General features: G+C 68.0%; 58 protein-coding genes (1 of these 58 running past the window's edge). 29 read left to right on the top strand and 29 right to left on the bottom strand.

Annotation, left to right across the window (positions count from 1 at the left end):
* Positions 1-39: the 5' portion of a hypothetical protein gene (locus D892_RS0135135; protein WP_024805744.1), read on the bottom strand. It extends 141 nt beyond the left edge of the window; the window shows 39 of its 180 coding nt (coding positions 1-39); its start codon is at positions 37-39; its stop codon lies off the left edge, out of view.
* 69 nt (positions 40-108) lie between these two features.
* Between D892_RS0135135 and D892_RS0135130 the strand changes: the two genes are divergently transcribed.
* From D892_RS0135130 to D892_RS44215, 7 genes are all read left to right on the top strand, one after another.
* Positions 109-546: a Dabb family protein gene (locus tag D892_RS0135130; RefSeq protein WP_024805743.1), complete on the top strand. Its 438-nt coding sequence runs from the start codon at positions 109-111 to the stop codon at positions 544-546.
* Positions 547-689: 143 nt separating this feature from the next.
* The gene (locus D892_RS0135125; protein ID WP_024805742.1) at positions 690-1,034 is read left to right on the top strand and encodes a helix-turn-helix transcriptional regulator; all 345 of its coding nucleotides are present in this window, start codon (positions 690-692) and stop codon (positions 1,032-1,034) included.
* A complete protein-coding gene (locus tag D892_RS0135120) occupies positions 1,031-1,534 on the top strand; it encodes an SRPBCC family protein (RefSeq protein ID WP_024805741.1) in 504 nt (167 codons plus the stop codon). The genes D892_RS0135125 and D892_RS0135120 overlap by 4 nt, the downstream gene beginning before the upstream one ends.
* The gene (locus D892_RS0135115) at positions 1,534-2,187 is read left to right on the top strand and encodes a dihydrofolate reductase family protein (RefSeq protein ID WP_024805740.1); all 654 of its coding nucleotides are present in this window, start codon (positions 1,534-1,536) and stop codon (positions 2,185-2,187) included. The genes D892_RS0135120 and D892_RS0135115 overlap by 1 nt, the downstream gene beginning before the upstream one ends.
* Positions 2,188-2,196: 9 nt before the next feature.
* A complete protein-coding gene (locus D892_RS0135110; protein WP_024805739.1) occupies positions 2,197-3,111 on the top strand; it encodes a hypothetical protein in 915 nt (304 codons plus the stop codon).
* Positions 3,112-3,517: 406 nt separating this feature from the next.
* Positions 3,518-5,044: an ISL3 family transposase gene (locus D892_RS0135105; RefSeq protein ID WP_024805738.1), complete on the top strand. Its 1,527-nt coding sequence runs from the start codon at positions 3,518-3,520 to the stop codon at positions 5,042-5,044.
* Between the two features lie 292 nt (positions 5,045-5,336).
* On the top strand, positions 5,337-7,697 hold the full coding sequence (locus tag D892_RS44215) for a serine/threonine-protein kinase (RefSeq protein WP_198037066.1): 2,361 nt from the start codon (positions 5,337-5,339) through the stop codon (positions 7,695-7,697).
* 350 nt (positions 7,698-8,047) lie between these two features.
* On the opposite strand, the gene D892_RS0135095 is transcribed toward D892_RS44215, so the two are convergent.
* The 6 genes from D892_RS0135095 to D892_RS0135070 form a co-directional block, all read right to left on the bottom strand.
* Complete coding sequence (locus tag D892_RS0135095; protein WP_024805736.1) at positions 8,048-8,674, bottom strand: DUF5753 domain-containing protein; 627 nt, start codon at positions 8,672-8,674, stop codon at positions 8,048-8,050.
* Positions 8,671-9,198, bottom strand: a complete 528-nt coding sequence (locus tag D892_RS0135090) for a DUF6879 family protein (protein ID WP_024805735.1) — start codon at positions 9,196-9,198, stop codon at positions 8,671-8,673. The genes D892_RS0135095 and D892_RS0135090 overlap by 4 nt, the downstream gene beginning before the upstream one ends.
* Positions 9,199-9,311: 113 nt before the next feature.
* Positions 9,312-10,700, bottom strand: a complete 1,389-nt coding sequence (gene cysS, locus D892_RS0135085) for a cysteine--tRNA ligase (protein ID WP_024805734.1) — start codon at positions 10,698-10,700, stop codon at positions 9,312-9,314.
* Between the two features lie 56 nt (positions 10,701-10,756).
* Positions 10,757-12,163 (bottom strand): KamA family radical SAM protein, encoded by a 1,407-nt coding sequence (locus tag D892_RS0135080; protein ID WP_024805733.1) that lies wholly within the window; start codon positions 12,161-12,163, stop codon positions 10,757-10,759.
* Between the two features lie 55 nt (positions 12,164-12,218).
* On the bottom strand, positions 12,219-13,703 hold the full coding sequence (locus tag D892_RS0135075; RefSeq protein ID WP_198037065.1) for a DinB family protein: 1,485 nt from the start codon (positions 13,701-13,703) through the stop codon (positions 12,219-12,221).
* 229 nt (positions 13,704-13,932) lie between these two features.
* Positions 13,933-14,211: a hypothetical protein gene (locus D892_RS0135070; RefSeq protein WP_024805731.1), complete on the bottom strand. Its 279-nt coding sequence runs from the start codon at positions 14,209-14,211 to the stop codon at positions 13,933-13,935.
* Between the two features lie 181 nt (positions 14,212-14,392).
* On the opposite strand from D892_RS0135070, the gene D892_RS0135065 reads away from it, so the two are divergent.
* The 3 genes from D892_RS0135065 to D892_RS0135055 are packed head-to-tail and all read left to right on the top strand — an operon-like array spanning position 14,393 to position 16,165.
* Entirely contained in the window at positions 14,393-14,797 is a 405-nt protein-coding gene (locus D892_RS0135065; RefSeq protein ID WP_232236239.1) for a hypothetical protein, read from the top strand.
* Complete coding sequence (locus D892_RS0135060; protein WP_024805729.1) at positions 14,778-15,314, top strand: DUF6879 family protein; 537 nt, start codon at positions 14,778-14,780, stop codon at positions 15,312-15,314. Before D892_RS0135065 ends, D892_RS0135060 begins: the two co-directional genes overlap by 20 nt.
* Complete coding sequence (locus tag D892_RS0135055; protein WP_024805728.1) at positions 15,311-16,165, top strand: helix-turn-helix transcriptional regulator; 855 nt, start codon at positions 15,311-15,313, stop codon at positions 16,163-16,165. Before D892_RS0135060 ends, D892_RS0135055 begins: the two co-directional genes overlap by 4 nt.
* A 16-nt stretch (positions 16,166-16,181) precedes the next feature.
* Here D892_RS0135055 and D892_RS0135050 read toward each other — a convergent pair whose 3' ends face one another.
* On the bottom strand, positions 16,182-17,507 hold the full coding sequence (locus tag D892_RS0135050; protein WP_156959829.1) for a helix-turn-helix domain-containing protein: 1,326 nt from the start codon (positions 17,505-17,507) through the stop codon (positions 16,182-16,184).
* 227 nt (positions 17,508-17,734) lie between these two features.
* Between D892_RS0135050 and D892_RS0135045 the strand changes: the two genes are divergently transcribed.
* The 4 genes from D892_RS0135045 to D892_RS0135030 all read left to right on the top strand — a co-directional run bounded on the left by D892_RS0135045 (position 17,735) and on the right by D892_RS0135030 (position 19,254).
* Positions 17,735-17,944, top strand: a complete 210-nt coding sequence (locus D892_RS0135045) for a hypothetical protein (RefSeq protein ID WP_024805726.1) — start codon at positions 17,735-17,737, stop codon at positions 17,942-17,944.
* A 3-nt stretch (positions 17,945-17,947) separates the two neighbouring features.
* Complete coding sequence (locus D892_RS0135040; RefSeq protein ID WP_156959828.1) at positions 17,948-18,226, top strand: hypothetical protein; 279 nt, start codon at positions 17,948-17,950, stop codon at positions 18,224-18,226.
* A 189-nt stretch (positions 18,227-18,415) separates the two neighbouring features.
* Positions 18,416-19,054, top strand: a complete 639-nt coding sequence (locus D892_RS0135035; protein ID WP_156959827.1) for a hypothetical protein — start codon at positions 18,416-18,418, stop codon at positions 19,052-19,054.
* 14 nt (positions 19,055-19,068) lie between these two features.
* Entirely contained in the window at positions 19,069-19,254 is a 186-nt protein-coding gene (locus D892_RS0135030; protein WP_232236238.1) for a hypothetical protein, read from the top strand.
* Between the two features lie 276 nt (positions 19,255-19,530).
* Here D892_RS0135030 and D892_RS0135025 read toward each other — a convergent pair whose 3' ends face one another.
* Together D892_RS0135025 and D892_RS0135020 are read right to left on the bottom strand one after the other, a co-directional pair.
* A complete protein-coding gene (locus tag D892_RS0135025; protein ID WP_024805722.1) occupies positions 19,531-19,782 on the bottom strand; it encodes a hypothetical protein in 252 nt (83 codons plus the stop codon).
* Positions 19,782-20,522, bottom strand: a complete 741-nt coding sequence (locus D892_RS0135020; protein ID WP_024805721.1) for a TauD/TfdA family dioxygenase — start codon at positions 20,520-20,522, stop codon at positions 19,782-19,784. The genes D892_RS0135025 and D892_RS0135020 overlap by 1 nt, the downstream gene beginning before the upstream one ends.
* Before the next feature lie 123 nt (positions 20,523-20,645).
* Between D892_RS0135020 and D892_RS0135015 the strand changes: the two genes are divergently transcribed.
* Entirely contained in the window at positions 20,646-21,074 is a 429-nt protein-coding gene (locus tag D892_RS0135015; RefSeq protein WP_024805720.1) for an NUDIX domain-containing protein, read from the top strand.
* An 18-nt stretch (positions 21,075-21,092) separates the two neighbouring features.
* Complete coding sequence (locus D892_RS0135010; protein WP_051499303.1) at positions 21,093-22,358, top strand: helix-turn-helix domain-containing protein; 1,266 nt, start codon at positions 21,093-21,095, stop codon at positions 22,356-22,358.
* A gap of 497 nt (positions 22,359-22,855) precedes the next feature.
* Here the strand turns inward: D892_RS0135010 and D892_RS0135000 are convergent, their stop codons facing one another.
* On the bottom strand, positions 22,856-23,650 hold the full coding sequence (locus D892_RS0135000; RefSeq protein WP_024805717.1) for a bifunctional 2-polyprenyl-6-hydroxyphenol methylase/3-demethylubiquinol 3-O-methyltransferase UbiG: 795 nt from the start codon (positions 23,648-23,650) through the stop codon (positions 22,856-22,858).
* 39 nt (positions 23,651-23,689) lie between these two features.
* On the opposite strand from D892_RS0135000, the gene D892_RS0134995 reads away from it, so the two are divergent.
* A complete protein-coding gene (locus tag D892_RS0134995; protein WP_232236237.1) occupies positions 23,690-24,271 on the top strand; it encodes a TetR/AcrR family transcriptional regulator in 582 nt (193 codons plus the stop codon).
* A gap of 31 nt (positions 24,272-24,302) precedes the next feature.
* On the opposite strand, the gene D892_RS0134990 is transcribed toward D892_RS0134995, so the two are convergent.
* Positions 24,303-24,965, bottom strand: coding sequence for a hypothetical protein (locus tag D892_RS0134990; protein WP_036570965.1), 663 nt, complete (start codon positions 24,963-24,965; stop codon positions 24,303-24,305).
* Between the two features lie 18 nt (positions 24,966-24,983).
* Here D892_RS0134990 and D892_RS0134985 point away from each other — a divergent pair, with 18 nt between their 5' ends.
* The gene (locus D892_RS0134985; protein ID WP_024805714.1) at positions 24,984-25,169 is read left to right on the top strand and encodes a hypothetical protein; all 186 of its coding nucleotides are present in this window, start codon (positions 24,984-24,986) and stop codon (positions 25,167-25,169) included.
* Positions 25,170-25,329: 160 nt separating this feature from the next.
* On the opposite strand, the gene D892_RS0134980 is transcribed toward D892_RS0134985, so the two are convergent.
* The gene (locus tag D892_RS0134980) at positions 25,330-28,338 is read right to left on the bottom strand and encodes a tetratricopeptide repeat protein (protein WP_024805713.1); all 3,009 of its coding nucleotides are present in this window, start codon (positions 28,336-28,338) and stop codon (positions 25,330-25,332) included.
* Between the two features lie 477 nt (positions 28,339-28,815).
* On the opposite strand from D892_RS0134980, the gene D892_RS0134975 reads away from it, so the two are divergent.
* Positions 28,816-29,949, top strand: coding sequence for a cytochrome P450 (locus tag D892_RS0134975; RefSeq protein ID WP_024805712.1), 1,134 nt, complete (start codon positions 28,816-28,818; stop codon positions 29,947-29,949).
* 33 nt (positions 29,950-29,982) lie between these two features.
* Here D892_RS0134975 and D892_RS0134970 read toward each other — a convergent pair whose 3' ends face one another.
* On the bottom strand, positions 29,983-30,528 hold the full coding sequence (locus D892_RS0134970) for an ArsI/CadI family heavy metal resistance metalloenzyme (RefSeq protein WP_024805711.1): 546 nt from the start codon (positions 30,526-30,528) through the stop codon (positions 29,983-29,985).
* 133 nt (positions 30,529-30,661) lie between these two features.
* Between D892_RS0134970 and D892_RS0134965 the strand changes: the two genes are divergently transcribed.
* Complete coding sequence (locus tag D892_RS0134965) at positions 30,662-31,021, top strand: Rv2640c family ArsR-like transcriptional regulator (protein ID WP_024805710.1); 360 nt, start codon at positions 30,662-30,664, stop codon at positions 31,019-31,021.
* Positions 31,022-31,039: 18 nt separating this feature from the next.
* Here D892_RS0134965 and mftE read toward each other — a convergent pair whose 3' ends face one another.
* From mftE to mftA, 7 genes are all read right to left on the bottom strand, one after another.
* A complete protein-coding gene (gene mftE / locus D892_RS0134960) occupies positions 31,040-31,708 on the bottom strand; it encodes a mycofactocin biosynthesis peptidyl-dipeptidase MftE (protein ID WP_024805709.1) in 669 nt (222 codons plus the stop codon).
* Complete coding sequence (mftF, locus tag D892_RS0134955) at positions 31,705-33,036, bottom strand: mycofactocin biosynthesis glycosyltransferase MftF (RefSeq protein WP_024805708.1); 1,332 nt, start codon at positions 33,034-33,036, stop codon at positions 31,705-31,707. Before mftF ends, mftE begins: the two co-directional genes overlap by 4 nt.
* A gap of 759 nt (positions 33,037-33,795) precedes the next feature.
* On the bottom strand, positions 33,796-34,584 hold the full coding sequence (locus tag D892_RS0134950; protein ID WP_024805707.1) for a mycofactocin-coupled SDR family oxidoreductase: 789 nt from the start codon (positions 34,582-34,584) through the stop codon (positions 33,796-33,798).
* Complete coding sequence (gene mftD, locus D892_RS0134945) at positions 34,585-35,757, bottom strand: pre-mycofactocin synthase MftD (RefSeq protein ID WP_024805706.1); 1,173 nt, start codon at positions 35,755-35,757, stop codon at positions 34,585-34,587.
* Between the two features lie 28 nt (positions 35,758-35,785).
* Positions 35,786-37,018: a mycofactocin radical SAM maturase gene (gene mftC / locus D892_RS0134940; protein WP_024805705.1), complete on the bottom strand. Its 1,233-nt coding sequence runs from the start codon at positions 37,016-37,018 to the stop codon at positions 35,786-35,788.
* Positions 37,015-37,311 carry a mycofactocin biosynthesis chaperone MftB gene (mftB, locus tag D892_RS0134935; RefSeq protein ID WP_024805704.1) on the bottom strand — a complete coding sequence of 99 codons (297 nt, stop codon included), beginning with the start codon at positions 37,309-37,311 and terminating at the stop codon, positions 37,015-37,017. Before mftB ends, mftC begins: the two co-directional genes overlap by 4 nt.
* The gene (gene mftA / locus D892_RS0134930) at positions 37,301-37,411 is read right to left on the bottom strand and encodes a mycofactocin precursor MftA (protein ID WP_024805703.1); all 111 of its coding nucleotides are present in this window, start codon (positions 37,409-37,411) and stop codon (positions 37,301-37,303) included. Before mftA ends, mftB begins: the two co-directional genes overlap by 11 nt.
* A 77-nt stretch (positions 37,412-37,488) precedes the next feature.
* On the opposite strand from mftA, the gene mftR reads away from it, so the two are divergent.
* From mftR to D892_RS0134905, 5 genes are all read left to right on the top strand, one after another.
* A complete protein-coding gene (gene mftR, locus D892_RS0134925; RefSeq protein WP_036570961.1) occupies positions 37,489-38,094 on the top strand; it encodes a mycofactocin system transcriptional regulator in 606 nt (201 codons plus the stop codon).
* Positions 38,095-38,251: 157 nt separating this feature from the next.
* A complete protein-coding gene (locus D892_RS0134920) occupies positions 38,252-38,995 on the top strand; it encodes a FadR/GntR family transcriptional regulator (RefSeq protein ID WP_024805701.1) in 744 nt (247 codons plus the stop codon).
* 365 nt (positions 38,996-39,360) lie between these two features.
* Positions 39,361-40,593, top strand: coding sequence for an acyl-CoA desaturase (locus tag D892_RS42875; RefSeq protein WP_024805700.1), 1,233 nt, complete (start codon positions 39,361-39,363; stop codon positions 40,591-40,593).
* Between the two features lie 475 nt (positions 40,594-41,068).
* Complete coding sequence (locus tag D892_RS0134910; protein ID WP_024805699.1) at positions 41,069-42,310, top strand: CdaR family transcriptional regulator; 1,242 nt, start codon at positions 41,069-41,071, stop codon at positions 42,308-42,310.
* 749 nt (positions 42,311-43,059) lie between these two features.
* A complete protein-coding gene (locus D892_RS0134905) occupies positions 43,060-43,482 on the top strand; it encodes a pyridoxamine 5'-phosphate oxidase family protein (protein ID WP_036570951.1) in 423 nt (140 codons plus the stop codon).
* 36 nt (positions 43,483-43,518) lie between these two features.
* Here the strand turns inward: D892_RS0134905 and D892_RS0134900 are convergent, their stop codons facing one another.
* The 3 genes from D892_RS0134900 to D892_RS0134890 all read right to left on the bottom strand — a co-directional run bounded on the left by D892_RS0134900 (position 43,519) and on the right by D892_RS0134890 (position 46,570).
* Entirely contained in the window at positions 43,519-44,166 is a 648-nt protein-coding gene (locus D892_RS0134900; RefSeq protein ID WP_024805697.1) for a response regulator transcription factor, read from the bottom strand.
* Positions 44,167-44,224: 58 nt separating this feature from the next.
* The gene (locus tag D892_RS0134895; RefSeq protein ID WP_024805696.1) at positions 44,225-45,679 is read right to left on the bottom strand and encodes an AAA family ATPase; all 1,455 of its coding nucleotides are present in this window, start codon (positions 45,677-45,679) and stop codon (positions 44,225-44,227) included.
* Between the two features lie 240 nt (positions 45,680-45,919).
* Positions 45,920-46,570: a TetR/AcrR family transcriptional regulator gene (locus D892_RS0134890; RefSeq protein ID WP_024805695.1), complete on the bottom strand. Its 651-nt coding sequence runs from the start codon at positions 46,568-46,570 to the stop codon at positions 45,920-45,922.
* Positions 46,571-46,750: 180 nt separating this feature from the next.
* On the opposite strand from D892_RS0134890, the gene D892_RS0134880 reads away from it, so the two are divergent.
* Positions 46,751-47,680, top strand: a complete 930-nt coding sequence (locus D892_RS0134880; protein WP_024805694.1) for a hypothetical protein — start codon at positions 46,751-46,753, stop codon at positions 47,678-47,680.
* Positions 47,681-47,696: 16 nt separating this feature from the next.
* Here the strand turns inward: D892_RS0134880 and D892_RS0134875 are convergent, their stop codons facing one another.
* From D892_RS0134875 to D892_RS47300, 3 genes are all read right to left on the bottom strand, one after another.
* On the bottom strand, positions 47,697-47,897 hold the full coding sequence (locus tag D892_RS0134875; protein ID WP_024805693.1) for a hypothetical protein: 201 nt from the start codon (positions 47,895-47,897) through the stop codon (positions 47,697-47,699).
* A 150-nt stretch (positions 47,898-48,047) separates the two neighbouring features.
* Positions 48,048-49,298 carry a Na+/H+ antiporter NhaA gene (gene nhaA, locus D892_RS0134870; protein WP_024805692.1) on the bottom strand — a complete coding sequence of 417 codons (1,251 nt, stop codon included), beginning with the start codon at positions 49,296-49,298 and terminating at the stop codon, positions 48,048-48,050.
* A gap of 138 nt (positions 49,299-49,436) precedes the next feature.
* Positions 49,437-49,613, bottom strand: a complete 177-nt coding sequence (locus tag D892_RS47300) for a hypothetical protein (RefSeq protein ID WP_156959825.1) — start codon at positions 49,611-49,613, stop codon at positions 49,437-49,439.
* Positions 49,614-49,907: 294 nt separating this feature from the next.
* Between D892_RS47300 and D892_RS0134865 the strand changes: the two genes are divergently transcribed.
* Positions 49,908-50,180 (top strand): hypothetical protein, encoded by a 273-nt coding sequence (locus tag D892_RS0134865; RefSeq protein WP_024805691.1) that lies wholly within the window; start codon positions 49,908-49,910, stop codon positions 50,178-50,180.
* Positions 50,181-50,586: 406 nt separating this feature from the next.
* Complete coding sequence (locus D892_RS0134860) at positions 50,587-52,155, top strand: carboxylesterase/lipase family protein (RefSeq protein ID WP_051499298.1); 1,569 nt, start codon at positions 50,587-50,589, stop codon at positions 52,153-52,155.
* Positions 52,156-52,182: 27 nt separating this feature from the next.
* Here the strand turns inward: D892_RS0134860 and D892_RS44210 are convergent, their stop codons facing one another.
* On the bottom strand, positions 52,183-52,665 hold the full coding sequence (locus D892_RS44210) for a lipocalin-like domain-containing protein (protein WP_156959823.1): 483 nt from the start codon (positions 52,663-52,665) through the stop codon (positions 52,183-52,185).
* A gap of 350 nt (positions 52,666-53,015) precedes the next feature.
* Here D892_RS44210 and D892_RS0134850 point away from each other — a divergent pair, with 350 nt between their 5' ends.
* Entirely contained in the window at positions 53,016-53,855 is an 840-nt protein-coding gene (locus D892_RS0134850) for a dienelactone hydrolase family protein (RefSeq protein WP_024805688.1), read from the top strand.
* A 116-nt stretch (positions 53,856-53,971) separates the two neighbouring features.
* On the opposite strand, the gene D892_RS0134845 is transcribed toward D892_RS0134850, so the two are convergent.
* Positions 53,972-56,203: an MMPL family transporter gene (locus tag D892_RS0134845; protein WP_024805687.1), complete on the bottom strand. Its 2,232-nt coding sequence runs from the start codon at positions 56,201-56,203 to the stop codon at positions 53,972-53,974.
* Positions 56,204-56,463: the final 260 nt, after the last annotated feature.

Genomic DNA, 56,463 nt, shown 5'->3' with positions numbered 1-56,463 from the left:
GATCCGCCCGGTCGGGCGCTCCGGCTTCAGTGGAGGCACGATGTAACCCTAGCGAATGTACTAACCAGTGCGCTAATGTGCACTCGTCAGTGCAATATTGGAGGTATGATGATCATCAATCTGCTGCGGTTCAGTTTCAAGCCCGGCGTCACCGGGCAGGAGCAGGAACAGGTGCTCGCCGCTATGCGACGCACCGCGTCGGTTGAGTCGACGGTGTTCTCGACCGTCGGGCCGGACCTCGGCGACCCGGCGGAGGGCTTCACCCATGCGTATCTGACGGCGATTCCCGACCTGGACGCGCTGGAACGTTACATGCACGATCCGGTGCATGTAGAGGGTGACCACTACATCCTGCCGCGTTTGGCCAAGCAGTACGCGGTGCGATTCTCCGACGAATCGAATCCTGAACTGCCCGAGAAGATTTATGCGATCTACAAGCGCAAGGTCGAGATGTATCCGGAGTGGGGCAGCGAGGTGGAGGCCTTGTTCGCCGCCGCAGGGGCCGCGCCCGCTCCGTCGGGCGCACCCCTGGGCGAGAACGACTGACGAGGATCTCACGGGTTCATATCGACAGGTCGAGTAGCCGTAGGCACTCCTCCGTGTCGCCGACGGCCGCTTCACCGACTGCTGACGAGTCCTGTCTGATTCCTGTTGCTTGACGCATTCCCATATAGGAATATGATGGCACTGTGGCACGCGCAGCGACAACATCGGACGTCTTCAATGCGATCGCCGAGCCGCAGCGCCGGGAGATCCTGGTGCTGCTGCGGACGGGGGAGCGGCCGGTGACCGAGGTGGCCCGGGAACTGGGGATGACCCAGCCGGGGGTGTCCAAGCACCTGCGGGTGCTCCGGGAGGTCGGGCTGGTGCGGGACCGCAAGGCGGGCAAGCAGCGCCTGTACGGCCTGGACGCCCGCGGGCTGCGGCCGGTCCACGAGTGGACCGGAGGGTTCGAGCGGTTCTGGAACGAGAGCTTCGACCGGCTGGACGCATACGTGCAGGACCTGAAGCAGGAGAGGCAGGAGGCTGAATGAGTACGACAGGACAGGGAACGGTGCGGTCCGCGACGGCCGACCGCGAGATCGTGATCTCCCGAGTCATCAGTGCCCCAAGGGATTTGGTGTTCGAGGCGTTCACCGAGGTGTGGCACCTGTCGCAATGGTGGGGGCCGGAGGGATTCACCACCACCACGCGGGCGTTCGAGTTCCGCGTCGGCGGGGAGTGGGATTTCGTGATGCACGGACCGGACGGGACGGACTACCAGGAGTGGATCACCTGGACCGAGATCGTCCCGCCGGAGCGGATCACGTTGCTGCACGGTGAGTCCCGCCGCGACCCCAACGCTTTCGAGTCGGTCCTGACGTTCGCGCCCGACGGTGTGGCGACCCGGATCGAGATGCGCACGGTGTTCCCCACCAAGGAACTGCGCGACGAGGCGGCCGAGAAGTATCACGCGATCGAGGGCGGCCGGCAGACCCTGAACAACCTGGCTGCCTATGTCACCGAGATCGTTCGGAAGGGAACCGGGAGCTGATGGCCGGGAAGGTGTTCTTCAGCGTATCGATGTCGCTGGACGGTTTCATCGCGCCCGAGTCCTCGGAGGACTTGATGGGACAGCAGTGGATGGAATTGCAGCAGTGGATGGAATTGCAGCAGTGGATATTTCCGCAGCGGCACTTCCGGGAGAACCTGAAGCTCGGCGAGGGCGGCGAGGAAGGGCGCGACAACGACATCGTGCGGGAGACGTTCGAGCGCACCGGTGCGAGCGTGATGGGCAAGCGCATGTTCGACGCCGGCGAGCAGGCGTGGCCCGAGGAGGCGCCGTTCCACACGCCGGTCTTCGTCGTGACGCACGAGAAGCGTGACCCCTGGAAACGGCTGGGCGGCACCACCTTCCACTTCGTCGACGACGGCATCGAGACCGCACTCGACCGGGCCCGCGAGGCCGCCGGCGACCGGGATGTTCGCATCGCGGGAGGCGGCGCGACGATCCTGGAGTACGTGAACGCCGGCCTGATCGACGAGTTCACGGTCGCACTCTCACCTGTGCTGTTCGGCTCCGGAATCCGCCTGTTCGAGGGTGTGGACGCGGCCCGCGTGGCCCTGGAACCGGTCCGCGCGGAGCCGACGCAGCGGGTGACCCACCTGACCTACGCGGTCCGGGAGCGGCGACTGTGTTATCGATAGACTGGCCGCGTGACACGGCCGGACCCGAGATCTCCACCGACCTATGATGAGGCGTTACGAGCCGCGCGCAACCTGGCGCAGGAGCCCGACACCCTCGTTCACTACGCCCACCCGGGGCTCGAAAACGCCCGCTACGGCCAGGGTTTCATCTTCGTGGAGACGATCGGAACCGATGGCGGCGACAGGAACAACTATGTCCTGGTGACCACGACCGCTTACGGCAGCGGGGTGCTGACGGCGGACCGAGACATCGACACGGTGATCGCCGAACACCTGGCCGCGGCCGAACACGCCAACAGGCACATCCCCGACAGCGAACTGTCGGTGGCGCACCGAGCGGCGCTGGAGGCCTATGACGCCGGCCTCACGCGCATCGACGAATTGTCCTGGCGCGCAAAGATCGATGCCGAGACGGCCGACTACGCCGAGTTCGTTCTCATCATCCTGCGCCGCAACGGCATCCCGGGATACTCCGGGCGTAATATCCTTGCCCGCAACGATTTCCTGCTGCAAAATCCGGACCCGGGGAGTCGCTACACCCAACCCTGCCCGCGCTGCGAGCGGCCGGCGGTCTATGCGGAACGCTACCCCCGCGCGGTCTGCGACCACTGCCGCCCTCGCACCACCGACAGCGCCGGGCGCCGGGTCACCGGTTTCAACATCGATCTCAGCGGCGGAATGATCGCCTACTACAGCGACACACTCGACGCCTCTGGCGCCGCCGGTTCCCGGAAAGAAGAATGCGTCGAGGTCACGAGCACCGGAATGTGCTTCATCGACGGACACCCCGCAACCATGCAGGAGGCACGTCTCGGTGGAATCATCGTCCAACTGGCGTCCGACGACCGGCCACGCCGGAGATGGCTGCGGTGGGTCAAACGTGTCTTCACACCGCGCGCAGTGCGCTCGGCTGATCGTCTCTGACCACTTGTCCGACAACCCATTCGGGCAGCGGCCGCCGTAGCGCCGTTCCCACGCTCGGTGACCTCGGGCCAAGACGCTGGACGGGGCGCCGATCGGGCCGACAGCGGGACTGTCCGCTCCGTAATCAGCGGGTTCATCGGCGCTGTGCTCCTGCCAGCGCGACGGTCGACCCGGCGCGACGGTGGTGTCGATAATCATTCGTTCAGCGGCAACTCTATGAGTCCGCTGGTCGGTTTGAGGAAGACCAAGTACTCCGGGGGGACTGCCCGACCGTGTACGCCACCGATCATGAGACGTTCGTGATCCAGCGTTGGCAGACTGATCAACCCGCTCAAGGGACTGTCGATCTAACGGCTCTGGTGCACTTCCGGTGGCGGATCGGTGTCGGTGACGGCACGATTCTTTGGTGCGTGAGGTGAATGTTGCTGTCAGCGTGGCGTTTTCGGGGTTGTCACCGCTGGTTGTCGAGGATGTGGTGGATGAGGGCGAACGGATCTCGGTTCTGGCGCGAACGCCGGACGGGCCGGCTTCCTGCCCGGCCTGCGGTGCCGAGTCCGGCCGGGTGCACAGCTACCACGAACGGACCCTCGCAGACGTTCCTGTCGACGGCCGAGCAGCAGTCGTGCGGGTGCGTGTTCGGCGGCTTGTCTGCCCAACACTGAACTGCTGCACCACGTTTCGTGAACAGGTCCCTGGCGTGGTGGAACGTTATCAGCGGCGGACGGTTCGCCTGACCCGGCAGGTGCGTGCGGTGGTGTGGGAACTGGCCGGGCGGGCCGCCACGCGGCTGCTGTCGCGGCTGGCGGTGCGGTTGTCCCGCCATACCGCCGTGCGGATCCTGCTGCGCATTCCGACGCAGCAGCGGCCGGTGCCGGCGGTTTTGAGCGTGGACGACTTCGCGCTGCGCCGCCGAAACCGTTACGGCACGGTCTTGATCGACGCGGTAACGCACGAGCGGATCGACGTACTACCCGACCGAAAGTCCGAAACCCTCGAGGTCTGGCTGCGTGAGCACCCCGGCGTCGAGATCGTCGTGCGCGACGGATCGGCCGCCTATGCCGAGGCCGTCCGCCGCGCTCTGCCTGCCGTGATTCAAGCTTCCGACCGGTGGCACCTGTGGCACGGGCTGGCGCGAGCAGTGGAGAAAGCCGTGGCCGCCCACAGCGGATGCTGGGCCAAAGCCGGACCGAAACGACAAACACTCACCCGCGAGAAGACCACGCTCGAACGCTGGCACGCCATCCACGACCTGCTCGATCAAGGCGTCGGACTGCTCGACTGCGCCCGCCGGCTCGGCCTGGGCCTCAACACCGTCAAGCGTTACGCCCGCACTACCGAGCCCGATCAGCTGCGCCGGCCGCCGCAATATCGGGCCTGCCTGGTCGACCCCTATCGTGATCACCTGCGCGCTCGCCGGGCCGCCGAACCCGGCGTCCCTGTGCTGCACCTGTTCCACGAGATCAAAGCCCTCGGCTACACCGGCAGCATCAACCTGCTGCACAAATACCTCAACCAAGGCCGCGCCGAAAGCGACCGGATCGCGCCGTCACCACGGCGGTTCACCTCCTGGATCATGACCCGACCCGCCGACCTGTCCGACGGGCGACGCGCTCACCTCGACGAACTGCTCGCCGCTTGCCCGGAGATGACCGATCTGGCCCGGCTGGTCGCCGAGTTCGCGCAGTTGATGACCGAGCGCCGCGGCAGCGACCTGGACTCATGGATGAAGCAGGTCCGCGAGGTCCGGCTGCCGGAACTCGATCCGTTCCTGCGCGGTCTCGACCAGGACCACGACGCCGCGATCGCCGGCCTCACGCTGCCCTACAGCAACGGCCCGGTCGAGGGCGTGAACACGAAAACCAAACTGATCAAACGGCCAATGTATGGCCGCGCCGGATTCCCGCTCCTACGGCACCGCATCCTGCTCGCCTAGCATCGACCGCCACCGGAAGTGCACCAGAGCCGGAGATCAGACACTCCCCCGAAGATCAAACAGTCCCGATCAGACAGTCCCCACTCATGTAGTAATCCGAACCATTTCGGTCCTGTAGCCCGCATGGTGCGGTCCCTCGGTGTCCAGTTCGTTGCCGGGGCTCGATCGGCGGTGCCCTGTCCCACTCGTCGGCGAACAGCACCTTCGGCCCTGTCCGCCGGTTCGCGGAGTTGCTCATGGACTCGGGATGAGGTGTGATCTAGCCACCAGCGCGTATGGGAGGTATCGGACGTTGGTCGCATTGGAGCCTGGGTCGGTTTTCGCCGGGTACACCATCGAACGTCTGCTCGGCGCTGGTGGTATGGGGGAGGTATACGCCGCTCGACATCCGCGGCTCCCCCGTTCCGACGCGCTGAAAGTGCTTGCCGCGCAGTTCACCCGCGACGACTCGTACCGGCGCCGCTTCGAGCGTGAGGCCGATCTCGCTGCGTCGCTGTCGCATCCCGGCATCGTCAGTGTCCACGACCGTGGGGAATTCGACGGGCGATTGTGGATCGCATTGGAGTTGATCGACGGCGTCGATGTGTCGGCGTCGCTCAACGCCTCGCCGCGCGGGTTGCCTACCGCCGACGTAGTGCGGGTGACCACCGAGGTGGCCGATGCACTCGACTACGCGGGCGCCCGCGGGTTGGTCCATCGGGACGTGAAACCCGCCAATATCCTGCTTGCCGGGACGGGTCACTACCTGCTGACCGATTTCGGGATCGCCAGGATGGGATCGGAGGACTCGGACCTCACCGGCACCGGGCTGACCATCGGTACCGTTGCCTACGCCTCTCCGGAGCAGATGCGGGGGCTGGCGGTCGACCCGCGATCCGACCAGTATTCACTGGCTGCCACCGTATTTCATCTTCTCACCGGTGCACAGCCGTTCACCGGCACCAACCCCGTCGCGGTGATCATGGCGCATGCGCAGCAGCCGGTCCCCAGCGTGCGGGAACGCCGGCCCGATCTCCCGCCGCACGTCGATTCGGTGCTCGCGCGGGCCATGGCGAAGACCCCGGAGAATCGCTTCCGCACCAGCAAGGAATTCGCGGCCGCCCTCGGCCAGGCACTCGCTGCGCCGGCCTCGCCTCCGCAATCGTCGGCCGGCTCGGCCGATCGCTACGCGGCCACAGTCGTCAACCCGGCCCGGACCGACCGTCGCCCACCTCATCCGGTTCCGCAGCCGCCACCGGTTCCCCGGAACACGGGACCTGGATCGACTCGACACAGGACACCTCTCGTCATCGGGGTGCTGGTTGCCGCAGCGGTGCTGGTTGTCGCCGGTGTGTTCGGTATCCGGGCACTCCACCAGCGCGACGCGGGTGCGGAGGAAGCCGCGCAACTGCCCCGCCGACCCGTGACGCCGATTCTGCCGTCGCTCGACAAACGGCCGGACACGCCGATCTGGACGCTGGGAGATATCCCCGGGCTTCCCGGGGACCAGCCCCGGGGCCCGTCGGCGCTGGGCGGCGATTCCGAGGTCGTCGTCTTCGGCCGCACCGTCTACATGCACGACGCGAACGTCGTCGACTACCTCGAAATTGTCGATGCGAACACCGGGCAGCACTGGTCCGGCACCCAACCCATCGTGATGGATACGACGAACGTTCTCAGCGCCGAGAGCTGTGTCGTCAACGAAAGTCACTCGGCGGCAGCCTGCCAGATCAACGGCGGCCCGACCGATACCGTGATCGTCGTCGACTTCGCGACGAGCCGGATCAGCGCCACCCTGCCTGCCGCGGGCGATGTCTCCGGCTTGACGGCCGCGGGTGAGCGTTTCGTTTTCATGGACAGGCGGAGCCACTATTCGTCGCCGTCACTGCGATCGGTCGGTGCCGACGGCCGGGAACTTCCGGCGATCGGCTGGCCCGACGCCCCACCGAGTTCCTCCTCGGATACACAACACTGGATCGATGCCTTCAAGCTGGTCGGGCTGGCTGTGGTCAAGTCCGCACCGGACCCGTCACAACCGTTGTCGAAATGGGAGTTCCGGGTGATCCGGCTCGAAGACGGACAAGAGGTGTTCCGGCGCGACTCCGTCGAAGAGATCCGCGACAGCGACTGGAATGTCTTCATCGACGGATTCGTTGTCGCGGACGGCCAGGGACCGCCCGCGATCTACGACCGGAACGGCACCAGAACCGCAGAGCTGCCGAAGGGATGGGCACCCAGCCGGCATCCGACCACGACCGGTTCAGAGACCTCGGAGACGTCGGTTCCGACGGCGATTCGCACCGATGGCGACAAGACGACCTACGCGGGAATCAGTCCGCGCACCGGGACCGTCCTGTGGGAGCAGCAGTCCTACAGTGCTGACGACAGTGACGATCCACTCCTGCTGCGCGGCATCGGAAATATGATCCTGACGTCGAAATCGGGCCGGGTGGTGGACGCCTATACCGGTGACTATGTGATCCCCGGCTTCATCCCGGAAGGCACCGAACTCGGCACCGACGGCAGCCGGGTCGCGGTCGCCACGGACGCTGCGGGTCTGGGAGACACACTCGAAGTGTGGAGCGACGCCGGTTCGGTCTGGGAGATCAAAAGCAAGTACACGCCGGTGTCTGTCGGCGGCAAGGTCTACGTCGGCAACCTGCGGCTCGTCTGAGTTATGAGCCGGCAGGCGCGGGCACACCTCCCGCCGCCGCGCAGTTCGATCGTCGACCATACGGGTGGGTGCCGAGCATCGATAGCCACCGAATCGTCGGCTTGATGCCACCGAATAGAGCGGGTGTGGCGCACCGCGAAGCGGTGTCAACGGCCACTTGCAGGTGGCTCCGGTTCACATTCGGTGGTCGTGAAGTGCTGATCGGACCGCGAGCATCCCGTTCATGCGAATGCCACTGTGGCAGTGTGCTTTTCCACACCAGATCCGGTGTCGGAGGTCGGGCGGTACCCGTGACCACCGAATGTGGACCAGAGCCGATCTAACGGTGGTTAGCGAGATAGACCTGCAGACTACCGTTTTTCCTGTCGATAGTGGTTGATTGCCGCTTCAATCAGTGAGCGGGCGGATTCGCCGATGACGGCGGTGGCGAGCAGGAAGTCGAAGACCCTTTCGTAGAGGGTGATTTCGCGGGGCTGGGTGACGGTGACCTCAGCGGTGACGGTCTCAACTTGAACCGTGGTGCGGTCGAAGATACCGAAGTTGGTTGTCGGATAACGGAATTGACTGTCACGCGGGGTAATGGCCAGAGCTATGCGAGGGTTGTGATGCAGGTCGAGCAGCCGTGTCAGCTGCTCGATCATGACGGTGGTGTCGCCGACGCGGGTATGGAGGCATTGTTCGGCGAGCAGAAAGTTGAAACGGTGCACGCCGGTGGCGAGGATGTCTTGACGGCGCATCCGAGTCTCGACCGCCGCAGCTAGGTCGTCAGGGCCGTCGATGACCTGTTGACAGGCGCGTAGCACGGCAGTGGCGTAATCGCGTGTTTGCAGCAGGCCCGGGATGAGTCCGGTTTCGTGCCAGCGAGTAAGCCGGGTGTCGGCGTCGCGGGCGGGGTGCCCGGTCAGACCCGCGCGGCGACGAATTTCCCGGAGCTGTTGTCCGAGTGCCTCCTTCGCGTCGTAAACCTCGTTGGTCACTGCTTCGCGTGCGCAACTGCGTATTCGGCAAATGGAATTGCCAGGTCCCATAAGTGCCGCTGCACTGACACGCAGTAGCCGACGATTCCCGGATCAGTGGTGACGGCCATGTCTGCGGGTCGGCCGCCTTTGTCGACCAGGTTGAACGCCACCTGCTCCTCGTCGAACAGCCACCAATCATCAGGGGGTACGTCTCCGGCCCGGTGACGCGGTACGTAGCGGATGTCCTCACCGGCTGCGACATTGCTGGCGGTGATGGACAGCAGCCACCGCTGGTAGTCCGAATGCGGCTCCGTCACCACGCGCACCCGGCTGACAGTGACACCGCGAGCGACGGTTTCACACATGAACTGGACCCAGGGACGTTCGGCGTAGTCACTTGGTGTCGGTTCGCCGTTCAGGAAGCGGCGCAACGGTTCGGATTCCGTAGCCGTGGCGTAAGCATCACGAACCTCGAGGTGGAACGCACTACGCTGGCACCTGCGAAACGGATCGTCGGCGGAGTCGCCTTGGAGTAGCTGCACCGTAGTACGTCCTCTCTCGCTTTGGCACCTCGCTGGCAGTCTCGTCTGCCGAGGACGTCCCCTGCGTGATGGGGTGGCAGGAGTCCGAGGTTGCAGTATCGGAGGACTCTGGGTCACTGCTGGTGGAGTGTCCATTGTGGACCATCTGGGGTGTCGGTCACGTCGATGCCGGCAGCGGCCAGTCGATCGCGTACTCGATCGGCGGCGGGCCAGTCTTCGGATGCGCGGGCTGAGGCGCGTTGTTCGAGTTGTGCGGCCACCAGCACGTTGAGTGCGTGGTGGGCGGCTGGAGTGTTTGCGTGGTGGTCCCAGTGCGGGTTCAGCGGGTCCAGTCCGAGGATGTCGAGCATTCCACGCACTTGCCCAGCGATCTCGGCGGCTGCGGCTGTGTCCTTTTCGGCGAGCGCCTTGTTGCCTTCGGTCACCAAGTTGTGGATCTCGGCGAGCGCTTTGGGCACGGCGAGATCGTTGTTCAATGCGGCGGCGAACGCATAGGTCCACTTGCCCGGTGACACGGCGCCTTCGGCATCGTCGACCTTGCGGACGAAGGCTTCCAGTCGCCGGTAAGCGGCGGCGGCATCGTCGAGTGCTTGCTCGGAGTATTCCAGCATCGACCGGTAGTGTGCACTGCCCAGGTAGTAGCGAAGTTCCACGGCCCGAACCTTTTTGAGCATGTTCGGCACGGACAGCACGTTGCCCAGTGACTTGGACATCTTTTCCCCGCCCAGGCTGACCCACCCGTTGTGCAACCAGTAGCGGGCGAAACCGTCACCGGCGGCGTGTGACTGGGCGGCTTCGTTCTCGTGATGCGGGAACAGCAGATCCATTCCGCCGCAGTGGATGTCGAACTCGGCACCGAGATAGGAGGTGGCCATCGCCGAGCATTCCACATGCCATCCTGGCCGGCCGGGTCCCCACGGCGACGGCCATGTGGGCTCGCCAGGCTTGTGTGCTTTCCAGAGGGTGAAATCCAGCGGGTCACGTTTGCCTTCGCCGAGGTTTTCGCCCTGCTGCAGGTCCTCGGGGTTGTGGCGTGCCAGTGCGCCGTACGCTGTGAAGCTGTGCACGTCGAAGTACACGTTGCCTTCGGAGGCATAGGCGTGGCCGGTGTCGATGAGCCGCTGCGTCAGCTCGATGATCTGGGTGATGTGCTCGGTCGCGCGGGGCTGCGCCGACGGCGGCAATATGCCGAGGGTGTCGTAGGCGTGGTCGAAAGCGCGTTCATAGGTGGCTGCCCATTCCCACCAGGGTCGGCCGGCCTCGGCGGCTTTGTCCAGGATCTTGTCGTTGATGTCGGTGACGTTGCGTACGAAGGCCACGTCGTGGTCGTTGGCCTGGAGCCAGCGCCGCAGCACGTCGAACGCCACGCCGCTGCGCACGTGTCCGATGTGTGGCTCGCCTTGCACGGTGGCGCCACATAGGTAGATCGACGCCCGACCGGGAATCAGGGGAGTGAATTCTCGCAGGCTCCGCGTGGCGGTGTCGAAGAGGTGCAGCGTCACGGGCGGCGATGCTACCGGTCGTGGTCCCGTTTCGGGACTTGCCATTCGGGGGGTCGTCATCCTGACGCGAGTTGTCGTGCCGGCCCGGAAGCCGGGCGGCCGTGATCACGGTCTGCCCACCACTGCCGTCCTTCCGGCGGAAGGGTGTGTACGGGGTCGTAGTAGGCGTACAACCGGCTCAAAGCCTCGGGGTCAGCGGCTTCCGACGCGGTGCGATAGTTCTTGGACCAGTACGATATTCCGCGCATCCGGTCGTAGTCGGCTGGTTGATGTACCCAGCGTTTGCCGACCATGGGCACATCGCAGACGATCCGTGGCGTTGCGAAGCCCGGGAGGTAACCCATGATGTCCAGTTGCAGGGCTTGAGCCTCGGATACCGAGATCCGCCAATGCTCGCTGAAAGGGATCATGTCGCACAGGTAGATGTAGTAGGGCATCACCGCGGCCTCGTCGAGCAGGGCGAAGCACAAGTCGAGCTGCGCGGTCGGACTGTCGTTCACCGACCGCAGCAGCACCGTCTGGTTGCGGATGTGGCGCAACCCCGCTTGCTGCAGGCGGCGGGCGGCAGCGCAGACACTCGGGGTGATTTGCTGAGCGACGTTGGCGTGGGTGTGCAGCGACAGCTGGACTCCGCGGTCGTGCGCGGTGCGGGCCAGTCGTGCGATTCCGGAGACCACTCGATCGTCGGCCCAGTGGTGGGGCAGCCCGATCAACGCCTTGCTCGCCAGCCGTATGTCGCGGATGGACTCTATTTCCAACAGTGCGCCGACGAACGCTTCGAGCCGCGGCCAAGGCATATTGGCCAGGTCTCCACCGGAGACCACGACATCACGCACGGCCGGCGTTGTCCGCAGGTAGGCGAGCATCGCGTCGAGTCGTGCTCGCGGGCCGAGTGTGAAAGCATTCTTGCCGATCTGCGGGGTGGAGTTGCCGACCAGGTCCATCCGGGTGCAGTGTCCGCAGTACTGTGGACAGGTGGAAACCGCCTCCACCAGAACTTTGTTGGGATAGCGGTGGGTCAGACCTTCTGTTGCCCACATATCGCGCTCGTGGAGCGAGTCTCTCCGAGCATAGGGATGGGAGGGGAAATCGGTGCATCGGTCGGAGAAGACGGGAAGCATATATCGGCGGACCGGATCGCGATAGAATGCGTCGGTGAGGCTTTCAGGGCCACGGACCGGAGCATCGCCAGCGATCGTATTGACCATATGGGGTGTTATCAGCATGGACATGGTCGCGCGCTCGCGTTGGTCGCGCTCCAGATCTGCGAAAAACACATCGCTCAGAAGATCGTCGGTGACATCGTGGAGTTGGCGGAGGTTCTTGACACAGTGAGCCCGCTGCCACTGCAGCGAGTTCCATTCCCGCTCGGTCGTCTTCCGCCAGCCCGGAAACCGGCGGTGATCGGGCTCATACGCGGTCTGCCGCCGGTATGAGTAGGGCTGTTCCAGATCGGGAGACATTGTCGTCCTCGTATCGATTGCACCAGTGATGGGTATGCCGGTCAGGAAACGTCAGCTATCCAATGCCCGGTTTGATGTCGGTGACCTGACTGAGCAGTCGCGCAGCTTCGTCGGCCCGTTCATTGATCGTGGTCATCAGGGAATCGACCCGGCCTGCGAGGAATCCGTCAGTTCCGATCAGTGCGGCCTCGGCGGTTTCCAAACCGCTGAACAAGCGTGCCGCGAAGCGATGGTTGGCTGTGTGCCGGTGGCCGGATGCGTCGAGGATCTTGTCGATCGAGACGGCGTGGTCGCGGGGGTGCCAGATGTACCGCTCGAGACGAAAACGCAGTTCGACAGGGCCGAGTTCCCACCATGCGGAACGGATTCCGAGTTCATTGTCGGTGATGCCGGAGAAGTCCTGTGTGTTGCGGAGATGAAGGCGCTCGTAGAGCGCCAGCAGCTCGTGCAGACTTTCGTGGCTGCCCGGCGGCTCTCCGTGCTGGGCAACCGTGTCCGTGGCCGGGACGACCTGAGGAGGAAGGCCCTTGCGGCCTCGATCCAACGCATGCAGGATCTGCGGCCGATATGCCCACCATTCGGCCATAACCATGTGTGCGAGGTTTTCGCGGATGGAACGCTCGGAACGTAGGGGCGTTTGGTCCAGCAATGCGTCAGGCACGCCGATGAACAGCGACTGGAATTCGCGATATGCGAATCGGTGCTGGCCCAGCAGGCGGTGCGTGTCGTTGAATCGCGGCCCGTGCCGTGCGCGTTCGCGTTCAGCGGTGACGGCGAAATTGCAGAGTTCTTGGTATGCCTGCAGGACGACTTCACGAAGGCAGTCCGAATACCACTGCCAGTCGCCGGTTCCGGGCTTGCCGATCCAGTCCTGCATGAGGACGTTGTCGGGCAATGTGGCGACTGTCTGGGCGAAACGTTCGACTGCGGCGGCGAGCGGAGAGGTCGTCACCTGGTGCTGATGATCCCATGTGGACTCGATGACACCGCCGTCCTGGGCGACCTTGCGCCAGCGGCTCACTTCCTCGACCGTGACGCGATCATCGGGATGGCGGGTGATCGCCTCATCGAAGAGCCCGATCGCCTTGCCGTATTTTTTGTTGCGTAGTGCTGCTTTGCCGCGTGCGACGAGGAACTGGGCTTTGAAGGCGTCCGGTGTCAGATGCCCGGGGGTGTCATGGAAGACGGTCTGATAGCCGACTGACAGACGGGTACGACGCGGTGCTCCATTCCATTCATGATGCCGGGTCTGATCGGGTGCGAGCAATTGGATAGTAGGTGACCAGATGTATATATGATTGTTGATGATATCGGTACTCGCCCGGTCCGGATCGGTGGTGACGACCCGGACCGGAAATGTGTATTCCATGACATCACGAGCGATATCGGGATCGGAATAGATGTTTCGATCATGGTTTACGCAGCCGGAGCATTCCGGCGAGTGCAGATCCAGTAGAACCGGTTTGTCTTCGACCTCGGATCGCCTGAGAAGTGCATGGAATTCGTGCTGGTCTGCCCACTGAACCTTCAACTTACTCATCTCCATTTAGATTTAGCAGGATTTTGCGGATCTTTATCTTGTGAAGTCGACGATGCGCAGGTGAGTCAGGCACCCAAGCTGTCCATGGAAACTGGAGACACAACAGGCCCGCGTCCGGCGGTTTACGTCCGAGAGCGCAGCACGAACCCCCGCACCGGATCATTCGAAGCGGGACAGCCTATAGGCGCGTGGTCGGCCGGTGTCATACCCACGTAGGGCATCCTCTAATTCACTCGCATGCGGCACCGGCCGGCATCGCTGCTTGCCATCGTTGGAGCCCGATTGCCCCGGTGGCGAATTCGTCGGTGCTGCTCACTACCCGGTCTTCGACCAGGTCGACGCCGAACGTGTCAGCGGATGCATCGGTGACGGCAGCGATCATCGCCTTGGCGGTCTCGGCGATGGCCTTCTTGTTATCGACCGGCGTCCAGCGACCAATCGCCGGCACTTCGATCAGCCACCGGCTGCCGCAGCAGTGAACCCGGACGAGATACTGGCTCAGCGACATACGCTCCCCTCGCTCCCGTTATGAGGGCAGCCCGGCACCAGGGAGTACCAAAGCCAATTGTGCTGTCCCGAGCAAGCTTTCACCTGGTGCCGAGCCACTATCTGCTGACGTTAGGGCGACCGGGCATCGCAGGGCCAGCATCTTGCTCGGTCTTGCTCGAATTCGGCCGAAACTTCGGTGAGTGAGCAAGTCGGCGATAGCATCGACCTACCGCGAATCAGCGGTGACACACCATCACACAGGGGGCTCGACCATGTACCACCTGACGTTTCTGGGCAAGGCCGGTTCACTCAACAAGGACTGCCCGACCGTGTACGCCACCGATCACGAGACATTCGTGATCCAGGGTTGGCAGACTGATCAACCCGATACCGTCGAAATCCCGCATGTACTACTGGGTTTCATCGAACAAGGCAGCTACCTCGGTGCCGTGCTCTCGGATACTGGCCGCGGTACCTTCACACTGTCCGGTCCGGTGATCACGGACCCCGAGGTACTCGGCAAGTTGGAGCTGGCCGAGGATGAGATGGCGATCGAAGTGCCAGCGCTAGAGAGGACGTTTTTCGGTGCAGCTGCTGCCCGGTGATGAGTGGATCGACCTGTTTCAGCGGTGCACAGGCGAGGCGTTCCACCTGGAGGTTAGGGACGCCTACGCCGTGCCCGCCGAATCCGAGCACTTTCAGCGGTTCCTCGACGGCGAGCCCGACGATTACGTCACCTTCCAGCAGCCGTGGCTGACCCTGATGCGGGAAGTCATGGACAACGGAGCCGCCGTGCGGCGCGTCCGAGTCGTGACCGTGCCGCACAGCGACTACCACCGCTGGGTACTGGTGGCAACGGCGCCGTCTGTTGAGGCTGGTGAAGATATCCGTTATCTACCACGACATTTGGCGGGCGAGGTGCCGCCCGATGACTGGTGGCTGTTCGATGACGAACTGCTCGCCTTCAACCTGGTCAATGAAAATGGCAAGCCAGCCGGCCTGGCCGTCACCACCGATCCGCAGCTTATCGATCACTGCCGCAGCGTGAAGCAGCGCCTGTGGGAGTTGGCCATTCCATACACTGACTACGCCGCGAGCGCCACCAAGCACACCGGACAGTGACGGACTCGGTTCAGCAGGCACGCGAAGCACTCGGCTTGCGGCTGAGGGAAATTCGGCGAGCCGCCGGGCTGAGCGGGCGTCAGCTCGCCAGCCTGGCCGGCTGGCACGAGTCCAAGGTATCGAAGATCGAGTACGGCAAAACCAAGCCGTCCGACGCCGATCTGCGGGCCTACTGCACCCACACCGGCACCGTCGACCAGCTGCCGGATCTGGCGGCAACCCTACACAGCATCGAGGCCGCCTACCTGGAATGGCGGCGCATCCTTGGCACCGGCACCAGGCGCGCCCAGAACGAAACGGTGAAGCTGGCGCAGCAGACGAAGCTGATGCGCATTTATCAGCCGATCATGATCCCCGGCATCCTGCAGACGGCCGACTACGCGGCAGCCACGCTGCGTAAAAGCATTGCGTTCTTCCACATTCCGGATGACCTGGAGCAAGGCGTCGCCAAACGGCTTGAACGACAGCAGGTGCTCTACCACGGCAGGCGCCAGCTCCGAATCATCATGGGGGAGCAGGCCCTGCACACCACGGTCGGAGACGACGATGTCATGGCCGGCCAATTGGATCGGCTCATTGCCGTGATTGGGTTGCCCCGCGTTCTGGTGGGCATCGTGCCTGCCGACGCCGAACTCACGATGGCCACAACCAACTTCGTTATGTACGACAACCGGATGGTTCTGGTCGAAGCGATTACCGCAGAGCTGACCATCACCCAGCCACGAGAAATCGCCCAGTACGCCGAGGTGTTCGACAGCCTCGCACGGCAGGCGGTGTTCGGCGACGCAGCACGCTCTCTGATCAACAAAGCCTCGGAACAGCGACGGTCACGATCCACAGATGAACCGTGACCGTCATCGTCGGAGGTCAGCTGCTGGCCACCAGCTCCAGAAACTCCCGCACTTCCGGCACCGCCCTGTGTGGACGAACGTCCTGTGCGATGCTCTGGATGGTGGCCCGCAGCCGTGTCGAGGTCATGCTGTTGATCTGATCGAAATGGTCGGTCAGGAGGTGGCAGCCTTTGGCGATGTCGCCACCCTGAATGTCGTTTTCGGCCAACTTGATACGCCAGCCCACGTTCTCTCGCGGCCATGACGCTGTGCCGTCGACCGCCTCTTGCAAGTAGCTCGTCGCGGTGCGGTGGTCGCCGATCCGCATGTACGACCAGCCGGTCATGCCGGCCAAGGCCACAGGCGGCAGATACACCCAGTCCGGGTCATGGCCGCGGCCGGATTCGTAGGCACGGTGCGCTCGGCTGATGGCGTTCACCATCGCGCTCTTATCGCCTGTCGCGCTGTGGGCGCCCGCCTCGTAGATCGCGCCCAGAGCGCGCAGCCTCGGTCCGCCGTCGCGGCGGGCAGCCGTCTGAGCGGCGTCGGCCAGATTGGCCCCGTCCCGCGGACGCGCCTCTTTGGTCGGCTTCGACGGCCCGAACCCACCCTGGAAGCTCTGCATGCTGGCATTGAGCAGGGCATGGGAGGCTGCGATGCCGTCGCCTGCGACAGTAGCCGTTTGCGCCGCCTCCGCGTAGTACCGCCGGGCCTGATCCAATCGGCCCGCATCGAAGTGCACCCATCCGGAAGCAGTCATCATCTCCGCAGCAGCGCTGGTCAGCTGGCGACCGACGGCCTCGCTGTAGCTGGCGGTTTTCAGTAGCTGCTCGACGTAGCGGACTTCATTGGCGGCCACCCGGCACAGCCGGTCACCGCCGACCAGCAGGTCGAGTTCGTGGATTTGGCTGGTACTGGCAGCAATTTCAGCAACGTCAGCGGCCCCGACCTGGACACTGCCCGTTGATGAGGTTGCTGTAGCTGCGTGTCCCGCGGCCCCGGCAGTCACGGCGGTTCCGGCCCCGAGAGCACTGGCTCGTAGGAAATTGCGACGATTCACGTCCGCCTCCTCGTCCGACTCCACTACCAGTATGGCAAGCGGGACGTGGAGCGCCTTGGCGATCCGGCGCAGGACCCGCACATCGTGGATGGCGGCTCCGTCGTGTTCCAGCTGGGAAATGACCGGCTGGGTGTAGCCGAGGATGGTTCCCAGCTCGGTTTGGGTCATGCCGAGCGATTTGCGAATCCGGCGGATGACCTCGCCGGTTGTCATATGCATGCTGCTGTCCCTGCTTCCGTATGAACGGGCATCTGCAAGATCGACCAAAACGCTCGGGACACGTTGCCAGGCAAAGAATTTCACCCTCGAACGGCACCTTATACGGTTTTCCGCATATTTTAGGGGTTTCGCGTATTTGCGCCGGTAAACGGCCTAAATGCCGCCTTACGGTCGGGGCCGCACCCGGCACCAAGGCGACGCCTGCTCCTCGGCAGGCGCACCGGTTGCCGGAGAGGCAGGCAAGCCGGTGGCGAGAGCCCTCGGTGCCGGGTGCATCCACGATGCCCCGCCGAAAGATCCGAGGTCACATCATGCACACCCTGTCCGTGCACCAGACGGTCGCTCTGACCGAACAGGAAACGCACTACGCGCCGGAGACTCCGTTCGGTGTCGACCGCGCCCATCTCATCGTGCAGTTCCATATTGCCTGCCGGGCAATCCGTTGCCCGCGTAAGGCTGCGGCGCTGCAGGTGCTGGCCGAGGCCGGCGCCGTGGTGCCGTCGACGACGCATCCGCGGTGAACCGTGGGTAACGTGGTGGCCCGGATGGCGATCGCGGACATTGAAGCGGGCCAACGGGTTCCGCCAGGTATGCTGCCCGCCACCCTACCCCGGTTACCCCGGCGCATTCGGCATATCCACATCGAGTCGGGTGCGCTTCGCTTGGACTTCCAGGCCAGCGCTGAGCAAGCCGAGAACGTGGCTGATGAACTGGCGCAGGGCTTTCCGGAGTTCGTTGTCACGGTCGATGATGAGGTGTGCCCGGATCTGCCGCCGTTACCGTGTGCAAATTTATGGGACTGAGCGGCCAGTGAGCGGCGTGCCTCCGCGCGGCTTGTTCGGCTGGATCCCGTCCGGTTGCTCCGGTTTCCGGACTGTGGATTCCTAATCTGGTGTTCCCCCAAGGAGTTTCGCTCTTTCGTTGTCCGTTGTTGCGCTTCGCGTTTCACACCTCCGTTTTCATATCTTCCCTACCGAAAGGATGCGTTATCTATGCCTGACGATCGCTCGGCCGCATCGTCCGAGTCACCGGCGCCGTCCATGCCATCCGAGCAATCCGATCGCCTTACCTACACCGTCTTCGATGGCTCCAGCCCGGATCATCCCCTTGCTTTCACGGTGCCGCCGGTGGAGGCGACGCCGGGTACGCCGTTGCCGGACTGCGCGCCGTTCTTGCGGGTCTGCGCCGGAGCCGAAGAACCGAGCACGGTCATGTTGCGTGGGGCACGGGAGTTCGTGGGGATTTGGCGGCATGTGTATGAGCAGCGACCAAAGGACATGAGCAAGCTCAATGAACAGCTGAGCTTGTACACCTGGTTCATCGATCGTGAAGCAGGCGGACACACCAAAGACGTTGCGTACCAGGACGATGCGCCGCTCAGCCCGTCATCGTACGGGCAATGGGTTGCTTGGCTCGTCTGGAAGTACGTCCTGTACGCGTTCCGGCAGCACGATCCGAAGCACGGTGATCGGGATGCGGCTGCACTGAGCTGGTGCATCGAGTCGTTCGATGAATTGGTGGGGGCGGTACGAGCGGGACGTTTGCGGTTGCCGCCGGAACAGGGGCTGGAGGGGGATGGGACGGAGTTTCCGCCACGGCGGGTGTGGCCGGAGAGCGGTGACGTCGGATGACATCGCCGGAGCCCGTGCACTTTCGGAACTTTGTCTACGCTGACAGCTGGCTGGCGGAGTTCCTGTGCCAGGCGTCTTTGATGGAGCTGACACCGCAACGGGCGGAGGAGCTGCGCGAGATCCATCGGTTCCATCATCCTGACGAGTGCATCGTGCATTTGGAGGCGGCGTATCTGCTTCTGATCGAGGACGACCTGTAGCTCCGGCATGGCATCGTGGCTTGTTGTCATCCTGTGGCCTGCGCCGGTGTTCTTCGCGGCGGTGGGGACTGCTGCTGGTGGCACTGGCTCTGTCCAACGACGCTCGGGCGAGGCTCGATACGGCGCGTGTGTACATGAGCGGGATTACGGAGGCGAGCGTCAGTCTGGGCCGTGGGCACGACGGCGAGCCTCCCGGCACGCATGGCCATCCAGTAGACCCCGTGGGATTCGTTGGCGGAGCCGCGCGGCTCGGCTAGCCGGAGGTCAGGGCATACGTCAGGTACGCACCCGCAACCAGTGGGGTCGTCGTAGCCGTCCGGCGATCTCGAGGACTTGCAGGGCGGCTTGTCGTTGCCTGCACTGCACGGTGTCGTTGTGGAGGTGGATTTGTAGTAGGCGGTGGGCTTGTTCGGTGGTGAGGGGGCCGGGATCGAATCCGCATTCGTCGTAGTAGGGATAGTGGTTGGGATCGTCGGAGCCGTTCTCGAATCGCATGGCGATCCGCACCGTGTCGTAGTCGACGTTCATCAGGCCACCGCCGCCGCGCCCGGGACCTCGAAGCCGGAGGAAATCGCGAATTCCGGGTGTGGGTTCAGGCTCAGCCGGTACATGACCCGCTCACCGGTGAAGGCCGTACGGCCGTGCAGCCAGCGATGATTGTGCAGGGCATAGCCCTGTCCGGGTTCGAGCGCGAACCGTACCGTGTGCCGCTCGATCGCCTCGTTGAGACCTGGTAGCCATCGAGTGAGGTCGGGTGAGAATTTCGCGAGGCCATCCGTGCGGTAGCGAACCCGGATACGGCCGCTGCGCGCGTGTTCGAACACCGACCCGAGATATCCGGCGGCACCACCGAAAAGCACTGTGCGAGAGCGTGACAACTCGTGCACGGCTTCGGGGCTGTGGGCTGCGAGGTCGGTGTAGACGCTGCGACCGTCGATAGCGATGCATTCGCCTCCGGAGCTGCTTTTGCGGCCGCAGAGCACTAGGAGGAGCGCAGGCGGGTCGATGACGCCGGATCGGTCGGTGTGCGGTGCCAGCGCTCCGGTTCCGAAGCCTTCGAACCCGATACGGCGGCCGACGTCGGCGCGATTCTCGAGCATTGTCACGCCGTCATCGTCACTGTCGCGGTGTGGCACTATCCGGCCCAGGGATGCGGCGAGCGTCACGAATTGTGCCCGGGTGCGGATGTGGTCGAACCGGGCGATTCCGTCGGTGGCGAGCCGGGAGGCAACGTGTGCCGCCCAATCTTGTTGCAGGTCAACGAACATGGTTTCACGGTGCGCTGTGCTCGTGACGGGCGTCCACTGACGGATCGTCACCGCACCGGGCGCTGACAGATTGTCATCGCCGAGACCGTCTCGCCGGGTGTCGTGGCTGCTAGCGTCGCGGGCATGACTGCCTCCGGTTACGTGCCGCACATGTACTCGATCTCGATCAAGGGCGTGGTCGTTCGTGACGGCCGGGTGCTGCTGTTGAGGAACGAGCGCGACGAGTGGGAGCTACCGGGCGGCCGGATCGAGCCGGACGAGACCCCGGAGGAATGCGTGGCTCGCGAGATCACCGAGGAAACGCAGTGGCCGGTCACGACCGGGCCGATTCTCGATTCGTGGATCTACTACATCAACGAAGCCGAAAAACACGTGTTCATCGTGACCTACGGCTGTTACCCGGATACCGACGCCGAGCCCGTACTGTCCCACGAACACAAAGAGGTCGGCCTGTTCGGTGAGGACGACATTGCCGGGCTGAACATGCCCGATGGTTACAAGCGATCGATCATGACGTGGTTCGCGCAACTGCGGGCAGGCGAGAACGTCTGAGAGCGGAAGGGCTGTGACATGAGCGACGGCCGGTGTCAGGCGTGCGGCGTCACCATCGGCCGCTACACTGCCGATCCGCTCTGTCCCACCTGCGCTGCCACAACCGACGAGGGGCACGCGGTCGCGATTGTTCCCGCGACACCGATCGCGTCGGCGGTGTGGCTGTGGGCTACACCCGAGGCAGGGACCGCCATCGCGACCCGCGACCTGCCGACCATTCTGCGCGCGTACCGGCGCATCAACGGCCTGAGCCAAATCGCGCTCGCCGAGCTGCTGGGTTACGACAAGTCGTACGTGTCGATGATCGAGACCAGCAAGCGCGCGATCACCGACGTGGCCAGCCGCCGCCATATCGCGGCCCGGCTCGGTCTCCCGGCTCACGTGCTCGGTGTCACGGGCACCGACGATGCCGAATACCGTGCGATGCTCCAATTCGGTGACAGCACAGTGCGACTCGCCGAAATCGCCCGCCAGGCCGGACATGCGGTCGAAGCAGTCAACGAACTATGGCCACTGGTGGCGCGGCTGGAAGCGCGTGCCGCCGAGGGGCACATGGAGCGGGACAGCCTCGTCCTGCTGGCACAGGCGCGTGTAGCGCTCGGGGTATCGCTGGGGACAGTGCTGCCCGAGGAACGGCTGTCGGCGGCAGCGAAATGGACCGGGCAGGCCGTCACCGTAGCGGCGAATCTCGATGACCCTATGTTCTACGCCCATGCGTTGCGGATGCACGGCAACGAACTCCGGAAGGCCGGGCACCCTGGCGCGGCCATCGCCCGGCTGGAGCAATCGTTGGAACTGTCGGCCGATCCGGCCGAACAGGGTGGTTCGCTGGCGTTCTTGTGCAGGGCCGCAGCTGAACTCGGCGACGCCGCCACATTCGACCGCGCTTTGGGCGACTACCGAAGACTGCTCGACTGCAACTTCGGAAGCGGACTGCTCTTTCGGCCGTTTACGTTACGGGAGATCGAGATTCGCGGATTGTTGAGTCTCGGCCGGCTGGGGGAGGCCCGTCGCCATATTCACGATCCGCCGGGTGAACCGGCTGCGCCGCAATGGCGCGTCATCGAACGAGTCACCAGCGGCGAAGTGCTGGCAGCGGTCGGTGAAACCGACACCGCCGCAGCAGCATTCACCGACGCCATGAAGTCGGCCGAGCATCACCGATTACCGCATCAGATACAGCGGGCAATCAGAGCATCAGCCAAGGCAGGCATGCGCGAACTGGCCGCGGAACATTCGGCAGCGCTCAATCGCATCCGGTCTCAACTGCCGGGAATGAGATGAGGCTCCCGCAAGATGGACAGGGCGTCAACGTTCACGCGGCATACTCCTCTGCTAACTCCAAAACGAGAGCACGGCTCTCAGTGTCACCCAGTGCCAGACGCTTGATGTCTGTGCACGCCCCACGAGACGAACTCGCCGCCACCCTCGACACCGCACCCACCGGACCCGACCCCGCCACCCTCACCGAAGTAGCCGACCACATCACCGACGTCATCACCTCCGGCACCGACCACGCCCGCAAGGCCCTGATTGAAACGCTCGTCGCCGAAGTCAAGATCACCGGACCCGGCCGCATCATCCCTGTGTTCCGCATCCCCCAAGCCCCGACCGACCCCCACGCCACAACCACCCCAGCAACGACCAAGGCCCCCGACCGGAGGAAAACCGCCGGTCAGGGCCTCAGAGAAAGGTGTTCGCGCAATGACAAACTTGGTGGAGCCAAGGGGACTCGAACCCCTGACCCTCACTCGGGGGCCGAGTGTGCAGCGCCGCGGGTGTCAGTCCCGGATCTTGCGGCCTACGAGGTGGAAGGCGCGGCTGAGTTGGCGGTAGGGGTCTCGCTGGGCGGCCTCGAGTTCGACTGCGGCCGTTGCCGATACCTGCTGCGTGTCGTTGGGGTCGAGTTCGGCTCCGCTGAATTCGAGCCAGTCGACGAACAGCCAGACGCCGTACCAGCGGATCGGCTCGACGCCATGGGCACGCAGTAGATCGCCGACCTCCTCCACTGTGTCGGCGCGGCCCCGTACGCCGAGTTCGCCGATCTCGTGCCGGGTGTCGAATGCCGCCAGGGCGTCGTCCCATCGGCGTTCCAGGGCCGGGCGGACCGCGGAGGCGTGGGCGTTGCCGGTCATGATCGAGACGAGGCCGCCGGGGGCGGCGCATCGGCAGAGCTGGTCGATCAGCGGGTGCGGATCCTCGAGGTAGCCGAGTACGCCGTGGCACAGGACGGCGCCGAAACGGCGGTTGTGCACCGCCTCGGCGGCGTTCTCACCGGTGGCTTCGAGGAGGGTGACCCGTTGGCGGGCTTCGTCGGACAGTTGTGGGAGCCGCTGCCGGGCCTTGTTCAGCATGGCCGGTGACGGGTCGAGCAGCGTCACTTCGTATCCGGCCCGGGCGAGCGGGAACGATTGGTGGCCTGCACCGCCGCCGACGTCGAGGACCGACGCCGGAGCGGGCGGAAGATGGTCCAGCAGTTGGTGATGCATGACGTAGGTGCGTACGTGGCCCTTCACCGAGGCGTAGGCCTCGTCCGCGAACCTATCGGCCAGATCGGCCCAGATGTCGTCGTCCACGGCACCCAGCCTACAAGTTAGTGGTTGGTAACCAGTAACATGATCGGTGTGGCTGTGCGCATGAGTGGATCGGAACGGCGTGTCCAGGTGCTGGGGATCGCCGCGGGCGAATTCGCGGATCACGGGTTGCACGGTGCGTCCGTCGAGGCGATCGCGCGCGAGGCGGGCATCACGCAGGCGTACGTGTTCCGGATGTTCGGGACCAAGAAGGCGCTGTTCCTGGAACTGGTCGGCGCGGCCTTCGACCGGCTCAGCGACGGCATGGCCGAAGCCGCCGAGGGTGCCGGAGATCTCGGCGCGCTGTCGCTGATGGGTGCGCGGTACTACGAATCGCTCTCGGACCGCACCGCACTTCTGTTGCAGCTCCAGGGTTTTGCCGCCTGCGGCGACGACGAGGTCCGAGATTTCGTGCGCACCCGCATGGCTCGCATGTGGGACACGGTGGCCGGCACGACCGGCCTGGACGCGGTGACGGTGAAATCGTTCCTCGCCTTCGGCATGCTGCTGAACAACGTGGCGGCCCTCGACATCGACGACCTGGACGAGCCGTGGGCGAAAGGCGTTCGCACACGCATCAACCCGGGCCTGTTCGAACACATCACCGCCGAAACCAACCGCTGAGATCGTCAGTTCTTTTCCGGCGGCGTGGGATTCACGTCCCATCCGCGGGAACGTTGACCGCGATCTCCCCGCCCAGTCGGTACCCCTCGGACAGCCGCAGGTTGTCGCCGCTCCAGAAACTGCCGGGATCATATCGATTCGGGCGCTTGCGCGGCAGCAGGCCCATCGCCTGATACGTCATCGCGACGATCTCGGCGCAGTAGGCGTTTTCCAGTCCGGCAGTATCGGATTCGCGCTTCTTCCGGCCTCTCGGGACCGGTACGCGTCCGAGAAACCACCGTCCCGTCAGCGCGCCGGTCGAGGGGAAGGGTATGCCGTCCAGCCGCGCCACCGTCCGCAGCGCCGCATCCTCCATGTCGCGGGTCACCGGGCGGTCGAGTTGGCGAATCCACGCCCGCTGCTCGTACTCCTGGGTCCAGCGCAGGACCGCGGCCCGCAGATCGTGCAGCTGAGCCCCGCGATGATGGCCGCCCGACCAGGCGTCCGGCAGTGTCCGGCCGAGTTCGGCGTGCCACATCAGCGGCGGCAGATCGTCGATGACCACCGCCATGCCGACGTGGTTGACCGGACTGTTGGTCAATCCCCGGATGGCCAGGTCGGCGCGGGAATGTCCGCGGAACAACCACAGATCACCTGTCCGGGTGAGGTCTACCGCTTCGTCGAAACCGGCACTCGACGGCGCTTCGCGTGGCACGCCCACTAGCCTAGGCCCATGCGTTGGTGGAAGGTGCTGGGCCTGGCGGGTGCCGCGGGTGTCGCGGCCACCGGAGTGATCATCGTGCGGGACGAACGCAAGCGCCGCGCGTACACCCCGGACCAGGTCCGCGAACGACTCCACGCGCGCCTCGACGATCAGCCCGACGGGACGGACCCGACAGCACCGGCAGACAAGCCCTGACCGATGGCCTCGGCCCGTGGAAGATGACCGCCGAGATCGGTGATCGCACGGCAGATCTCAGGGCCGATAGCCCTGACAAAGGTGAGGCAGCCGCGCCGTGCCGCATGATCGTTCCCCTGGTCGTGCGTCCCAGCGGTCGAGTGCCTCGGACCGTGTCCCCTCACCACTCCCGCAGGACCCGTTCGACCCGGCCGGGCTCGCCGATGCCGTGGCGGTGGCAGATCTCGATCGCCTCCTTCAGCTCCGGTGCCGGATCCTCGCCGCGCCGCTCGGTCAGCCGGGCCTGGCCGGCCTGCACGCGCGCGATCCACAGCGTGTCACCGAGATCCGCGAAGAGGGTGTGCGCGTGGGCGAGTGCGGCCGCGGCGGCCACGAAGTCGCCGCGGTCCCTGGCCAGTAAACCCAGCTGCCGCAGCGCCCGGCCGCGCGCGGGACGATCGCCGCGGGTGCGGAACACGATGTCCAGGGCGGCGTCGACGCGGTCCTGCGCCGGACCGTATCGCTCGCCGGCGCGGTCGAGATCGGCCAGGCTCAGCAGGCAGCGGGCGACCCAGCGGCGATCGTCGAGGGATTCGAAGAGGCGTTGCGCGCGTTCGATATCCGACGCGGCCCGCGACTCGTGGCCCGCCAAGCGGTGCGCGTCGCCCCGGTTGCGCAGGGTGACCGCGGTGCCGCGGCGGTCGCCGAGCCGATCGAACAGCGCCAGGGCCTGCTCGAAGGTCTCGAACGCGCGGCCGTCGGCGCCTTCGTTGCGGTGCACCACGGCGATCTGGCGCAGCGCCCGTGCCTGCCACCGCTGGTCGTCGAGATCGGTGAAGACGCCCAGGGCGTCCTCGAACATGCGCGTTGCCCGGTCGTTGTCCCACCGGTCGCGATGAACCTGCCCGAACCGCAGCAGGGTCCGGGCCTCGCCGAGGCGGTCGCCGAGTTCGCGATGGATCGCCAGGCTCTCCTCGAAACAGCGGGTGGCGTCGTCCCAGCGGGACAGTCCGCGGTCGGCGTCGCCGAGCCCGTTCAGCACCTTCGCGACCAGGCGCGGATTCCGCTCGCGGCGCGCTATCGGCAGCGCGGTGGAGAACGCGTCGACGGCCTCGTCGAGGCGACCCTGACAGCGGCGGGTGTCGCCCAGACTCCGCATCGCCGTGGCCCATTGACGGTCCTCGTCGAGGTGCCGGAACACCTCCGCGGCACCGGTCAGCATCGCGGCGGCGTCATCGAAGCGGCCCAGCCGACGGTGCAGCGTGCCCAGGCTGCGGAGGGCGGCGGCCTCGGTGTGTGCCTGCTCGGTGTGTGCCTGCTCGGTGTGTGCCTGCTCGGTGTGTGCCTGCCCGGTCGCGGCGGGGTGAGTGGCGCCGGCCGGGCCGACCAGCACCGGCAGTGTCGCGGCCAGTTGCCTGGTCCGGCTCCACAGCCCGAGGTCGTGCGCGAGTTCCACGGCCGCAAGGAGATTGCGCTGCTCGGCCGCCAGCCACCGGTGCGGATGCGCGCGGGCCAGGGCGGCCGGATTCGCCGCGCCGCCGAACGGTTGAGCCCCGTTCGCGCCGCCGAATGGACGAGCCATGTCCGCGCCGCCGAATGGATGAGCCCCGTCCGCGTCGATGGACGGATATGCCTTGTAGGCGTGGATGGACGGATATGCCTCGTCCGTGCCGCCGGACAGTGTGGCCGAGGCGACGCGCACGGCGCCGAGGTATTCGTCGACGAGCCGCCGCGCGGCTGCTCGGCGCACCTCGGGCGGATCGTCGGCGGCCGAGCATTCGCGGGCGAAATCGCGGACCAGGTCGTGCAGCCGGTACCGGGGCATACCGGTCGCGTCGGCGCCGGCGGGCTCCACGAGCTGCGCGTCGACCAGGCCCTCGAGCAGGTGTTCGGCGCGGTGCGGGTCGATATCGAGCAGGGCGGCGAGATTCCAGGCGGGGAAGCTGGAGGCGGTCAGCGCCAGCATCCGGAACGCCGCCCGCTCGCCCTCGTTGCGGCTGCGGTAGCCGAGTGCGAACGAGGCCCGCACCTCGAGATCGCCGGCGGTGAGCAGGTCCAGCCGGTGGCTCTCGTCGGTCAGGCGGTCGGCGAACCACGACACGCTCCAGCCCGGACGCGACAGCAGCCGTGCCCCGGCGATCCGCAGCGCCAGCGGCAGCGCGCCGCACAGGCGGACCACCTCGCGCACCGCACTGGATTCCGCTCGCGCGCGCCGGTATCCGATCAGTGTGGTCAGCAACTCGACGGCCTGGCCGTCGGGCAGGACGTCGAGCGTGCGGTGTGTGCCGGGCAGCGCGGCCAGCGGCGTGCGGCTGGTGGCGAGGACGGCGCAGCCGGCGGTTCCGGGCAGCAGCGGGCGCAGCTGGGTCTCGTCGGCGGCATTGTCCAGCACGACCAGCACCCGGCGGCCGGACAGGCGGGTGCGGTACATGCGCGCGCGTTCCTCGGTGTCGCCGGGGATCGCGGCGCTCTCGACACCGAGCTCACGCAGGAACCCGGCGAGGATCTCGCCGGCGTCGGCCGGATCGGCGTCGGTACCACGCAGATTCGCGTACAGCTGTCCCTCGTGGAACACGTCGCGGAGCCGATGGCCGACATGGACGGCCAGCGCCGTCTTGCCCACACCGGGTTTGCCGGACACGGCGGCGAGCGGTACGGCGGTGCCGGGCGTGCGGCCCAGCAGATCCACCAGCTCCGCGACCTGGTCGTCGCGGCCGGTGAAATCGCTGGTGTCGGGCGGGAGATGCCTCGGCGCCCGGCCCGCGCTGCGGTCCTGTGCCGGGGCGGCCGCGCGGGCGGGCGGGGCGTAGTCGGGTGCCCAGCCGAGATGCACGGGGTTGGTGCGGAACAGGCGCGACAGCAGGTCCTGATAGTCCCAGCTGGGCCGCGATCCCGCCTCCCATTCCATCCAGGAACGGGAGACGAGCCCGCGCGGCCCGAGGTTCTCGCGCCGGCACATGCGGTGGAACTCCTCCACCGCCTCGGCGACCGTCCAGCCGCGGGCGAGCCGGCTGGCCTTGATCATCGTGTGACCGCAGTGCACCGCGATCTCCTCGGCGACGGTGTGCAGCAGGTCGGCGGGCGGGTCGTCGGCGGGCAGTTTCTCGGCGCCGCCGGGCCGATGAACGAGGCTGTCTCGGATGCGTCTCGCGCACCCCGGGTCACACGAGCGAGACCCTTTGTCGCTCATCCGGCACTCATCGGCTCGTCGGCCCCCTGCCCTCTGCCCCTGCTGCCACTGCTCGGGCCCCCTGCCCTCTGCCACTGATCGCTCTACGGTAGCTCGATACCGGCCGCCGCGCCCGCCGAACGGGGACCCGGATGTGTCCGGACCGGTCGCGCATCGGCGCAAGATGAGAGCGCGTCTCGGTCGCCGGTGACCGCCGCATTCGCGCAGCGCTCCGACCACCGGCGGGGCGGCCGATCCGATCGCGGGCGCCGGGTGCGGCGGGCTCTCGTCTCGTCTGTGCCGTGCGCTCCCGATACCGTCTGTCGCGCAGCAGATTCAGGACACGTCAGGAGCAAGGAGGACCCAACGTCCACGCCCGATCCCACGCAGACGGGAGCACGCCCGCTTCGGCACGGATCGCCCGTCGATGCCGAGGGGCCCCGAGTTCCGCTGTACAGTCCCGAGTTCGCCGCCGATCCGCACCGCGTATACGGCGAGATGCGGCGGCGGTTCGGTGCGCTGGCGCCGGTCGAGCTGGCGCCCGGAGTTCCGGCGACGCTCGTGATCGGCTATCGCACGGCGGTGCGAATCCTGCACGACCCCGACCACTTTCCGGCCGACCCGCGCACCTGGCAGCAGAGCGTCCCGCCGGATTCGCCCGTGCTGCCGATGATGGAGTGGCACCCCGCCGCCCGCTACTGCACGGGTACGACGCACGCCCGCTATCGGGAGGCCTCCCAGGCGGCGATCGACGCGGTCGACCTGCATGCCCTGCATCTGACGATCGAGCAGATCGCCCTCTCGCTGATCAACGCCTTCTGCCAGGAGGGCGCCGCCGACCTGGTCGGCCAGTACGCGTTCCCGATCGCCTTCGAAGCCCTCAACTGGATGGTGGGATGTTCGCCGGAGATCGGGCAGCGGGTCGCGACCGGGATGGCCGCGCGGTTCGACACGGTCGGGGCGGCCCGCGGCATGGAGATGCTGAAAGAGGCGCTGCTGGAACTGGTTCGGCTCAAACGCGCGGAACCCGGCGCCGATATGACGTCGCAGCTCATCCATCACCCGGCCGCGCTCGACGATCACGAACTGCTCGCCCAGCTGATGAGTTTCTACGGCGCGGGCATCGAGGCGCAGCGCAATCTGATCACGAATACCGTGCGGCTGATGCTCACCGACGCCCGGTTCGGGGGCGACATGCTCAGCGGCAGCATGCCGACCCGCGACGCGCTCGACGAGGTCCTGTTCAGCGACCCGCCGATGGCGAACTTCTGCACGACGTATCCGCGCCAGCCGATCCTCATCGAGGACACCTGGCTGCCCGCGCACCAGCCGGTCGTGGTGAGCCTCGCCGGCTGCAACAACGACCCCGCGATCGCCGGCGGCGACCGCAGCGGAAACCGCTCGCACCTGGCCTGGAGCGCCGGCCCGCACGCCTGCCCGGCGAAATCCCCCGCCTACCTGGTGGTGCAGGACGCCATCGACCAGTTGCTCGACGTCCTGCCCGAGATGCGGCTGGCCGTGCCGCCGGAGGAGCTGGGCTGGCGGCCCGGGCCGTTCCACCGATCGCTCAGGGCGCTGCCGGTCGTCTTCGAGAAATGCCCGCCGGTCAACACCGATCCGCACGGGTTCTAGCCGTAGCGCCCGGGCCGCCCCGGCGACGCGGGATCAGCGGCAGCAGTCCGCGCCGGACGCGACGGCCCGTGCCCGCGCGGCGGGTTCGCAACAGGCGGAGTCGGCGGTGTCCCGGGTTCCGCCGGACGCATTGTCGCCGGCGGCCTCTCCGGGCGTGCCGCAGCATGCCTGTACCGCTTCGGCGTCCCCGAGTTCCGGTGCGGTGCCGAAGGATTCGCTGTCGGCGAGGACGGTGTACACCTCCCAGCGCTCCTCGTCGGCGCCGGTGACCCACACCTTGTCCTGGGTGGCGAAACAGCACGTGGTCGCGATCTGCTCCTCGGTGAACAGGCCCGCCTCGGACAGTCGCGCGATCTCGCCGTGCACCCGCTCGGAACTGTCGACCTCGACGCCGAGATGGTTGACGCTGCCGCCCTGGCCGGGATTCTCGATGAGCACCAGTTTGAGCGGTGGTTCGGCGAGGGCGAAGTTGGCGTAGCCGGGCTTGCGCTTGGCGGGCTCGGCGGCGAACAACGTCGAATAGAAAGTCACGGCCCGGTCGAGGTCGTCGACGTTGAGGGCCAGCTGGATTCGGGACATGGTGAAACTCCTTGCCGTCGTCCCGGCGCGGTTCCGGCCGGGATCCATTGATTTGACATATGTCGAAGAGTTGGTGTCGCCGAGTCTGCCCACCTTTTCGACATATGTCAATAATCCGGGTACTGTCGATCACATGCCCAAGGCGTTGCCCGTGATCGACATGTCGGCCCCCGTCTGCTGTGCCCCGGTGGCGGCCGGTCCGGTGGACGATGCCGCCGCCCTCGAGGTCGCCTTGCGCCTCAAGGCAATTGCCGACCCGGAGCGGGTGAAGCTGATGTCGCTCCTGCTGACGAGCGCCGACGGCGAGGAGAACAGCGGCGACCTCGCCGCGGCGGTCGGCCTGGCCGAATCGACGGTCAGCCACCACCTGTCCCAGCTGCGCAAGGCCGGCCTGGTCGATTCCGAACGCCGCGGCATGCACACCTACCATCGCGCCCGCCGAGACGCCCTCACCGCCCTCTGCGTAGTCCTCGACCCCAACTGCTGCCGCTGACCCCGCGGGTGTTGGCGGTCAGAACCGTTCCGCGACAGCGGCTACCAGGGATTCCGTCCAGCGCTCCAGGATCTTCTCGCCTTCGGCGGGGTCGGCCTGGGTCGGGTCGCCCAGGACTCCGTTGGGGCTCACGGCGGATACCCCGCGTTCGCGGAGTGCCGGCATGATCTCGGAGAGGGGGCGGGTGTTTCCGGGGGAGGCCGTGCTCAGGTCGATGCTGTCGTCGAGGCACAGCATGACCGAGGTTTCGGTGTGCCCGGCGTGGCTGTCGCCGGCGGAGCCGGTGGGGGACCAGATCAGGGGCGGGCGCTGTTCGGCGGTCAGGAGGCGCTGGGCGGAGCGCAGGGCCTGGAGATTTCCGCCGTGCCCGTTGACCAGGACGACGCCGGCGAAATCGTCGGCGGAGCGGACGAGTTCGACGAGGAGGAGTTCGAGCGCACGGTGACCGATCGACAGGGTGCCCGGGAAGCCGGCGTGCTCGCCGCTGGCGCCGTACGGAATCGCCGGTGCGACAACGATATCCGGGCATCGTTCGGCCAGCCGGCGGCACAGTTCGGCGGCGACGGCGGTGTCGGTGCGCAGGGGCAGATGCGGGCCGTGCTGTTCGGTGGCGCCGAGCGGTACGGCGAGTACCGTCCGGCCGATCCGGTCGGCGAACTCGGGTGATCGCAGGTCGCCGAGGTTCATCGTGCTGCTCGGCGGTGCGGGCCTACGGCGGGCAGTAGCGGCTCCGCGCTCCGATGGCGCAGGCAGCCGGCCCAGACGCCGGCTCCGTAGGCCAGGTCGTCGAGCAGGCGCAGCACCGTCCATCGCACACCGCCACGAATCAGGCCCGCCGCGGCGATCGGTGCGAACGACAGGGCCACGAATCGCCTTGTGCGGCGGTGCACGAGGGCCGGCGCCCACCACAGCGTGCGCACGGCGACGCCCAGCCGACCGGCGAACCGGAGCTGCGCGGTCGCCGCGACACCGGCGGCGTCCGGTAGCGGAATACCGCTGCGTCGCAACCGCATTGCGGACTGCCCACCGGCGACGGCCGCGGCGGCGAGCGCCAGGCCGGGTTTTCCGGCCGAGGCCAAGGCGCACTGGGCGAGGAAGGGCCGGGGGATCCGCGCACAGGCGAGCATGCCGGGATGGCGCACCGCCAGCGGTGCGGCCGAGGTGCCGTAGTCGAAGCGCTGCCGCAGCCACCCGCCGAGCGTCGGCCTGGTTTCGTGCCGGACGATCGAATCGGGTTGGTACCGAACGGAGAACCCGGCATCGATGAGCCGCCAGACCAGATCGACGTCCTCGCCGAAGCGGAGTCGTTCGTCGAAGCCGCCCACCGCCTCGAGCGCCTCGCGACGTATCACCAGCGCCGCACTGGGCACGTAGCGGACCTGCCCGTCGGGCCGGACGTCGGCGGGATCGCCACCCATATCCAGACTTCCGCGATCGGCCTCGTACCGCCCGATGACACCCCGGCCGGTCGACACGATGCGCGGTGCCACCGCCGCCACGCCGGAATCGCCGAACAACGGCAGGATGTTGTCGAGCCACCCGTCGTCGGGGACGGTATCCGAGTCGAGGAAGGCCACCAGCGCAGTCCCGGCCACCCGCCATCCGGTATTGCGGGCGGCCGCCGGTCCCCGCGAAACCTCATGACGGACAGAGCTTTCCGCTACGGGCACGGCCGACCCGTCGTCCACGACCACGCCCGCCCCCACCTCGTGCACCCGCGACAGCAGCCGCTCCAGTCCCGGCCGGTTGTCCTTCACGGGAACGACGACGGTCACGTCGCCCGGCCCGAACGAGCTACCCTCCGCCACCGGATGAGCGATCCCGGCCTCCACCATCCGCCGCAACAGCGCCCGCTCGGACCGATGTTCCCCGACCACCGCCCCCGCGGCCCATTCCCCGAGCCGCCGCGCCCCGGCACCACTCAACCGAACCACCCGCATCGGCGACCCACCGAGAACCACACGCCCATCATCGAATCGACGCACCCGCCGATCCAGCCGCACCCGAGTAGTCACGGCAGCCACCTCCCGGCTTGTACGAGAATGCCGGTGGGTCCGGCGGGCTCGGGGGCGCTCCGCCGGATGGTTCGGCGGAACCGGTGAGCAAGCCGGACCCGAGCAGTCACAGCAGCCTCCTCTCGGCTGGTACGAGAATGCCGCTGAACTCGGTGAACGCAGGGGCTCCCGGCCGGATGGCTCGGCGGAACCGGCGACGAACTGCACCCGAACAGTCACGGCAGCCACCGCCCGACCTGTACGACGAGGTCGGTGACCCCGGCGAACTCGGGCACACACGGCCCGGCGGTACCGCCGGTCGAGCCGCATCCGGGTCGTCATGGCAGCCATCTGCCGGCTTGTGCGACGCTGCCGGTGGACTCGGGCGCGCAGTCGGATGGCTCGGTGGAACCGGCGGTAGGGCGGTACCCGAGTCATACTGGGAACCAACAATAGTCGGCTTGCACGGCAGAGCTTGTGGCAGTCGAGCCGGCATGCGGCAGTGTCTACGGCCGTGACGTGTTGCCGTTGCGGCGCGGCGGTCGAGCGGTATGCCCGTCGCCGGACCGGCGTCGGCCGGTACGACAGTGCTGACGGCCATGGCGGTACCCGGGGGCGGCAGCTCCGAGTTTCGGCGCATCGGGCGATCGGATTGTCCGCGAGTCGTGATGGCAGAAGTTCGTGGGCGGTGTGCGCGACAGTGCCTGTGGCTGTGCAGGATTCCGGGCCCGCCGGTCCGGGGCTTCGGTGCCGCAAGGCGATCCACGAGCCTCTGCGTCGTCATGACAGGAACCCGCCGTCGGCCTGGACGACGGTGCCGGTCACGGCGGCGGATTCGGGGGAGCACAGCCAGGTTATGGCGGCCGCTACCTCCTCGGGTTCGAGAATGCGGTCCAGCAGTTGGTGTTCGGCGAATTCGTCGGCGTCGGCGAGGTCGTAGAGGCGGGCGGTTTCGGCCAGCAGGTCGGTACGGGTGGAACCCGGGGAGACCGCCGTGGCGGTGATTCCGGTGCCGCGCAGGTCGTGGGCCAGGCCCTTGATCAGGCCGACCACCGCGTGTTTGGCGGAGTTGTAGCCGGACAGGTGCCACATGCCGTGGTGTGCGGCGGCCGAGGCCACCCCGACGAAGCGGCCGGTGCGCGGTTCCGGCCGGCGCAGCATGACCGGGATCGCGGCGCGCGCGAGGTTGGCCATGCCGTGCACGCCGATATCGAACATCGGCGCCCAGTCGGCCGTGGTGGTCTCCCACAGCGGCCGGCCGCCGGTCATCACCGCGGCGGCCGCCACCGCGGCGTCCAGTCCGCCGAAGGTGTCATGGGCGAGAGCCACTGCCGCACCGAGGCTTTCGGCATCCCGGACGTCGGCGACGACATCGACGACCGCGCCGCCGTACGGTGCGGCGACCGATGTCAGTTGCGCCCGGGTGCCGAGCGGGTAGCCGAGGTCCGGGTCGTCGCGGCAGAGGTCGACGGCGACCACCCGCCATCCCGTGGCGGCGAGCCGGTGCACCGTGGCGGCGCCGATGCCGCGCGCCGCGCCGGTGACCACCGCGACCGGTCCGCCGTCCATTCACATGCCCCGGGTGAAACCGTCCGGCACCAGGACGTCCTCGGGCGTCAGATCGTGCACCGACGCGCGGCCCAGCCCGTAGAGGGCCGAGTCGATGCCCTGGCGCAGCACCTCCAGGACGTTGTGCACGCCGCGATCACCGGCGGCGGCCATACCCCACAGGTAGGGCCGGCCGATCATGACGGCCTTGGCGCCGAGCGCGAGCGCCTTGACCACGTCGCCGCCGCGTCGGACACCACCGTCGAGCAAAACCTCGATCTGGTCGCCGACCGCGCCCGCGACGCTGGGCAGCATGCGGATCGTGGCCGGGGTCGTATCGAGGTTGTTACCACCGTGATTGGATACCGAGAGGGCGGTGGCGCCGATATCGACGGCCCGCTTGGCGTCGTCGGGGCGGCCGATTCCCTTGAGCAGGAACGGCCCGTCCCACTGCTGCCGCAGCCAGGCCAGATCGTCCCAGGTGGGCGGCGGGGTGCCCATCCATTCGCCGTAGGCGCCGAAGAACGTCGGCCCCTGCTCGCCCCGGGGCACGAGGTTCGGGGTGGTCAGATCCGGCAGCTTCCCGGTGCGGGCGTAGCGCAGGAACCAGCCGGGCCGGAGCATGACCTGCGGCGCGAACTTCGCCGCGGTCTTCACATCGATGCGTTCGGGCAGCGCGGGGCTGCCCCAGTCGCGGGCGGTGGCGAAAACCCAGTCGAGCGTGACGATCAGGCCCTTCGCGCCGCCGGCGCGGGCCCGCTCCAGCCGGGCGAGCATGGCGTCCTTGTCGCCGAGCCAGTAGACCTGGAAGAAGGTCTTCTCGTTGGCGGCGACGACGTCCTCGATCGGCTTGGACCCGAACGACGACAACCCCAGCGCGGTGCCCGACATCGCCGCGCCGCGCGCCACCCCGACCTCGCCGTCCGGGTCGACGGCCTGCACGCCCGTGGGCGAGCAGATCACCGGCATCGAAAGCTCTTGCCCCAGAACGGTGGTCGACAGATCCCGGGTCGCGGGCAGATCGGCGATATGCGGCCGCAGCCCGAGTTCGGCGAAGGCGGCGGCATTGTCGTCGAGCGTCGCGCCGGCCTCCGATCCGGCCAGCAGGGCCAGATACACCGCCTTCGGGACGCGCTTCTTCGCACGCCGCTGTGCCTCGGCGACCGATTCGAACCAGTCACGTGTACTTGCCATGAGAATCCTTGTCGGGGAGGGGATCCGGTCAGCGCAGCCCGGCGAGCGGGCTGGTGTCGCAGGCGCGGTCCGGGGCGGTGGTGCGGCCGGGCGCCGCGGGCATGCCCAGCGCGACCGCGCGGCGCGGCGCGGTGCCGGATTTGCGGCTCGCCGCGGTGTCGGATTTGCGGCTCGCCGCGGTGGAGCGGGAGTGGTCCTTGTCCGGCTGGGGGCGGGCGCCGGCGGTGCTGAGCGCGAGTTCGCCGTTGCCGCGCACACATTCGGGGTCGGGACCGTCGAGGGGGAGGCCGGTGAAGAATTTCGCGGCCATGCAGCCACCCTGACAGGCGTCGTAGGCCGAGCAGGAGGCGCAGGCGCCGCCGGTCTGCGGCTGCCGCAGCCGGTCGAACAACTCCGATGCGCGCCAGACGGTTTCGAAGCCGCCGGTGTCACGCACGTTCCCGGCGAGGAACTCGTCGTGGATGGCGAACGGGCAGGCGTAGACGTCGCCGACCGGGTCGACCAGGCACACCACCCGCCCGGCGCCGCACAGGTTCAGCCCGGCCAGGGGAGTGGAGCCCAGCGCGTTGAGGTGGAAGAACGAGTCGCCGGTCAGCACGCCCTCGCCGTTGGCGACCAGCCAGTCGTAGATCGTCAGCTGCTGGTCGGTGGTCGGGTGCAGCTCGGACCAGACGTCGGCGCCGCGGCCGGACGGGCGCAGCCGGGTGATGCGCAGCTGCGCGCCGAAGCGGTCGGCGATGGCCTTGAACTCGTCGAGCTGATCGACGTTGTGCCGGGTCATCACGACCGAAATCTTGAAGTTCTCGAAGCCGGCGTCGGCGAGGTTCTGCATGGCGCGCATCGCGGTGTCGAACGAGCCGGGTCCGCGGACGGCGTCGTTCACCTCGGCGGTGGCGCCGTCGATGGAGATCTGCACGTCGACGTAGTCGGTGGCGGCCAGCTTGCGGGCCCGTTCGGGGGTGAGCCGGATTCCGTTGGTGGAGAACTTGACTCCGACGTGGTGGGCGACGGCGTAGTCGAGCAGCTCCCAGAAGTCGCTGCGGACGGTGGGTTCGCCGCCGCCGATGTTGACGTAGAAGACCTGCATGCGCTCGAGGTCGTCGATGAACGCCTTGCATTCCTCGGTCGACAGCTCGCGCGGGTCGCGGCGGCCCGACGAGGACAGGCAGTGCTCGCAGGCCAGGTTGCACGCGTAGGTGAGTTCCCAGGTCAGGCAGATCGGCGCGTCCAGGCCGTGTTTGAAGTGTTCGACGAGTTTCATCGGGGATCCTGTTCGTCGGTGCGCGGCTGGATGGTGCCGGCGTCGAGCAGGCCGGCCAGCGCGGTCAGGTAGCGGCCGTGTTGGTCGTCCGGCACCCCCGCGGCCGCCAGGGCGGCGGCCGCGTCGGGTTGGTTCTCCAGCTCTCGCACCACGGTCACCAGCTGCGGCGTCTTCAGAAACGACAGGCGGCGGGTGGTGAAGTCGTAGACCAGCGCCCCGAAGGGCTCCGGCCGTAGCGAGATCGAGGGCGCGAGCGCGTAGGAACCGGCCGGATCGAAGGCGTCAGTAGACACCGCACATGCCATCGATCGAGACCTCCTCGACGAGCAGGTCGTCCTCGACCAGCGCGGCGTCGTCGGAGACTACTGTCTGGCTGGTGACGGATTCGTTCATGATCGCTCCTCCGGGGTGTGATCGGGAAACAGGGTGTGAACGGCATCATAATGGCACTGGGTGACAAAAAGGAAGGGGTGACTTCCGGGCAATCGCCGGGCGTGCGCGGCCGGGCCGGTCGCAGGCCCTCGACCAGCCCCGTCGAGTTGGAGCGCGCCGCGTTCGAGCTGTTCGAGCGGGACGGGTTCGACGAGACCACCGTCGAGGGCATCGCCGCGGCGGTGGGCGTGAGCAAGCGGACGTTCTTCCGCTACTTCGAGTCGAAGAACGACGTCGTCTGGGGCAGCTTCACCGAGCAGTTGCAGGCCATGCGCGAGCTGTTCGCGCGGTGCCCGCCGGAGCAGCCGGTCATGGACGCCGTGCGCACCGTCGTGGTCGAGTTCAACCGCTTCGATCCCGCGCAGGTGCCGTGGCATCGCAAGCGGATGGAGCTGATCCTGAAAGTACCCGCGCTGCAAGCGCATTCGACATTGCGCTATCGGGAGTGGCGCGATGTGGTGGCCGAGTTCGCCGCCGCCCGGCTGGGCGTGGCGGCGAACGAGCTGCGCCCGCAGGTGATTTCGCACTGTGCGCTGGGCGTCGCCGTGGCCGGTTACGAACACTGGCTCGACCGCCCCGGCGAGGATCTGGCCGACGTACTCGACCGCGCGATGAGCGGCCTGAACTCGGGATTCGCGCTCTGAGCCACCGCGGCGGTTCGTGGTCGGGCCCGGGCGGTGGCGGGCGCCCGGCGTCGACCGGTATCGGAGCGTGGGTGCGGAAAGTGGTTAGCCTCGCTTGCTAATGTGCGCATTGTTCGAATAGAACGTAGACTGCCGCCATGAACAGTGGGGTGGCCCGGTGAGCGGAGCCAGGCCGGGGACGCGCCGGCGGCTCGGCGAGGTGCGCTCGGAGAAGCTGTCGGAACTCATCGCCCGCCAGGTGCTGCACGACATCGGCGATCAGCAGCTGCCGCCCGGGGCGCAACTGCCCGCGGAGAGCGCGATGTGCGAGCGGTTCAACGTCGGCAAGGCGTCGGTCCGCGAGGCCATGCGCATCCTGGAGATCAACGGCCTCATCTCGATCCGCACCGGCAGCGGCGGCGGGCCCGTCGTCGGCAGCACCGACGGCCGGGGCTACGGCAGCATGTCCACCCTGCACTTCCAATCCCTCGGCGCCACCCTGCGGGATCTGCTGAACGCCCGGGTGACGCTGGAGCCGACGCTGGCGGCCCAGGCCGCGGCCCGGCCGGGTCCCGAGGCGGGTGCGGCGCTGCGCGGCTTCCTGGGGAGTTCGCTCCAGGCCGGCTCCGGCACCGAGCATTCCGACTTCCATGCCGTGCTCTGCGCGGCCGGCGGCAATCCGATCCTCGCCCTGACCGCTCGGGCGCTGCGGGATATCTGGGCGGTCCGGATGGAGGCCGTGATGTTGCCGGAAGATCGGCGCGAGGGCGTCGGGCTCGACCGTCGGCGGATCACCGAGGCCGTCGAGAACCACGACGCCGGCGAGGCCGAGCGGCTGATGCGCGAGCATCTGGAGTCCTACCGCGACTACTGCGAACAGAATTGTCAGCAGGTCCTCGGCGACGTCGTCGAGTGGTGGTGACGTGCCGGGTTCGCGGGGTGACTAGGGGGTTCGGCCGGCGCTCGTCGGCCCCGGCGACGGCGGGCCGGGTAGGCTCGCGGTAGTTCGGCGGCACGCCGGAGCCGGCGGCTCGGGAACGCCGGTGTCCAGGGTTTGCGGGACCGTTGGGTTGCAGTAGTTTTCGAACGGATCGTCACGCGGTTGTGTCGTCGATCGGTGTCTTCGTTCACTCGGCAGATGTGTCGGTGTGCCAGGCTGGCATACCGGCCGTGCATTCGCGAGCGCCGATCGTCGGCAGGGCACGGCGCAGGGCGGACAGGTTCCGGGCGACTGGTGCGACCCCGGGCAACGACTATCGGAGCAGGACGGGCAGGCCGTGCGTGGCAATGGACAACTGGGACAACTCGATCGGGCGGGTCGCGCTGCGATCCGGCACCGTGCAGCGCGTGCCGCCGGCGATCGGGCCGCCGGTGGCCACTGAGCCGGCGGTGGTAGTGGGGTCGGCCGTGGTAGCGGGGTCGCCGGTGGTCGCCGAGCCGGAGGTGGTCGCCGAGTCGCCGGCGCACACCGGGCCGCCGGTGGTGCGCGGCAGCGAGTACGCGATGCTGATGCGCCGGGTGCGGCAGGCCGGACTGCTGGAGCGGCGGGTGCGCTACTACGTCTGGGTGGCCGGGTTCGCGGCGGCCGCCTGGCTGGCCGGGTGGGTGGCGTTCGTCCTGGTGGGCGACTCGTGGTGGCAGCTGGCGGTCGCCGTGGCGCTCGCGGTGGTCTTCCCGCAGTTCGCCTTTCTCGGCCACGATGCCGGGCATCGGCAGATCTTTCGCACCCGCCGGGCCAACCACCTGTTCGGGCTGATCGCCGGCAATCTCGCCATCGGGGTGAGCATCGGCTGGTGGACCAGCAATCACAACCGGCACCACGCCCACCCCAACACCGAGGACGCCGACCCCGACATCATGGGTGTGCTGGCGCATTCCGACGGCCGGGCCCGCGCCGGGCGGGGCCTGCGGCGGCTGATCTTCCGGTATCAGGCGTGGCTGTTCTTCCCGATGCTGCTGCTGGAGGGATGGAGCCTGCACGGCGCGAGCGCCAAGGCCGTGGCGTCCTGGGACATCCGGGATCGCTTCTGGGAGGGCGCGCTGCTGGGCGCCCACGCGCTCGGCTACCTGATCGTGGTGTTCGGGGTGCTGTCGCCGGTCAAGGCGGTGGTATTCATCGCCGTGCAGCAGGGCCTGTTCGGGCTCTACATGGGCTGTACCTTCGCACCCAACCACAAGGGGATGGCGGTGCTGACCCCCGGCGAGTCCGCCGATTTCCTGCGCCGGCAGGTGCTCACCTCCCGCAACGTGCGCGGCGGCCGGTTCACCGATATCGCGCTGGGCGGCTTGAACTATCAGATCGAACACCATCTGTTCCCGGCGATGCCGCGGCCCAGCCTGCGCCGGGCGCGGCCGCTGGTGGCGCGGTTCTGCGCCGAGCGGGGCGTGCCGTACTGCGAGACCGGCCTGCTGGATTCCTACTCCCAGGCGCTGCGTCACCTGAACGCCGTCGGCAAGGCCACCTGGCCGGCCGAGCCGGAGCCGGTGGCAGCCGGTGCGCCGAAACAACCTGGCGCATAACCGAAGACGACCTCCCTCGATCGGGTCGTAGCACCGCGACCGGCCATAGTCGTTCCGTCGCAGGCCGTTTCGTCGGCGTTCGATATACGGTGTCGGCGTCGGATATTCGGTACCGACGGTGGGCCTGCCGTCCGCGCAGTGCGGGACGGCATCCGTTCAGCGGCCCGGCCGCGCCGGCCGTGATCCCGCAGGAGCAACCGGTCGCGAACCGCCGGGCCGGTGTCGCCGGACTCGGCCGCCGCGTGCCGGGAAAGCGGTGGGGCGCCACCGGATTCCGTTTCGTCGGCGGATCGGCCCGGCTGCCGCCGACGACCGGTACTCTGGCGTCGGCCACGTCGCTCGTATGGCCGGTGAGCAGGGAGAACGCATTATTGCGTCTTCGGTCGATTCGCCCATTTCGGTGCACATGTGTTCACCGCCTCGGTAGGATGCTGCTACCGCGCGTCACAGACATTGCATGTGGGAAGGGAGTTCAGTGACGGTTACCGACTCGGTTCAGCAGCCGACAGCACTGCCGCGCCATCGGCCGGTCACCGCGGTGACGTCGGGCCACGCGCCGCGGCCCGCGAGTGCGGAGGCGACGAGCGATTCCGAGGGGAATGCCGGCGCGGCCGATACCGCGGTCGGCGTCGTTCGTTCGTGTATGGAGGTGGCGCTGGATGTCTTCCGCGGTGAGGATATCGCCGATCGCGTCGCGCGCCTGGAGGTGATCGCCCGGCACTGGGCCGATCGCGGCATCGGGCTGGACCGGCTGCAGCAGGCGGTGCACGAGGGATTCCGCCTGGGCGCCGATTCCGCCTACGTACATGCCGCGCCCGTCGACGTGGGCGCGGCGATGAGCGCGACCCGGCGGCAACTCGACGTCCTGGAGTCGATCCATGTCCGCCTGACCCGCGCCTACACGCGGCAGCTGCCCGCACCGTCGGATTCGCATCACGCCGCCACCCGCAACCTGGCCGTGGCCCTGCTGCGCGGTGAGCTCGCCGGGCCGATGGCGCGGCACTGCGGACTGGCGATCGCCGACGAATACCACGTCGTGGCGATGGCGCTGCCGGCGCCCACCGGCACCGTGCTGCGCGGACTCGACGCGGTGCGGAACACCACGGTGCACTGCATCGACGCCGCGCTGGCGCACCGGTACGGGCCGAACGCGCTGTCGCTGCTCGGCGCCGACGGCGGCACCCTGCTGCTGCCGGTCGACCTGGTCACCGGCGACGAACTCGGCCCGTTGGTGGCCGAGCTGTCGCAGGTCGCGCAGTGCCCGTTCGTCGCCGCCGCCCTGGCCGCCGCCCCGGCGGAGGTGTCGGTCGTCGCCCGGCAGGCGCACGAACTTCTCGATACGGCGGTGGTTCTGCACGTCGAGCCCGGTCTGTACCGGATGAACGATCTCGGTCTGCACTTCCAGCTCACCCGCCCGGGGCCCGGCCGCGACGCCCTGCGCGCCGTGCTGGCGCCGCTGGACGGCCACCCGGAACTGCTGCAGACCCTCGCCCGCCATCTCGCCAACAATCTGAACCGTCAGCGCACCGCCCGCGAGCTGCGGATCCACGTCAACACCCTGGATTACCGGCTCAAGCGGATCGGTCAGCTCACCGGCCGCGATCCGGCCGAGTCGGGGGGACTGTGGCAGCTGCGCTCCGCGCTCGTCGTCCGCCAGTTCACCGACGGACCCGCGATGGCGGCCCGTGGTCCGTTACTCGCTTCGCCGCTGCCATAGAAAGTCGGCCGGGCGGCGGTCCGTGCACGAACCACAACCCGGCCGACCCTTCTTCGTATCCGACATCGAAACTCCATCGGGGAGATCGACGGTATTCAGATTAGCGATAGCGCCGAGTTCAGCACACTGTGAGCTATCACATGAACTTTCTTTCCGCGTTTGTGCTCGGTGCGAAATCGGTTCGGGCGGTAGTGCGCTCGCGGTCGGTGCGTTCTTTCGATATATGGTGCTGAACAGGGTGTATGGCAGAGCTGCGGCGCACCGACTTCACATATGCAACAACATAATTCCTCGCATCCATATCCGAAAGCGCTGCCGAGTCGCCGCTATCCGCACGCAACCTCGGTGTGCTCCAAGCGCAATGCGATGATTCGCGGCGGCCGCGCTTCGATTCGAACGCCCCGGCGCGCGCCTTCGGGGGAGTTCCGCCGGGGCGCTCGGAATCATCCCGCGCGGAGAGTCGGATATCGGCGAGCGGCCGCTCGCACCGCGCTGCCGGACGGCGCGCCGGGTCACGGCCGGAACTCGATCGTGGCCGGATGGCCGGGCCGATCGGGAAGTTGGACAAGTGACCTTCTTCTCTGTCGGCCGGAGGGGGCCGGTGCTGGAATGGGGGGTCGAAGGGGGTCGGCCTGTTCCGCAAGTGCAGAGAGGAGGTTGACGTGGGTTCGTTCGATCCAGGGTCGGCCGGTGCGGGTCGTTCCGGCGGTCGTATCGGTCGTTCCGACGGTGGGCCCGGCGACGGCCGCGTGCCCCGCGCGGTGACGGATATCGGCCGCTCCGAGGCACTGCGGTTGGTGGCCGGCGCGCCGTTCGGGCGCGTGGTGTTCACCCGGGAGGCGCTGCCGGCCATTCGCACGGTCAACCACTACGTCGACGGCGGAGAGATCATCGTGCGCGCCCGGGTGACCGACGTGGTGCGCCCGGACCTCGCGGTGGTGGTCGCCTTCGAGGCCGACGACATCGATCCCGTCCGGCGGGTGGGCTGGTCGGTCGTCGTGACCGGCCTGGCCCGCCCCGTCACCGATCCCGGACGCCTGGCCCGGTACGCGCGGGTGCTGCGGGGGTGGGCCGATCCGGGCACCGACGGCGTGCTCGCGATCGAGCCGACGCTCGTCACGGGGATCCGGCTGGTCGAGCGCGCGGCTTTCGACACCGGACTCGCGTCCTGAGGCCGCCGGGCGGTCGGTGCGAACGTGACTGGGCAGTCAGCGCGAACGTGACTGTCCGCTACGGAGTTTCGAGGCGTAGACCGCGGCCTGTGTGCGACGCTCCATGCCCAGCTTGGTCAGCAGCCGCGAGACGTAGTTCTTCACGGTCTTCTCGGCGAGGAACATCCGCTCGGCGATCTGCCGGTTGGTCAGGCCCTCGCCCAGCAGGTCGAGCAGCTTGCGCTCCTGCTCGGTCAGCGTCGTCAGCGGGCCCTCCGGCTCGGTGCCACGCCGCAGCCGGTCCATCAGCGCCGCGGCGGCCCGATTGTCCAGCAGCGACCGGCCGGACCCGACGTCCTTGACCGCCTGGGCCAGCTCCATGCCCTTCACGTCCTTGACGACGTAGCCGCTGGCGCCGGCGAGGATCGCGTCGAGCATGGCCTGCTCGTCGGTGAACGAGGTGAGGATCAGGCAGCGCAGGTCGTCCAGGCTCGACAGCAGGTCGCGGCACAGTTCGATGCCGTTGCCGTCGGGCAGCCGGACGTCGAGCACGGCGACGTCGGGCCGCAGCGCCGGGATCCGGGCCAGTGCCTGCGAGACGGTGCCGGCCTCGCCGACCACGCTCAGCTCCGGATCCTCGGACAGCAGGTCGACCAGGCCGCGCCGGACGATTTCGTGGTCGTCGACCAGGAAAACTGTGATCATGGGTGGCATCCCTTCGAGGTGTTGCCGACGGTTCCACGATAGTTCGAAAATCGGCCGGTCATAGTGGCATTCCCCGCCGCCAGGCGCGCACGGCGGTGCGTACGGTGTCGGGGAGCGGCTCGGTGGTGTCGAGGATGTCGGCCTCGGGCCACGGCGCCCGGTCGGCGGCCATGGCCGTGGCGATCGCGGGGGTCGCCTCGGATTCGCCGCCCGATCGGGCCGCGATCCGTTCCGCCGTCACCGATTCTGGTGCGGTGCACTGCAATTCGATCAGGTCGGCGCCGGTGTCCGCGGCCAGCCGCGCGGCGCGGCGACGTTCGCCGGCGTCGGTCCAGCTGGCGTCGAGCACCACGGAGCGGCCGGCCTCGAGCAGCGTGCGGGCCTCGGCGCGCAGCACCGAGTACACCTGGGCGCGCGCGCCGGGGCGGTAGGCGCCGGCGCCGTAGGCCCCGCTCGGCCCGGTCAGCACGCCCTGTGCGCGCCGGATGCTCCGAATATGGTCGCTGGACAGCAGGATCGCGCCGGTCTCGTGGGCGAGCCGTTGCGCCACCGTGGATTTCCCGGTCCCGGGCAGGCCGCCGACCAGCGCCAGGCGGACGGCGCCGGCGTCCAGGTGGCGCAGCGCGAGATCGACGTGGCGGGTGGCGTGTTCGGCCGCCTCGGCGTCGCCCTGCTGGTGACGGATGCAGTCGACCTTGGCGCGTACCGTCGCCCGGTAGGCGATGTAGTGGTGGCGCAGCGATTCCGGGGCCGGATCGTCGGTGCCCGCCAGGTAGTCGTCGACGAGGGTGCCGGCGAGTTCGGGGTGTCCGCGGAACTCCAGATCCATGGCCAGGAAGGCGATGTCGTCGAGGCGGTCGACGTGCCGCAGTTCGTCGTCGAAGTCCAGGCAGTCCAGCACGCGGAAGCCGTCGGGCAGCACGAAGATGTCGCCGGCGCGCAGATCGCCGTGCCCGTCGACGATGCGGCCGGTGGCGATCCGCTTGTCGAACAACGGTTTCCGGCCGTCGAGATAGCGGTGCACCCGATCGTGCAGTCTGCCGACGAGGTCCGCCGTGATCGGCGGCTCGCTGAGCCCGCTCAGCAGCGAGGACCATCGCTCGCGCAGCGCCTCCACCGTCGCGTCGCGGTCGATGCCGGGGCCGCGGTCGGCGCCGTCGTGGAAGCGGGTGAGCAGGTGCACCAGATCCGGCAGGATGTGGCCGATGGCGCCGGGATCGGCGAGAGTCTTCGACAGCCGGGCGGCATCGGGCATCCGGCGCATGCAGAGCACCGGTTCGCCCGGGCCGCCGGCCGGGTCGGTGAGTTCGCCGACGCCGAGATAGACGTCCGGTGCCAGCCGCCGATTCAGCTCGAGTTCCCGCGCGCAGGCTCGCTCGCGGCGTTCGCGGGTGCCGAAGTCGAGAAAGTCGGTGACGACCGGCTTCTTCATCTTGTAGGCGCGGTCGCCGCACAGCAGCACCAGCGCCGAATGCGTCTCGTGCAGAACGGCGAAGGGCTCGTCGTGCGACATATCGTCAGTACACCGTCCGGGCTGCCGGGGCGCGGAGGGCCGAACGTCCTCGCGGCGTGGCCGGAAGTCCCGGGGCCCTGGCGCGCTGCCCTCGGCCCGATGAGGATCTGTCATATCTCGTCGAGTCCGATCGGGAGCGTGTGCATGCGGTGGTACGCCGACCACCTGCGCCGGTTGTATCGCGGCCGTCGGCCGAACCTGTCCGCCAGGCTACCGAATCACGCATCGACGCTGGTCTTCTCATGGGTGTGGCACCGCGCCGGGTGGCGGCGAGGCGAGCAGTCCGCTGCGGAGGAGTTGGGCGACGGCGTCATCCCAGCGGTGCAGCTGGGCGGGGGTGGTGAGCGGTTCGGGGAGGTGCCGGTCGAGCTGGCGGCGCAGGATCACGGTGCCGAGGACCAGGACGAGCGGCTGCAGGGTGGCCCAGGTCCGGTCGACCTCGGGCTGGAGTAGATCGTGCGCGGCGAGCTGGCTCCACTGATCGGTGCTGATCGAGACCAGGCCGTCGAAGATGGTGGCGGCCAGGGTGTCGTCCTCGACGAAGGCGCGGGCGAGATAGTCCACCACGTCGGGGTTGCCGGTCATGATCGAGGTGACCCGGTGGCCCAGTTCGCCCAGCGTGTCGGCGGGCGGTGCGGGCAGCGGCCGGGCGGCCACGGCGTCGGCGACGGTCCGCAGCACATCCTCGTTGACGGCGGCGACCAGCCCGTCCTTGGTGCCGAAATGGTGCTGCACCAGCCCGATCGACACGCCCGCGGCCGTCGCGACCGCACGCAGTGACGTCGCGGAGACACCTTCGGCCGCAAAGCATGTCAGCGCGGCCGTCCGGATGCGATCGATGGTCGAGGGGGCCGGTTGCGGCGGGCGGGGGAACGGCGATGTCTGGTCCACAGAGATCAACTGTAGACAATGTGCGCGTACCGTGAAACAATATGACCATATTGTAGTCGGCCCGGGGAGTGGGTGATGCACCATGGTCGCTGAAGATCATCGAGGTATCGACGATCATCGAGGTATCGACGGTGCGCTGCGGCGTGCGGCACCGGTGTTCGTGATCGGATTCGGGATTCGATGAAGGTCCTGGTACTCGGCGGCTACGGTGCGGTCGGTGGGCCGCTGGCCGACATGCTCCGGCGCGACGGCGCGGATGTCGTTGCGGCCGGGCGGGATCCGGATCGGGCCGATGAGGTGCTCGATCTCGGTGATGCCGCGCTGTCGGCCTATCAGGCGGCGCTGCGGGGGATCGACGTGGTGGTCAACGCCTCCGGTGCCGAGAACCCGCGGCTGGCCGGTCTGGCCGGCGAGTCGGGGTGTGCGTTCGTCGATGTCGGCGCCTCGGTCGGCTATCTCGACCGGCTACGGCAATTGCCTTCCCGGGCAGCGATTCTCGTCGATATCGGGCTGGCTCCGGGACTCACGAACCTGCTCGCGGTCGCGGTCCACACGGCGGCGCCGGGGCCGATCGATGTGGCGGTGCTGCTGGGGGCGGGCGAGCGGCACGGCGCCGCGGCCACCGAATGGTCGTATCTCCTGCTGGGCAGTCATTTTCGTGAGGACGGCCGGGTCGTCCGCAACTACACCCGGCCCGAGACCTTCGTGCTGCCGGGGCACCGGAGGCCGCGTCGGCTGTTCCGGCTGGACTTCTCCGATCAGCACACGCTGCGCCGCGAACTGGGTGTGCCGGTCCGTACGTACTTCGGGCTCGATTCCCGGGCGGCCACCGCGGCGCTGGCGGCGCTGACCTGGCTGCCCGGTGCGTCCAAAGCGCCACGCGGGCTGCACCTTCCGGGCAGCGACCGGTGGATCGTACTGGCCCGCGGGGACGACGGCACCACGCGCTGGGCGCACGGGCGGAATCAGTCCCGGGCCACCGCCGCCGTGGCCGCCGCGGCGACGGCGCGTGCGGTGCACGCGCCCCCGGGCGTGCACGCCCTGCACCACATCCTCGGTCTCGCCGACATTCCCGCCGAGTACGTCGAGATCGGCCGGGACGCACCGTGATCCGCGCGGCTCGAAATCACCGGCTGGGTTCCGGCAGTTGGCAATTCCCCAGATGCGGATTGACACCCATGTAGTTGAGCGGGCCCGCCAGGATCGTCAGGGAGATGTTGCCGAAGCTGGCGCAGGTGATCGGGCCGGAATCGAAATAGTGGCGCTGCGCCGCGGCGACGAATCCGACCACCAACCAGATCAGGAGAAGTACGCTTCCGGTCTTCATGGCTACCTCGAATCGTTACCGCTCAACAGACCGGCGGCGCTTGCGGATTCGTCATGGTCGTGCGGGAACCCGCGCGCGGCGCACCGTCTGCGGCGATTGTCCCATCGTTGCCGATCCGGCTCGCGGCAATCGGCCGATACCCGGCGCGCCTCAGTTGTTCGGCGCGGCGGATTTCCGGCGGTAGTGGCGGCTACGGTAGCCGAGGACGAGCGTGGCGAGGGCGGTGGAGATCAGGGTGCCGAGCAGGACACCGGCCTTGGCATGGTCGAGGGTGCCGGGGCTGTCCGGGTAGGACAGTTCGCTGATCAGCAGTGATACCGTGAAACCGATTCCGGCCAGCTGGGACATGCCGACGATGTCGGCCCACGACAGTCCGGGATCCAGCCTCGCCCGGGTCAGCCGCGTGGTCAGCCACGCGCCACCCAGCACGCCGAGGAATTTGCCGGCGACCAGCCCCACGATGACGCCGAGGGTGACCCGGTCGGAGAGCGCGCCACCGATCCCGGCGAAGCTCACCCCCGCGGCGAGCAGCGCGAAAACCGGCAGCGCCACGCCCATCGCCCACGGCCGCAACCGCCGCTCGGCCGCGCCGCTGGGGTCGACCGATTCGGGTGGGCGCGCGGTGGTGCGCATCAGGACGCCCATCGCGACGCCGGCGATGGTGGCGTGCATGCCCGCCGCGTGCACCAGCGCCCAGATCGTCACGGCCAGTGGGACATACACCACCGCGGCGGGCAGCCACCCCGGCAGGCCCCGGCCGTATTGCAGCCACGCGAACACCCCGAGCAGAACCCCCGCCGCCGACAGCGCCGCCATGTTCAGGCCGCTGGTGTAGAACACCCCGATCACGATGATGGCCACCACGTCGTCGACCACCGCCAACGTCAGCAGGATGGTCCGCAGCGCCGCCGGGATGTGGCGGCCGACCAGCGCCAGCACCGGCACCGCGAACGCGGCGTCGGTCGCCATCGGGATTCCCCAGCCCCGGACCGAGTCGTCGTGGCCGACCGTGAACGCCACGAACAGCAGCGCGGGCACCAGGGCACCGGTCAACGCCGCGACCATCGGGACGAGCGCTTGGCGCGGGTCCCGGAAGGCGCCGTGCGCGAACTCCTGCTTCAGTTCGTTGCCGACGATGAAGAAGAACAATGCCAGCAGGCCGTCGGCGGCCCAGGCGTGCAGCGGCAGGTCCAGCCCCGCCCAGGCCGGGCCGAGGGGCACGTCACGGATTCGCTCGTAGGTGGCCGCGGCCGGCGAGTTCGCCCAGACCGAAGCCGCCACCGCGGCCGTGACCAGCAGTGCCCCGGCCGTGCTGTCGCGCCGCAACACCGCCCCCAGGCGCGCCCACACGCCCGGCGGCCGCGCCCGGCCCCCGATCACCGAGACAGGATGCACAGTCACAGGCACACGCCCCACTTCCACAGGCCGGCCACACGCCCGGACAACCGTCGCGTGAACGCGGTTTCGGGCGATATCCGGACAGCCGAAATCGATAGAGTCGGAAGGGAATTCGCGGCGCCACCGAAGTCGGCGCCGGTCTCAGTGCCCCGGTGGGCAGCCCGCGATGCGGCCGTGCGCGCACGTGCCGAACGAGCTGAGCCAGCCGTTGGTGCCCGGATGCCGGTCGGCGTCCGGGGGCAGCGGCGGAATGCGTCGTAACAGCGCCGTCTCCCGCGCGCGCCACCTGTGCGCACACGAGGAGGGCTGCTCGGACATGTCCTCAGCCTACCGTTCGCCGGAGTGCGGGTTCCGCTCGGAGTCGATGGCGGCCGGAGCGGGTCGTGCGGCACCTACTGGCGTCGGCGAGTCCGTGAACGGCGTTTACGCTGCACACGCCGTTGTGTTCCGGCCCGAGGCGGCGATCCGGCGGTGGTGAGGTTTCCAAGAATTCGGCACCGTGCGAGAGGAGCGGGTGCGGTCACGCATAGCGTGAGTTCCGCTGGGGGACAGCGTAACCGAGAGGGTCGGGAGTTCGGCATGGGAAACTGTACCGGACGGAGAACGGGTGTTGTGACCGTGCTTGCCGCGCTGACGACGGCCGTGGTTGCCGGGGGTGTGGCGGGTGCCGAGGTCGGCACGCCACCGGGCGGCACGGGCCCCTCCGTGGCGGCCACCGACGAGGACTCCGCGGTGCCCGGGGACCGGTCGGCCGTGGCGGCCGACGGCGATTTCACCGCCGCGAACACGGGCAGTTCCGCATCCGGATCGCCGCATTACCGGACCGATGCGGGGATGCCGAAATCGGTGTGGCCGAACATGAGACAGCTGCGTATCTGCTCGTGACCGGCGGATCGGCCGCACCGCAGGTGCCCGGCCGAATGCGGCGTACAGGACCGGGTTCCCGCTCGCGGCACGGCTGCGCGACGGATTCTCGAGATCGCCGCCACCGACATCCCGGTCGGTGCGTCCGGGGTCAGCCGTCGGTTGTACTCGCGCCGGCCGATATCAGCGTCGCGGCGGGGCCGTGTGGTACCTGTGGGCGATGTGTCCGGCGCGGGCAGCCGGACAGAATGACGACCACGCCGGATGCGTGCCGATCACCGGGATCGGCCGTGCTTGCGGCCGGTGGGACCACGAACCCGAGACCCGATGCGCCGCAGAGGATTCGGCCGGCGATCGGGCCGTTGCCCGGGGGATGAGGAGGTGAGCGGACGTGCGATACGGTATTCGGCTCGGACGGGTGACGAGCATGTGGGCGGTTGCGGCGGTGGCGATGTCGATGCTGGTCGCCTGCGGTCCCGACGGGGACGGCGGACGTGCGGGCACCGGCGATCCGCTCCTGGTGCGGACGTCGTCGGGGGAGGTGCGGGGTCACGCCGACGGCGAGGCGCGCCGTTTTGCCGGAATCCCGTACGCCGCCGCGCCGACCGGTGAACGGCGGTGGGCCGCACCGCAACCGGCGGCGCCGTGGCCCGGCGTGCGCGACGCCGTCCGGCCGGGGCCGCCGTGCCCGCAGGGCGACGGCACCGGCAAGCCGCTGGCCGGAACGAGCGAGGACTGCCTGAATCTCGAGGTGACGGCGCCACGGTCGGAGGGGGCGAAGCCGGTGATGGTGTGGTTGCACGGCGGTGGCAACGACACCGGTCACGGATCCGAGTACGACCCGGCGCGGATGGCGGCGATCGGCGACGTGATCGTGGTGACGGTCGACTACCGGCTCGGGGCGCTGGGCTTCCTCGGCTATCCGGGCCTGCCCGGGTCGGGGAGCTTCGGCCTGCTGGACCAGCAGGCCGCCCTGCGATGGGTGCGCGACAACGCCGCGGCCTTCGGCGGCGACCCGGACAACGTCACCGTCTTCGGCCAGTCGGCGGGCGCGGTGGACGCCTGCGCGCAGCTGACCTCCCCGGGCGCCCGCGGCCTGTTCCACAAGGTGATCCTCCAGAGCGGCTCGTGCCACACGCTGATTCCCAGCGCGGGCGCCGGCGGGCGGATCCTCACCTCGGCCGACACCTTCTGGGCGCCGCTCGATGCCCGGGAGCGCCAGGGCGAAAGCCTTGCGGCGGAACTGCATTGCGCCGATCTCGCCTGCCTGCGGCGCATCCCGCCGGAGGACCTGGTGCGGGCGACGTCCCGGGCGGGGATCGCCGTCGGCACCCCGACCCTGCCCGTCGCCCCCGACCGGGCCGATGCGGCCCCGGTGCCCGTGCTGTCGGGCACCACTCGCGATGAATCGCGGCTGACCACCATGTACGCCGAGTTCACCACCGGACCCCTCACGCGCGAGCGGTACGAGCAGGTGCTGACGCAGGCGTTCGGTACGGCCGCGGACGAGGTGCGATCGCGATATCCGTTGCGCGACTACGACGATCAGCCGCGGCTGGCGTTCTCCGCGATCGACACCGACCGGGTCTTCGCCTGCCCGCAACTGGCCACCGGTCGCCGGCTCGCCGCCGGGTCGGCGGTGTACGCCTACGAATTCGCCGACCGCACCGCGCCGACCATGTCGCCGTTCCTGACCGATATGCCCGCCGGCGCGGCGCACGGTTCGGAGCTGGCGTACCTGTTCGGTGCGCGCTCCGGTGGGCCGTGGGGCCCCGGCTTCGCGCCGCAGCCGTTGTCCGCCGAACAGCGTGACCTGTCCGACGCGATGATTCGGGCCTGGACCGGATTCGCGCGCACCGGCCGCCCCGCCGAGACATGGCCCGCGTTCACGCCCGATCGGCCCCGGGCACACACCTTCGCTCTCGGCGCCGCCGACAGCACGGACGTGGCCACCGCCCATCACTGCGATCTCTGGGACGGCCTGGCGCGACGGTGAACCACCGGCGGTCCGGCCTACGGCGTCCTAGATCCGCTGCCATATCGAGGCGGGCACGCGGCCGTCGGGGCCGGCGGCGGGCGCGGTGAGGGTGAGTTCGTCGCCGCGCAGCCGCAGCCTGCGAACCTGTTGGGTGGCATTCCATTCCGGGATCGACGCGATTTCCACGTGGTGGACGACGTGGTCGGCGTGCCAGGTGTAGGTGCCGCTGTAGGCGAGGAACTCCCGGTGCGCGGAAACGGCCTCCACGCCGAATCCGGTGCCCGGTGGGAGCGGCGCCGAGGTGATGGCGTCGCGGCGGCCGACGGTGGCCGACATGTAGCCGTCCTCCGTGTAGATGAGGCGCCCGCGCGGGCGGGGGCCCATCGGCACGGCCAGTACGCCGCCGGTGTCGTCGTGCACGGCGAACGAGATCAGGCGCCAGACACCGGTGAACGGCGCCGCCACGGTATCCGCGGTATCGATGTCATGCGAAGTGAGTGAGTGATCGGAGCCGAAATGGCTTGTCATCGGACAGTCTCCTGTGCGGACCGGTCCGCCGATCGGGCGTATCCGGCGCAACCACGCGCCGTACAGATCCACCCTGACTTCGATGTCCGCGCCTCGTTGCGCATTGCTGGATGGTGCGTAGCCGACTGCGGACGAGCCGTCGGATGGGAATCGACGCTCTCCAGCGTACGTCGTACTCGGTCTCGGACGGAACAGTTTGTGATACTTCACCGGCGTCGATTCGGCGGCCCGGCCGGGACGGTGGACTACGGTCGGCCCGGGTGCGGCGGCCGCGGCCGGTGTGGGGGGAGGGTTGCCGAATGCGGCCGGTCGGCCGATAGTGATCGTCGACTCTCCAGGAAGGGCGTCCCGTGACCGACGATGATCTCAGCGACTTCCAGCGCGATACGTTCTCTCATGACGGCAAGACACGCACGATCTTCCGCCGGGGTTCCGGGCCGGCCGTGATCGTCATGGGGGAGTTCCCGGGCATTTCGCCGATGGTGTTCGACTTCGCCCGGCGGGTGGCGCGGACCGGGTGCACGGCGGTGGTGCCACACCTGTACGGCGCACCCGGGCGCGACCCGCGGCCGGCCGCGCACGGCGTCGCCGCCGCCGCGGCGAACATCGCCGTCCAAGGTGTGCCGATCTGTGTGAGCCGGGAGTTCCTGTTGCTCGCGACCGGTCGCACGTCACCGGTCGTGCAGTGGCTGCGGGCGCTGGCGGCGCACGAGCACGAACGGTGCGGCGGCCCGGGCGTCGGCGCCGTCGGCATGTGCTTCACCGGCGGGTTCGCGCTGGCGATGGCGGTGGACGACCGGTTGATCGCGCCGGTGCTGTCGCAACCGAGCCTGCCGATGCCGTTCACGCCGGCGCAGCGGCGTTCGGTCGGCGTCTCGCCGGCCGATATGGCCCGGATCGAGCAGCGCTGCGCGAATGGTCTCGCGGTGATGGGACTGCGATTCCGTGGCGACAAGCTCTCTCCCCCCGAACGATTCGAGTCCCTGCGCGACCAGCTCGGCGAGGCGTTCATCGCGATCGAACTCGACGACGCCGACGCGAACCCAGACAGCGTGATGAGCCCCCACTCGGTCCTGACCGAGCACCTCATCGACGAACCCGGCCAGCCCACCCACGCCGCCCTGCACCGAGTGCTGGATTTCCTGCACACCCGGCTCGCCGGGTCGCCGACCGGCCCGGAGACCGGGTAGGGCTCGCTGCGGCGTCGATCGGGCGGTTACGGCGGGACGATCAGCTCGCCACCGCGGCCCGATCGGAACGGATCCCGGCCGATCGACACGTCGGGCAAGCTCGTCGGGCCTGGCGGTTATGCCGATGGTGCGGGCTCGCGGTCGCGGTCGATCGCCGGCGGTGCGGCGTCGATATCCGAACCCGGCTGGGGGACAGCGGGTTCGGGGAGGGCAGTGGCCTTGCCGAAGAGGTGCTTCAGCCACCGCGGTGCCCACCAGTTGGCATCGCCGAGCAGCCGCATGGTCGCGGGGACGAGCAGCAGGCGCAGGATGGTGGCGTCGATGAACAGGGCCGTGACCATACCGAACGCGATGTACTGCATCATCACCAGTTCCGACAGCGCGAACGCGCCGGTGACCACGACCAGGATCAGGGCGGCCGCGGTGATGATCCGGCCGGTGTGCGCGACGCCGGCACGTACCGCCTCGGTGGTCGACGCGCCCGCCTGCCGCGCCTCGATGATGCGGGCGAGCAGGAACACCTCGTAGTCGGTCGACAGCCCGTAGATCACCGAGATGATCAGCACGAGCACCAGCGACATGATCGGCTGCGGCGTGAAGCCCAGCACGCCCGCGCCGTGACCCTCGACGAATATCCAGGTCAGCACGCCGATCGTGGAGCCGAGACCGAGCAGGTTGAGTACGGCGGCCTGCAGCGGTAACACCAGCGAGCCGAAGGTCAGGAACATCAGCACCGTCGTGATGAGGAAAACCAGCGCGACCATCAGCGGCATCCGGTCCAGCAGGGCGTCGACGCTGTCCTTCTCCACCGCGGGCTGGCCGCCGACCAGCAGCGTCGTACCGTTCGGCAGCGGCATCGACCGCAGGTGGTCGATGGTCGCGTCGGCGTCGGCGGACCGGGCGAGCACGGTGTTGGTGGTGAAGACGCTGGACTGCGCGGGCCGCTGCATCGGCTCCGGGAACGGCGCGGCCAGCCCGGGCGCCTGATTGGCCCGCTCCAGAACACCGCCGACGGTGCCCGGGTCGTAGGTGATCACGACCAGGTCGACCGGATCGATCTGGCGCAGCGGGAAGATCTCGTCGAAATGCTGCTGCGCCAGCCGGGTCGGGTGGTCCGGCGGCAGGAATTTCTCGCTGATGGTGCCGAAGGTGATGTGCTGCACCGGGGCGATCAGCAGCAGCAGCGCGGCGCAGACCGGAATGGCCACGGCGAGTGGACGTTTCATCGCCCCGCCCGCGATCCGGCCCCAGACGTTGTCCGGCATCGTGTTGGTGGGCCGGCGGAACCGGGCGAATCCCAGCCGGTCCACGCGGTGGCCGAGCACCGCCAGCATCGCGGGTAGCAGTGTGACCGCGGTGGCCGCGGCCAGCGATACGGTGATCATGGAACCGTAGGCGAACGATCGCAGAAAGCCCTGCGGGAACAGCACGATGGCGCCGCCGGCCGCGACCACGATGGTCGCGGAGAAGATCACCGTGCGCCCGGCTGTGGAGGCCGCCCGCCGGGCCGCCGCGGGACCGTCGTGGCCGTCGGCGAGTTCCTCGCGGAAGCGGCTGACGATGAACAGCCCGTAGTCGATGGCCAGCCCCAGGCCGATCATCGAAACCACCGGGGAGACGAACGAATTCACCTCGGTGTACAGGGTCAGCGCCCGGATGATCCCCCAGGCGCCGAGCACGGTCAGACCGCCGACGATCAACGGCAGGCCCGCCGCGATCACGCCGCCGAACAGGAAGAACAGCAGCACCGCCACGGCCGGGATGGCGAACAGCTCCATCCGCTGCTGATCGTGCGCCATGGTGTCGTTGAGCGCGCTCGCGACGGGCTGCCCACCGGCGACCTCCGATTCGACGCCCGGAATGTCGAAGGCGTGCGAGACGGTGCGGTAGTTGCGCAATCGCGAGGTGTCGTCGCCGCCGTTGATCGCGATCGAGGCGAACGCGTGCTCGCGATCGGCGGAGCCGAACAGTTCGGGCAGCGCCATGCCGGTCTCGGTCGGCCAGTACGCGCCGTTGATGCGGGCGATCTCGTTCGGGAAGCGCTGCGGCAGGCTGTTCAGGTTGTCGGCGACTGCCCGGGAGAATGCCGGATCGTCGATCGTCGCCCCCGCGGGCGCGTGGTACAGCACCACTACGTCGGCGCTGTGATCGTGCCCGAACACCTCGTTCTTCACCTGCGCCGCGTGCGCCGACTCCGATCCGGGATCGTCCCACCCGGAGGAGCTCAGGCGATCACCCAGCCCCAGCCCGTACAGGCCGAGCGCGAGTAATCCGATTACCACCACGCCGATGACCGTGAACCGGCGCCGCACCACGGCATCGGCCCAGTGTGTGAACTCGGCGGACAATCGTCGGCTCCCAACTGTTCGAGGTATCGGCCGGCCGCCAGAGAATTCCGGTCCCGCCGAACGTCCGGTCCCGCTGTGTGATTGCACTGGGAAGTTATTGCCGGGGGCATCGTCGGTGCGAATGCGTGCGAGGACCGGGCCGGACCTTATCAGCGAGATCCCCGGGTATTTGCGGTATTTTCCGAGAATTCCGATCCGGCACAATCGGGGCGGTGTTATGTTGTGAATTCATCCGAAGCTCAGTGCGATTGCGGCCGTCG

The organism is Nocardia sp. BMG51109 (genome assembly GCF_000526215.1).
Lineage (GTDB): Bacteria > Actinomycetota > Actinomycetes > Mycobacteriales > Mycobacteriaceae > Nocardia.
Note: the sequence above shows the minus strand (reverse complement) of the source record. Positions and strands in the feature narration are given on the sequence as shown.

Excerpts from the sequence above, each read along its gene's own strand:
- D892_RS0135130 (WP_024805743.1), top strand. The coding sequence starts at position 109 with ATGATCATCAATCTGCTGCGGTTCAGTTTCAAGCCCGGCGTCACCGGG.
- D892_RS0135035 (WP_156959827.1), top strand. The coding sequence starts at position 18,416 with ATGCCTGACGATCGCTCGGCCGCATCGTCCGAGTCACCGGCGCCGTCC.
- D892_RS0135075 (WP_198037065.1), bottom strand. The coding sequence starts at position 13,703 with ATGAGTAAGTTGAAGGTTCAGTGGGCAGACCAGCACGAATTCCATGCA.
- D892_RS0134900 (WP_024805697.1), bottom strand. The coding sequence starts at position 44,166 with ATGATCACAGTTTTCCTGGTCGACGACCACGAAATCGTCCGGCGCGGC.
- mftE (WP_024805709.1), bottom strand. The coding sequence starts at position 31,708 with ATGAACCTCGGCGACCTGCGATCACCCGAGTTCGCCGACCGGATCGGC.
- D892_RS0135080 (WP_024805733.1), bottom strand. The coding sequence starts at position 12,163 with ATGTCTCCCGATCTGGAACAGCCCTACTCATACCGGCGGCAGACCGCG.
- D892_RS42875 (WP_024805700.1), top strand. The coding sequence starts at position 39,361 with ATGGACAACTGGGACAACTCGATCGGGCGGGTCGCGCTGCGATCCGGC.
- D892_RS0134895 (WP_024805696.1), bottom strand. The coding sequence starts at position 45,679 with ATGTCGCACGACGAGCCCTTCGCCGTTCTGCACGAGACGCATTCGGCG.
- D892_RS0134985 (WP_024805714.1), top strand. The coding sequence starts at position 24,984 with ATGCGTTGGTGGAAGGTGCTGGGCCTGGCGGGTGCCGCGGGTGTCGCG.
- D892_RS0134975 (WP_024805712.1), top strand. The coding sequence starts at position 28,816 with ATGCGGCGGCGGTTCGGTGCGCTGGCGCCGGTCGAGCTGGCGCCCGGA.
- D892_RS0134980 (WP_024805713.1), bottom strand. The coding sequence starts at position 28,338 with ATGAGCGACAAAGGGTCTCGCTCGTGTGACCCGGGGTGCGCGAGACGC.
- mftA (WP_024805703.1), bottom strand. The coding sequence starts at position 37,411 with ATGAACGAATCCGTCACCAGCCAGACAGTAGTCTCCGACGACGCCGCG.
- D892_RS0135115 (WP_024805740.1), top strand. The coding sequence starts at position 1,534 with ATGGCCGGGAAGGTGTTCTTCAGCGTATCGATGTCGCTGGACGGTTTC.
- D892_RS0135015 (WP_024805720.1), top strand. The coding sequence starts at position 20,646 with ATGACTGCCTCCGGTTACGTGCCGCACATGTACTCGATCTCGATCAAG.
- D892_RS0135070 (WP_024805731.1), bottom strand. The coding sequence starts at position 14,211 with ATGTCGCTGAGCCAGTATCTCGTCCGGGTTCACTGCTGCGGCAGCCGG.
- D892_RS0134970 (WP_024805711.1), bottom strand. The coding sequence starts at position 30,528 with ATGTCCCGAATCCAGCTGGCCCTCAACGTCGACGACCTCGACCGGGCC.
- D892_RS0134880 (WP_024805694.1), top strand. The coding sequence starts at position 46,751 with ATGAAGGTCCTGGTACTCGGCGGCTACGGTGCGGTCGGTGGGCCGCTG.
- D892_RS0134965 (WP_024805710.1), top strand. The coding sequence starts at position 30,662 with ATGCCCAAGGCGTTGCCCGTGATCGACATGTCGGCCCCCGTCTGCTGT.
- D892_RS47300 (WP_156959825.1), bottom strand. The coding sequence starts at position 49,613 with ATGTCCGAGCAGCCCTCCTCGTGTGCGCACAGGTGGCGCGCGCGGGAG.
- D892_RS0135045 (WP_024805726.1), top strand. The coding sequence starts at position 17,735 with ATGCACACCCTGTCCGTGCACCAGACGGTCGCTCTGACCGAACAGGAA.
- mftD (WP_024805706.1), bottom strand. The coding sequence starts at position 35,757 with ATGGCAAGTACACGTGACTGGTTCGAATCGGTCGCCGAGGCACAGCGG.
- mftC (WP_024805705.1), bottom strand. The coding sequence starts at position 37,018 with ATGAAACTCGTCGAACACTTCAAACACGGCCTGGACGCGCCGATCTGC.
- D892_RS44210 (WP_156959823.1), bottom strand. The coding sequence starts at position 52,665 with ATGACAAGCCATTTCGGCTCCGATCACTCACTCACTTCGCATGACATC.
- D892_RS0135025 (WP_024805722.1), bottom strand. The coding sequence starts at position 19,782 with ATGAACGTCGACTACGACACGGTGCGGATCGCCATGCGATTCGAGAAC.
- D892_RS0134995 (WP_232236237.1), top strand. The coding sequence starts at position 23,690 with ATGATCGGTGTGGCTGTGCGCATGAGTGGATCGGAACGGCGTGTCCAG.
- D892_RS0134950 (WP_024805707.1), bottom strand. The coding sequence starts at position 34,584 with ATGGACGGCGGACCGGTCGCGGTGGTCACCGGCGCGGCGCGCGGCATC.
- D892_RS0135010 (WP_051499303.1), top strand. The coding sequence starts at position 21,093 with ATGAGCGACGGCCGGTGTCAGGCGTGCGGCGTCACCATCGGCCGCTAC.
- D892_RS0134875 (WP_024805693.1), bottom strand. The coding sequence starts at position 47,897 with ATGAAGACCGGAAGCGTACTTCTCCTGATCTGGTTGGTGGTCGGATTC.
- D892_RS0135020 (WP_024805721.1), bottom strand. The coding sequence starts at position 20,522 with ATGTTCGTTGACCTGCAACAAGATTGGGCGGCACACGTTGCCTCCCGG.
- D892_RS0134860 (WP_051499298.1), top strand. The coding sequence starts at position 50,587 with ATGTGGGCGGTTGCGGCGGTGGCGATGTCGATGCTGGTCGCCTGCGGT.
- D892_RS0135120 (WP_024805741.1), top strand. The coding sequence starts at position 1,031 with ATGAGTACGACAGGACAGGGAACGGTGCGGTCCGCGACGGCCGACCGC.